Source organism: Paenibacillus salivarius (genome assembly GCF_051307165.1).
Classification (GTDB): Bacteria; Bacillota; Bacilli; order Paenibacillales; family Paenibacillaceae; genus Fontibacillus.
Map to the genome: position 1 here is coordinate 2087943 of NZ_CP195592.1, position 57671 is coordinate 2145613.

Annotated in this window: 50 protein-coding genes and 1 other RNA gene (1 of these 51 only partly in view); 46 read left to right on the forward strand and 5 right to left on the reverse strand. The window is 52.7% G+C overall.

The features are described from left to right. Nucleotides 1–239: 239 nt before the first annotated feature. The 27 genes from addB to rnpB all read left to right on the forward strand — a co-directional run bounded on the left by addB (nt 240) and on the right by rnpB (nt 33921). Nucleotides 240–3773, forward strand: a complete 3534-nt coding sequence (gene addB, locus ACSFXJ_RS09290) for a helicase-exonuclease AddAB subunit AddB (protein ID WP_435924876.1) — start codon at nt 240–242, stop codon at nt 3771–3773. Beyond that, nucleotides 3770–7723 carry a helicase-exonuclease AddAB subunit AddA gene (gene addA, locus ACSFXJ_RS09295; protein WP_435924877.1) on the forward strand — a complete coding sequence of 1318 codons (3954 nt, stop codon included), beginning with the start codon at nt 3770–3772 and terminating at the stop codon, nt 7721–7723. The genes addB and addA overlap by 4 nt, the downstream gene beginning before the upstream one ends. A gap of 186 nt (nt 7724–7909) precedes the next feature. Continuing rightward, on the forward strand, nt 7910–8158 hold the full coding sequence (locus tag ACSFXJ_RS09300) for a hypothetical protein (RefSeq protein ID WP_435924878.1): 249 nt from the start codon (nt 7910–7912) through the stop codon (nt 8156–8158). Nucleotides 8159–9530: 1372 nt separating this feature from the next. After that, entirely contained in the window at nt 9531–10712 is a 1182-nt protein-coding gene (locus ACSFXJ_RS09305) for an exonuclease SbcCD subunit D (RefSeq protein ID WP_435924879.1), read from the forward strand. Further along, nucleotides 10709–14146 (forward strand): AAA family ATPase, encoded by a 3438-nt coding sequence (locus ACSFXJ_RS09310; RefSeq protein WP_435924880.1) that lies wholly within the window; start codon nt 10709–10711, stop codon nt 14144–14146. The genes ACSFXJ_RS09305 and ACSFXJ_RS09310 overlap by 4 nt, the downstream gene beginning before the upstream one ends. A gap of 256 nt (nt 14147–14402) precedes the next feature. Next, complete coding sequence (locus ACSFXJ_RS09315) at nt 14403–14765, forward strand: histidine triad nucleotide-binding protein (protein WP_435924881.1); 363 nt, start codon at nt 14403–14405, stop codon at nt 14763–14765. Between the two features lie 134 nt (nt 14766–14899). Next, nucleotides 14900–15073, forward strand: coding sequence for a 30S ribosomal protein S21 (gene rpsU / locus ACSFXJ_RS09320; protein ID WP_005547957.1), 174 nt, complete (start codon nt 14900–14902; stop codon nt 15071–15073). Nucleotides 15074–15089: 16 nt separating this feature from the next. Then, entirely contained in the window at nt 15090–15533 is a 444-nt protein-coding gene (locus ACSFXJ_RS09325) for a GatB/YqeY domain-containing protein (RefSeq protein WP_435924882.1), read from the forward strand. A gap of 120 nt (nt 15534–15653) precedes the next feature. Beyond that, entirely contained in the window at nt 15654–15944 is a 291-nt protein-coding gene (gene yqfC, locus ACSFXJ_RS09330; protein ID WP_435924883.1) for a sporulation protein YqfC, read from the forward strand. Next, on the forward strand, nt 15944–17125 hold the full coding sequence (gene yqfD, locus ACSFXJ_RS09335) for a sporulation protein YqfD (protein ID WP_435924884.1): 1182 nt from the start codon (nt 15944–15946) through the stop codon (nt 17123–17125). The genes yqfC and yqfD overlap by 1 nt, the downstream gene beginning before the upstream one ends. 6 nt (nt 17126–17131) lie before the next feature. Continuing rightward, nucleotides 17132–18103, forward strand: a complete 972-nt coding sequence (locus ACSFXJ_RS09340) for a PhoH family protein (RefSeq protein WP_435924885.1) — start codon at nt 17132–17134, stop codon at nt 18101–18103. A gap of 70 nt (nt 18104–18173) precedes the next feature. Then, nucleotides 18174–20462 carry an HD family phosphohydrolase gene (locus tag ACSFXJ_RS09345; protein ID WP_435924886.1) on the forward strand — a complete coding sequence of 763 codons (2289 nt, stop codon included), beginning with the start codon at nt 18174–18176 and terminating at the stop codon, nt 20460–20462. Continuing rightward, nucleotides 20434–20931: an rRNA maturation RNase YbeY gene (gene ybeY, locus ACSFXJ_RS09350; protein WP_435924887.1), complete on the forward strand. Its 498-nt coding sequence runs from the start codon at nt 20434–20436 to the stop codon at nt 20929–20931. The genes ACSFXJ_RS09345 and ybeY overlap by 29 nt, the downstream gene beginning before the upstream one ends. Then, nucleotides 20931–21305: a diacylglycerol kinase family protein gene (locus ACSFXJ_RS09355; protein WP_435924888.1), complete on the forward strand. Its 375-nt coding sequence runs from the start codon at nt 20931–20933 to the stop codon at nt 21303–21305. The genes ybeY and ACSFXJ_RS09355 overlap by 1 nt, the downstream gene beginning before the upstream one ends. Nucleotides 21306–21339: 34 nt before the next feature. Continuing rightward, nucleotides 21340–21747 carry a cytidine deaminase gene (locus ACSFXJ_RS09360; RefSeq protein WP_435924889.1) on the forward strand — a complete coding sequence of 136 codons (408 nt, stop codon included), beginning with the start codon at nt 21340–21342 and terminating at the stop codon, nt 21745–21747. 15 nt (nt 21748–21762) lie between these two features. Beyond that, nucleotides 21763–22665 (forward strand): GTPase Era, encoded by a 903-nt coding sequence (gene era, locus ACSFXJ_RS09365; protein ID WP_435924890.1) that lies wholly within the window; start codon nt 21763–21765, stop codon nt 22663–22665. Between the two features lie 153 nt (nt 22666–22818). Continuing rightward, nucleotides 22819–22959 carry a YqzL family protein gene (locus tag ACSFXJ_RS09370; protein WP_435924891.1) on the forward strand — a complete coding sequence of 47 codons (141 nt, stop codon included), beginning with the start codon at nt 22819–22821 and terminating at the stop codon, nt 22957–22959. Nucleotides 22960–23000: 41 nt separating this feature from the next. Continuing rightward, complete coding sequence (gene recO, locus ACSFXJ_RS09375; RefSeq protein ID WP_435924892.1) at nt 23001–23750, forward strand: DNA repair protein RecO; 750 nt, start codon at nt 23001–23003, stop codon at nt 23748–23750. 353 nt (nt 23751–24103) lie between these two features. Beyond that, entirely contained in the window at nt 24104–24991 is an 888-nt protein-coding gene (gene glyQ / locus ACSFXJ_RS09380) for a glycine--tRNA ligase subunit alpha (RefSeq protein ID WP_435924893.1), read from the forward strand. After that, nucleotides 24984–27062: a glycine--tRNA ligase subunit beta gene (glyS, locus tag ACSFXJ_RS09385; RefSeq protein ID WP_435924894.1), complete on the forward strand. Its 2079-nt coding sequence runs from the start codon at nt 24984–24986 to the stop codon at nt 27060–27062. Before glyQ ends, glyS begins: the two co-directional genes overlap by 8 nt. Nucleotides 27063–27230: 168 nt before the next feature. Next, nucleotides 27231–27692, forward strand: coding sequence for a YaiI/YqxD family protein (locus ACSFXJ_RS09390; RefSeq protein ID WP_435924895.1), 462 nt, complete (start codon nt 27231–27233; stop codon nt 27690–27692). A 44-nt stretch (nt 27693–27736) separates the two neighbouring features. Next, entirely contained in the window at nt 27737–29557 is a 1821-nt protein-coding gene (gene dnaG, locus ACSFXJ_RS09395) for a DNA primase (protein ID WP_435924896.1), read from the forward strand. Between the two features lie 47 nt (nt 29558–29604). Further along, a complete protein-coding gene (gene rpoD, locus ACSFXJ_RS09400; protein WP_435924897.1) occupies nt 29605–30723 on the forward strand; it encodes an RNA polymerase sigma factor RpoD in 1119 nt (372 codons plus the stop codon). A gap of 66 nt (nt 30724–30789) precedes the next feature. After that, complete coding sequence (locus ACSFXJ_RS09405; RefSeq protein WP_435924898.1) at nt 30790–31614, forward strand: hypothetical protein; 825 nt, start codon at nt 30790–30792, stop codon at nt 31612–31614. Further along, nucleotides 31611–32372, forward strand: a complete 762-nt coding sequence (locus ACSFXJ_RS09410; protein WP_435924899.1) for a tRNA (adenine(22)-N(1))-methyltransferase — start codon at nt 31611–31613, stop codon at nt 32370–32372. The genes ACSFXJ_RS09405 and ACSFXJ_RS09410 overlap by 4 nt, the downstream gene beginning before the upstream one ends. Further along, nucleotides 32348–33463 (forward strand): Nif3-like dinuclear metal center hexameric protein, encoded by a 1116-nt coding sequence (locus tag ACSFXJ_RS09415; protein WP_435924900.1) that lies wholly within the window; start codon nt 32348–32350, stop codon nt 33461–33463. The genes ACSFXJ_RS09410 and ACSFXJ_RS09415 overlap by 25 nt, the downstream gene beginning before the upstream one ends. A 53-nt stretch (nt 33464–33516) precedes the next feature. Then, nucleotides 33517–33921, forward strand: an RNA gene (gene rnpB / locus ACSFXJ_RS09420) — RNase P RNA component class A. A 150-nt stretch (nt 33922–34071) separates the two neighbouring features. On the opposite strand, the gene ACSFXJ_RS09425 is transcribed toward rnpB, so the two are convergent. Beyond that, a complete protein-coding gene (locus tag ACSFXJ_RS09425; protein ID WP_435924901.1) occupies nt 34072–35985 on the reverse strand; it encodes a S8 family peptidase in 1914 nt (637 codons plus the stop codon). A gap of 163 nt (nt 35986–36148) precedes the next feature. On the opposite strand from ACSFXJ_RS09425, the gene ACSFXJ_RS09430 reads away from it, so the two are divergent. The 5 genes from ACSFXJ_RS09430 to thiI all read left to right on the forward strand — a co-directional run bounded on the left by ACSFXJ_RS09430 (nt 36149) and on the right by thiI (nt 40227). Then, nucleotides 36149–36376 carry a DUF1540 domain-containing protein gene (locus ACSFXJ_RS09430; protein WP_435924902.1) on the forward strand — a complete coding sequence of 76 codons (228 nt, stop codon included), beginning with the start codon at nt 36149–36151 and terminating at the stop codon, nt 36374–36376. Nucleotides 36377–36404: 28 nt separating this feature from the next. Next, complete coding sequence (locus tag ACSFXJ_RS09435; protein ID WP_435924903.1) at nt 36405–36815, forward strand: hypothetical protein; 411 nt, start codon at nt 36405–36407, stop codon at nt 36813–36815. A gap of 144 nt (nt 36816–36959) precedes the next feature. Next, nucleotides 36960–37712 (forward strand): lytic transglycosylase domain-containing protein, encoded by a 753-nt coding sequence (locus tag ACSFXJ_RS09440; protein WP_435924904.1) that lies wholly within the window; start codon nt 36960–36962, stop codon nt 37710–37712. Between the two features lie 110 nt (nt 37713–37822). Next, nucleotides 37823–38971 (forward strand): cysteine desulfurase family protein, encoded by a 1149-nt coding sequence (locus ACSFXJ_RS09445; RefSeq protein WP_435924905.1) that lies wholly within the window; start codon nt 37823–37825, stop codon nt 38969–38971. Nucleotides 38972–38991: 20 nt separating this feature from the next. Then, complete coding sequence (gene thiI, locus ACSFXJ_RS09450) at nt 38992–40227, forward strand: tRNA uracil 4-sulfurtransferase ThiI (RefSeq protein ID WP_435924906.1); 1236 nt, start codon at nt 38992–38994, stop codon at nt 40225–40227. Between the two features lie 74 nt (nt 40228–40301). Here thiI and ACSFXJ_RS09455 read toward each other — a convergent pair whose 3' ends face one another. Beyond that, complete coding sequence (locus ACSFXJ_RS09455; protein WP_435924907.1) at nt 40302–41009, reverse strand: TerC family protein; 708 nt, start codon at nt 41007–41009, stop codon at nt 40302–40304. A gap of 179 nt (nt 41010–41188) precedes the next feature. Here ACSFXJ_RS09455 and ACSFXJ_RS09460 point away from each other — a divergent pair, with 179 nt between their 5' ends. The 6 genes from ACSFXJ_RS09460 (at nt 41189) to ACSFXJ_RS09485 (ending at nt 46560) form a co-directional block, all read left to right on the forward strand. Next, the gene (locus tag ACSFXJ_RS09460) at nt 41189–41848 is read left to right on the forward strand and encodes a TerC family protein (RefSeq protein ID WP_435924908.1); all 660 of its coding nucleotides are present in this window, start codon (nt 41189–41191) and stop codon (nt 41846–41848) included. 156 nt (nt 41849–42004) lie between these two features. After that, nucleotides 42005–42499 (forward strand): hypothetical protein, encoded by a 495-nt coding sequence (locus ACSFXJ_RS09465; protein WP_435924909.1) that lies wholly within the window; start codon nt 42005–42007, stop codon nt 42497–42499. Between the two features lie 142 nt (nt 42500–42641). Further along, complete coding sequence (gene typA / locus ACSFXJ_RS09470) at nt 42642–44483, forward strand: translational GTPase TypA (protein ID WP_435924910.1); 1842 nt, start codon at nt 42642–42644, stop codon at nt 44481–44483. Between the two features lie 35 nt (nt 44484–44518). Further along, nucleotides 44519–44830, forward strand: a complete 312-nt coding sequence (locus ACSFXJ_RS09475) for a YlaH-like family protein (RefSeq protein WP_435924911.1) — start codon at nt 44519–44521, stop codon at nt 44828–44830. A gap of 106 nt (nt 44831–44936) precedes the next feature. Next, nucleotides 44937–46031: an LCP family protein gene (locus tag ACSFXJ_RS09480; protein WP_435924912.1), complete on the forward strand. Its 1095-nt coding sequence runs from the start codon at nt 44937–44939 to the stop codon at nt 46029–46031. A 76-nt stretch (nt 46032–46107) separates the two neighbouring features. Further along, nucleotides 46108–46560, forward strand: coding sequence for a pyridoxamine 5'-phosphate oxidase family protein (locus tag ACSFXJ_RS09485; protein WP_435924913.1), 453 nt, complete (start codon nt 46108–46110; stop codon nt 46558–46560). Between the two features lie 42 nt (nt 46561–46602). Here ACSFXJ_RS09485 and ACSFXJ_RS09490 read toward each other — a convergent pair whose 3' ends face one another. Continuing rightward, on the reverse strand, nt 46603–47214 hold the full coding sequence (locus tag ACSFXJ_RS09490; RefSeq protein WP_435924914.1) for a YhcN/YlaJ family sporulation lipoprotein: 612 nt from the start codon (nt 47212–47214) through the stop codon (nt 46603–46605). 118 nt (nt 47215–47332) lie between these two features. Between ACSFXJ_RS09490 and ACSFXJ_RS09495 the strand changes: the two genes are divergently transcribed. Further along, on the forward strand, nt 47333–48664 hold the full coding sequence (locus ACSFXJ_RS09495; protein WP_435924915.1) for a PhoH family protein: 1332 nt from the start codon (nt 47333–47335) through the stop codon (nt 48662–48664). Nucleotides 48665–48804: 140 nt separating this feature from the next. Further along, the gene (locus tag ACSFXJ_RS09500; RefSeq protein WP_435924916.1) at nt 48805–50064 is read left to right on the forward strand and encodes an extracellular solute-binding protein; all 1260 of its coding nucleotides are present in this window, start codon (nt 48805–48807) and stop codon (nt 50062–50064) included. A 2-nt stretch (nt 50065–50066) separates the two neighbouring features. Here the strand turns inward: ACSFXJ_RS09500 and ACSFXJ_RS09505 are convergent, their stop codons facing one another. Continuing rightward, nucleotides 50067–51143, reverse strand: coding sequence for a coiled-coil domain-containing protein (locus ACSFXJ_RS09505; protein WP_435924917.1), 1077 nt, complete (start codon nt 51141–51143; stop codon nt 50067–50069). Between the two features lie 142 nt (nt 51144–51285). Then, a complete protein-coding gene (locus ACSFXJ_RS09510; RefSeq protein ID WP_334071918.1) occupies nt 51286–51522 on the reverse strand; it encodes a DUF2626 family protein in 237 nt (78 codons plus the stop codon). 305 nt (nt 51523–51827) lie between these two features. On the opposite strand from ACSFXJ_RS09510, the gene ACSFXJ_RS09515 reads away from it, so the two are divergent. The 6 genes from ACSFXJ_RS09515 to ACSFXJ_RS09540 form a co-directional block, all read left to right on the forward strand. Next, nucleotides 51828–52481 carry an RsfA family transcriptional regulator gene (locus ACSFXJ_RS09515; RefSeq protein ID WP_435924918.1) on the forward strand — a complete coding sequence of 218 codons (654 nt, stop codon included), beginning with the start codon at nt 51828–51830 and terminating at the stop codon, nt 52479–52481. Nucleotides 52482–52622: 141 nt separating this feature from the next. After that, the gene (locus tag ACSFXJ_RS09520; protein WP_435924919.1) at nt 52623–53573 is read left to right on the forward strand and encodes a ketopantoate reductase family protein; all 951 of its coding nucleotides are present in this window, start codon (nt 52623–52625) and stop codon (nt 53571–53573) included. A gap of 53 nt (nt 53574–53626) precedes the next feature. Next, a complete protein-coding gene (locus tag ACSFXJ_RS09525) occupies nt 53627–54022 on the forward strand; it encodes a DUF3397 domain-containing protein (protein ID WP_435924920.1) in 396 nt (131 codons plus the stop codon). 225 nt (nt 54023–54247) lie between these two features. Next, complete coding sequence (locus ACSFXJ_RS09530; protein WP_435924921.1) at nt 54248–55951, forward strand: peptide ABC transporter substrate-binding protein; 1704 nt, start codon at nt 54248–54250, stop codon at nt 55949–55951. A gap of 204 nt (nt 55952–56155) precedes the next feature. Continuing rightward, entirely contained in the window at nt 56156–57088 is a 933-nt protein-coding gene (locus tag ACSFXJ_RS09535) for an ABC transporter permease (RefSeq protein WP_435924922.1), read from the forward strand. 3 nt (nt 57089–57091) lie between these two features. Then, a protein-coding gene (locus tag ACSFXJ_RS09540; RefSeq protein WP_435924923.1) for an ABC transporter permease crosses the window boundary here: on the forward strand, nt 57092–57671 show its 5' portion. Its footprint extends 383 nt past the window's final position; only the first 580 of its 963 coding nucleotides appear in the window; it begins with the start codon at nt 57092–57094; its stop codon lies beyond the right edge, outside the window.

Sequence of the window (57671 nt, forward strand, 5' to 3'; positions counted from 1 at the left end):
CAAAAAGAGACTCCCCGCCCATAAACCGTGCGGGGAGCCTTTAGATGTCCAATCGGCCCAAATTAGGTTATAACTCCATATTAATCCATATAATTCCGATGAGTCAAGTGTGATTGTAACTTTTGACATTAAAAGCGTTCTTGGGAACGTACATTCCTGTATCGAATGAATAATGGTATACTTGATAGAGTTGAAGTTCTATGCAATAAATTAATTCCTTCGCGGTGGGAGGCACCATCATGTCATTACAATTCGTTATCGGCCGCTCCGGCAGCGGCAAGAGCAGCCTGATATTGGAGCGGATCTCGGCAAAGCTGCGCGAGGACCCTTCCGGTCCTCCGATCATTTTGCTCGCTCCCGAGCAGGGAACATTCCAGATCGAACAGGCGATCGTTCAGGCTCCCGGCATTAAGGGCAGCGTACGCGTCCAGGTACTCGGGTTCCGCCGGCTGGCGCTTCGCGTCATGCAGGAGACGGGGGGATCGGCGCTCGTTCCCATCAGCGAGGAAGGCAAAAAGATGCTGCTTTACAAAATCCTCAGACGCCGCAAGGAAGATCTCAAACTTTACGGCCATGGGAGCGACCAGCTGGGCCTGATCGACCGGATCAATGCGCTCTATACGGAGCTAAAAAAATATAATGCCGATTTTACCCGGCTGGAAGAGCATGTGCGCATGCTGGAAAGTTCTTCGGGAGAATCTCCTTTGCTAAAAGACAAGCTTCACGACCTAAACATATTGTACCGGGAATTCGATGAGGAGCTATCTCGTCTGTACATCGACGCGGAAGACCACGTCATCAAGCTGGCGGAAGGCGCGCGCGATTCTTCCTATCTGCGGGGTGCGGAGCTGTGGGTTGACGGTTTTCATGCGTTTACGCCTCAGGAATATAAAGCCCTGGGGGCGATCATGCAAGCCGCGTCAAACGTGACCGTGGCATTGACGCTGGACCGCCCGTATGACGACGGCATTCCTCCGCATGAATTAAACTTGTTTCATCAGACTGCGACGACATATATGAAGCTGAGGGATCTTGCCGAATCGGTAGGCATCGAGGTTTATCCGGCAACGTTGATGAAAACCCGCCCGTTTCCGAGATTCAAGAGCAGCGAAACGCTTTCCTATTTGGAATCGGCTTATGAACGCCGCACGCCATGGAAGGAAAGTAAACCTCCCGCGGATCTGGCGGAGGCATTGTCCCTGCATGCGGCGGCGAACCGCAGAGCCGAGGTGGAAGGGACCGCCCGCGAAATGGTCAGGCTTGCCAGGGAGAAAGGCTCGCGTTGGCGGGATATGGCGCTGTTTGTACGAAATATCGGGGATTACGAACATATTATCAAGCCGGTGTTTGAAGACTTCGGCATTCCTTATTTCATGGACCAAAAAGCGAGCGTCCTGCATCATCCGCTGATCGAGCTGATCCGGGGAGCGCTGGACGTCGCGTTAAAATATTGGAAATACGAGGATGTTTTCCGCTGCGTGAAAAGTGAGTTTTTGCTGCCGCTTGACGGGAGCCTGACTCGCGAAGATATGGATGCCCTGGAAAACTATGCGCTTGCCAGCGGCATTCAAGGCTACCGTTGGACCGACGGAAGACCGTGGAAAGGAGCCCCCAGCTTATCGCTGGAAGCCGGTGAACAGTCGGGGGAGCAAGCGGGAAGCAGGCAGCTTCCGTTACTTGAGCGCTGCCGGGCGGCAGTCACCGTCCCGCTGTCGGCTTTCGAGAAAAGGCTGAAACGGGCCAAATCCGTCCGTGACCTGTGTGCTGCCGTATACCACCTTCTGGAGGAGACCGATGCCGCCCGGCGTCTTGATTTGTTGGCCCATAAGGCCCTTCACAGCGGACAACCCCAACAGGCGATGGAACACCGCCAGCTTTGGAGCGCCGTTTTGGATCTGCTGGATCAGATCGTGGAAATGATGGGGGAAGAACAACTCAGCCCGGAATTGTTCGCCGGAATTTTGGAGACGGGCCTAAAAGATTTGAAACTGGGACTCGTTCCCCCTGCCATCGACCAGGTGCTGGTCGGCAGTACGGACCGTACCCGGACCCGCCATGTCAAACATGCCTTTTTGCTCGGGATCAACGAAGGAGTCATGCCCTCGAATATCCAGGAGGAAGGGCTCTTAAGCGACCAGGATCGGCAGCGTCTGGGCGAAACCGGGCTTGCGCTTGCTCCGGGGTTGACGCGCCGTTTGCTGGATGAGCGTTTTTTGATTTACGGCGCGCTATCGGCGGCAAGCCGGACGCTATGGCTCAGTTATCCGTCCAGCGATGAGGACGGGAAGCCGTTGCTGCCTTCGGAAGTCATTAGGCATGTCAAACAAATTTTTCCCGGAGGGATGCTGCAGGAGAGCTACCTCGGCGACTCGCCGGCCCCTGACGATCCGCTGGATCGCCAGCTGGAATTCGTCGCTTCCCCGGTCCCGACGCTGCCGCGGTTAGTCGGCCAGCTGCGAGCTCAAAAATCCGGACAAAGCATTTCACCGGTCTGGCGTGATGTACTCGAATGGTATAGGGAACGGCCGGAATGGCAGGGGAAATTGGACAGGCTTCTCGGTTCCCTGGATTACAGAAACCGGATCAGCGGCCTAACGCCGGCGACGAGCCGGAAGCTGTACGGCAAGCGGCTGCGCACGAGCGTATCCCGGATGGAGAAATTCGCTTCCTGCCCGTTTTCCCATTTTGCTTCCCATGGCCTCAAGCTAAAGGAAAGACAGATTTATCGGCTTAAGGCGCCGGATATCGGCCAGCTTTTCCATGCTGCGCTCAGCCAGATGGCGCTCACGTTTAAAGAACAAGGCAGAAACTGGGGCAGCCTGACGGAAGAGGAATGCATCCGGGAAGCGGAGAATACGGTGGACAAGCTGGCGCCAAGACTGCAAGGCGAAATTTTGCTTAGTACGAAGCGTTACGGGTACATTTCCCGCAAACTGAAAAATATCGTCGGCCGCGCTTCCGTCATCCTGGGCGAGCAAGCCCGGCGCGGGAGCTTCGAGCCTGCCGGGCTGGAGCTTGACTTCGGGCCGGGACGGCCATTGCCGCCTCTGACCTTTGAGCTTCCGAACGGCTGCGTGATGGAAATCGTCGGCCGGATCGACCGGGTCGATATGGCGGAGGGCGAAGACGGAATTTTGCTGCGCGTTATCGACTATAAATCAAGCCAAACCGATTTGAATCTTCATGAGGTCTACTACGGATTGTCGCTGCAAATGCTGACTTACCTGGACGTGCTGCTAAGTTCGGCGGAAATGTGGCTCGGCCGGCGGGCTGTCCCGGCGGGGACGCTGTATTTCCACGTGCATAACCCGATGCTCCAGAGCAGCAACGGCCTGAGTGCCGAAGAAGCAAGGCTTGAGCTGTTGAAACGGTTTAAAATGAAAGGCTTGCTGTTGGCGGACAGAAACGTGATCTCCAAAATGGACGCAGAGCTCGAGAAGGGATATTCCGAAATTTTGCCCGTGGCGGTGAAGGCGGACGGCGGTTTTTACAGCAGCGCTTCCGTGGCGACACCGGAGCAATGGGAAACCCTGCTGGGCTCCGTGCGGCGGACGATCGTGGAGATCGGCACAAGAATCACCGAGGGCGACGTGCAAATTGCGCCTTATCGTCTCGGAACGGAAACCGCATGTACTCATTGCGCGTATAAGCCGGTTTGCCGCTTTGAAGAGGGGATGGACGGTAGCGAGTATCATCTGTTGAACAAGCCCGGCAAGGAACGGTTGTGGGAATTGCTGAAGGCATCGGAAGACGGAAAGAAGGTGGAGCTATGATGACGATACCCAAGCCGCCAGGAAGCTTTTGGAGCGACGACCAGTGGAAGGCGATTTCGCTGTCGGGCGGCGATATTTTGGTTGCCGCCGCGGCCGGCTCCGGTAAAACCGCGGTGCTGGTCGAGCGGATTATCCGCAAACTGTCGTCGGACGATGCTCCGCTGAGCGTTGACCGGCTGCTTGTCGCCACCTTTACGAAGGCGGCGGCCTCGGAAATGCGGCAGCGGATCCGCGAGGCGCTGGAGAAGGCGCTGGACGCAAGTCCGGGGAGCGAGCATCTTACCCGGCAGCTTGCCATGTTGGGGCGTGCCTCGATCACAACGCTTCATTCTTTTTGCATGGAAGTCATTCAAAGGCACTATACGCTGATTCCGCTCGATCCGGGCTTCAGAATCGCCTCCGAGAGCGAAACCGCCCTGCTCCGGCAGGAGGTGCTGGAGGAGCTGTTTGAGGACAAGTATGCGTCCGAACGGGAAGGAAGCCTGTTTCTGACGCTCGTGGATTGGTTCAGCGGGGAACGGAACGATGACGCCGTTTTTGGACTCGTGCAAAAATTGTACGACTTCTCGCGCAGCCATCCTTGGCCGGAGCATTGGCTCCGTCAGGCGGCGGGCGCATTCCGCGCCGAAGACTTAGCCGCACTGGAGAGCAGCCCTTGGGTGGCCAGCATTTTGGCGGATGCGTCGATTTCGTTGGATGGGGCCGTAGAGCTGCTTCGCCAAGCCAAAACGCTCTCGTTGTCCCCGGGAGGGCCGGAACCTTATGCCTTAACGCTGGAAGAGGACCTTGCGGTCGTGTTGGATTTGAAATCGGCTGTTTCGAACGGACATTGGGCCTCTCTATACGATAAATTTCGGGGAGCGGGATTCGGTAAATTAAAACCGTGCAAGAAAGACCGGACCGATCCGGACATTCAGCAGCGGGTCAAGGATTTGCGCGAAGAAGCCAAAAAGCTGGTTGCAGACTTGCAAAAACAGCTGTTTGGACGGCCTCCGGAGGCTTTTTTGAAGGAAATGCATCAAGCCGCGCCGCTCATGGAAGAGCTTGCCGGGCTGATTATCGAATTCGGCGAACGGTACAGAAAGGAAAAAGTCGCCAAAGGGTGGCTTGATTTTGCCGATCTGGAGCATTATTGCCTGCAAATTTTACGGGATGCGCGTTCCACGCCGGAACTGACGCTGCCGTCGGAGGCTGCCCGGGAATACCAGTCGCAGTATGACGAGGTTTTGCTGGATGAATACCAGGATACGAATACGGTCCAGGAGGATATCGTTCGGCTTATATCCCGGGAAGTTCCCGGAAACCGGTTTATGGTCGGCGACGTCAAGCAGAGCATTTACCGGTTCCGTTTGGCGGAGCCGGGCCTGTTCCTGGAGAAATACCGGAATTACGGAAGCGGCTTTGAAGGGGCGGGGCTGCGAATCGATTTGGCGCGCAATTTCCGAAGCCGTCGCGAAGTGGTGGACGCGGTCAATTTATTGTTCAGGCAAATCATGAACGAAGGCGTGGCCGAAATCGCCTATGATTCCAGGGCGGAGCTGGTATACGGAGAGGGCTTTCCGGAATTGTCCGAAGGCAGCGATTACCGCCCGGAACTGCTGCTCGTGGACCGCGCTTCCGAGGCTTCGGGTGCCGCCGGACGGAACGAAGGCTTTGGAGCGGAAGAAAGCGGCACGGATGGAGCCTTGGAGGAAGAAAGCTCCGTTGAAATCGAAGCGGTCCGGCTGGAGGCCCGTTCGATTGCGGCCCGGATCCGCGAACTTACCGGTGAGGGCGGACAACCTCCGCTGCGCGTTTACGACAAACAGCTTAAGGCGACCCGGCCGGCGGAATACCGGGATATGGTCATTCTGCTGCGTTCAACTTTATCTTGGGCGCCGGTGATGATCGAAGAACTCCGCATGGAAGGCATTCCGGCTTACGGGGAGCTTAGCCAGGGATATTTTCAGGCCTCGGAAGTGGAGACGATGCTCTCGCTCCTCCAAATCATCGATAACCCGCAGCAGGATATCCCGCTGGCAGCGGTGCTTCGTTCGCCCATTTACGGATTGACCGAGGAAGAGCTTGCGGAGATCCGGCTTGCCGCCGGTTCGGGCAGTTTTTATGATGCGCTCAAAACCGCGGCTGAGGTTGCCGGGTCGGAAGGGGAAGACCCTTCTGCCGGGATCGAGAATATGGAGCTTGTCTCGAAGCTACAGGCTTTTCTTATGCAGTTGGAAGCTTGGCGGAATTTGGCCAGAGAAGGCGAGCTAGGCGGCTTGATCTGGGGGATTTACCGCGATACGGGCTATTTGGATTGGGTCGGCGGACTTCCGGGCGGCGCGATCCGGCAAAGCAATTTGCGGGCCCTATACGACCGGGCGCGGCAATATGAAATGACGACATCCTCAAGAGGGGTGTTCCGCTTTTTACGATACGTCAATCGGCTCCGGGAGAACGGGGGCGACTTGGGTGCGGCCTCATCTGCCGGCGGTCAGGAGGACGCCGTTCAAATTATGACGATCCACAAGAGCAAGGGGCTGGAATTTCCGGTCGTGTTTGTGGCGGGCCTGTCGAAAATGTTTAACCGTCAAGATTTGAACGCGAACTTTTTAATCCACAAGGAAATGGGCTTCGGGCCGAAATTCGTGGACGGGAACCTGCGCGTAAGCTATCCGACATTGCCGAATCTGGCGATCCGCCGGCGTGCGCAAATGGAACTGCTCGCGGAGGAGATGCGGGTGCTGTATGTGGCGCTGACGCGTCCAAAAGATAAGCTGATCCTGATCTCGTCGGTCAAGGATTTGACGGGGGCGGTACAGACCTGGGGCGGTGCGCTGGAGATCGGAGAGGAGCAGCTGCCGGATTATTTGCTCGCCAGAGGCCGATCTTACCTGGATTGGATCGGACCGGCGCTGATCCGCCATCCGGCTGCAAGGGAGCTTAGGCAGTTCGGGGGACTCACGGAAACCTCTCCGGCCGTACTTTCGGATAGCGCTTCGGATTGGAAGATCGCTTTCCTTTCCGCCCGGCAAATAACAGTGGGCGCCTACGCGGAAGCGGCAGCGGCCCGGGAAGACGAATCGGTTCAAGACTCGACGTTGGATGCATCCGGGGCCATTCATCAGGACCGTGCGTGGAAGCCTGGAGAAAGCGGCGTGAAGGAAAGGATTGAGGCAAACCTCGGCTGGACATATCCTTATCGGTTGTCCGCCCAAATCTCAGCCAAAACGTCGGTGACCGAAATGAAGCGCCTGCTGGCCGATCAGGAGGAGCCGCCGAGCGATATTTTCGCGGATAATGAACTACGCAAGGAATTGGAACAGAGCCCGGAGCAAGTCGACTTCAAGCTGCACTTACGCCGTCCGCGGTTCATGGAGCAGAAAAAGATGACGCCTACCGAGCGGGGAACCGCTTATCACACGGTTATGCAGCACTTGCCGTTTGACAGGGAGCCTTCGGAGGAGACGGTCCACGAAACCTTGGACAGACTGGTGCGGCTAAAGATCATGACTCCGGAGCAAGTCTCGGAAATGGACGTTTCGCGAATCGTCGGATTTTTGGCAAGCCCATTGGGGCAAATGTTAAAGCGGGCCGACCGGATCCGGAGGGAAATGCCGTTCACTTACGGCTTGTCCGCCGCGGACGCTTTTCCGGGCTTGGCTCCTTTGGTGGGCGCCCAGACAACCGATGGCGTGGAAAAGGACATCCGGATCGCCCAAATTCTCGACCAGGAAACCGTACTGATCCAGGGGATCGTCGACTGCCTGTTCGAAATTGACGGGAAGCGTATTCTGCTCGACTACAAGAGCGACAAAGTCCTTCCTCACCGCGGCGGTGTTCCCGCATTAACGGAAGCGTACCGCTTCCAACTGGAGCTCTACGCTTCCGCCATCGAGCAAATCACCGGCGTCCCCGTCGACGAGAAGTGGTTGTATTTCTTCGATAGCGGCGATGCCGTTAAGCTTTGACGATAGCTATGCGCAGACGGACGTTTACAAAGCCATGTTGGGCGAGGCAAACCGGTTGCATGTGCGTACCGAATAATAAAGAGGAAAGATCCGCAGGGAAAGGCCGGGGGCATTAGGGAGTGCGCGGAGACTTGCGGTCGCAAATCGCGAGCGACGCACGAAGGTCCACGGACGCTTTTCCGGAGCATGGCGACGACAATGGGCTCGCTATCAAACATCGAAGCGAGCCAGCAAAAAAGGAAGACAGCGAAGGGAAAGAGGCCGGGGAACATTAGGGAGTACGCGGCGGCTTGCGGAAGCAAGATCGCGGGCGACGCACGAAGGTCACCGGACGCTTTCCCGGAGCATGGCGACGACAATGGGCCCGCTACCAAACATCGAAGCGAGCCAACAAAAAAGAAGGACAGCGAAGGGAAAGAGGCCGGGGAGCATTAGGGAGTGCGCGGCGACTTGCGAGAGCAAGATCGCGGGCGACGCACGAAGGTCACCGGACGCTTTCCCGTAGCATGACGACGACAATGGGCTCGCTACCAAACATCGAAGCGGGCCAACAAAAGAGAAGGATAGCGAAGGGAAAGAGGCCGGGGAACATTAGGGAGTACGCAGCGACTTGCTCGAATGCAAGATCGCGAGCGACGAACGAAGATCACCGGACGCTTTCCCGGAGCATAACGACGAAAATTGGCTCACTACCAAACATCAAAGCGGGCCAACAAAAAAGAAGGACAGCGAAGGGAAAGAGGCCGGGGAACATTAGGGAGTGCGCGGTGACTTGCGGAAGCAAGATCGCGAGTGACGTACGAAGATCACCGGATGCTTTCCCGAAGCATGGCGACGGCACTAAGGCTCGCTACTAAGCATGGAAGCAAGCCAGAAAAAGAGAAGGATAGCGAAGGGAAAGAGGCTGGGGAGCATTAGGGAGTACGCGGCGGCTTGCGAGAGCAAGATCGCAAGCGACGTACGAAGATCACCGGACGCTTTCCCGGAGCATGGCGACGACAATGGGCTCGCTACCAAACATCGAAGCGGGCCAACAAAAGAGAAGGATAGCGAAGGGAAAGAGGCCGGGGAGCATTAGGGAGTGCGCGGCGACTTGCGGTAGCAAGATCGCGAGCGACGAACGAAGATCACCGGATACTTTCCCGGAGCATGACGACGACACTATGGCTCGCTACTAAGCAAGGTAGCAAGCCAGAAAAAGAGAAGGATAGCGCAGGGAAAGAGGCTGGGGAACATTAGGGAGTACGCGGCGACTTGCGGAAGCAAGATCGCGAGCGACGAACGAAGATCACCGGACGCTTTCCCGGAGCATAACGACGAAAAATTGGCTCACTACCAAACATCAAAGCGGGCCAACAAACAAGAAGGATAGCGCAGGGAAAGAGGCCGGGGAACATTAGGGAGTGCGCGGTGACTTGCGAGAGCAAGATCGCGGGCGACGCACGAAGTTCACCGGACGCTTTCCCGTAGCATGACGACGACAATGGGCTCGCTACCAAACATCAAAGCGGGCCAACAAACAAGAAGGATAGCGCAGGGAAAGAGGCCGGGGAGCATTAGGGAGTACGCGGCGACTTGCGTAAGCAAGATCGCAAGCGACGTACGAAGGTCACCGGACGCTTTCCCGTAGCATGACGACGACAATGGGCTCGCTACCAAACATCGAAGCGAGCCAACAAAAGAGAAGACAGCGAAGGGAAAGAGGCCGGGGAGCATTAGGGAGTGCGCGGCGAATTGCGGAAGCAAGATCGCGAGCGACGTACGAAGATCACCGGATACTTTCCCGGAGCGTAAGGAGGTTAAGGCAGTGCGAATATTGCATACGGGAGACTGGCATTTGGGACGGACGCTGGAAGGAAGGAGCCGGCTGCCCGAGCAGGAGCAGTTTCTGGATGAGTTGGTGCGGATGTCCGACGACCAGCAGGTGGATGTTATTTTAATGGCCGGCGACGTGTATGACAGCGTCAACCCGCCGGCCGCCGCGGAAAGCTTGTTCTACGAAGCGGCCGCGAGATTGACCGAGAACGGACGCCAACTGGTCGTGATCGCGGGCAATCACGACCAGCCGGAGCGGGTTTCCGCCGTGGCGCCGCTTGTTTCGCGCCGGGGAATTACGCTTGCGGGACTCCCGAGCGTGGAGGCAGTCCGCATTCAAGCGCAACGCACCGGCGAGCATGCGATCATTGCGGCACTGCCTTACCCTTCGGAAGCGAGACTGTCCGAATTGCTGGCCGGCGACAGCGACGAAAATGAACTTCGACTTGCCTATAGCGCCAAGGTGGCGGGGTTGATGCGCAAGCTATCCGGAGCATTCCGCCCGGATACCGTCAATTTGGCGATGAGCCATATTTATGTGCTGGGCGGGCTGGAATGCGATTCGGAACGTCCGATCCAGGTCGGAGGGGCTTACACGGTGGATCCTTCCTCCCTGGATATCGGCGCCCAATACACCGCCTTGGGGCATCTTCACCGCCCTCAGGCCGTTAAAGGAAACGGATTGATCCGCTACAGCGGATCCCCGCTCGCGTATAGCTTTTCCGAAGCCGGACAGGCGAAGTCCGTTATGCTCTTGGATCTGGCCCCGGGCGGCGTTCCGCAGACGGAGGAGCTGTTTCTGACGAGCGGTCGTCCGCTCGTCCGCTGGAGCTGCCGCGGAGGCCTGGAGGAGGCTTGGCGGTTTCTTGATGAAGGCAGGGACAGAAATGCATTTATCGATTTGGAGCTTCATTTGGGCGAAGCGATGTCGCTGGGCGATATTCAAAACCTGCGGAAAGCGCATGAAGGCATTGTACATATCCGGCCGGTGTATCCGGGAAGGGATGAGGAGGAGTTCGCGGCGATGCGTGCCCAAATGCCCGTCCATGAGCTGTTCCGAAAGTTTTATCAACGGCAAAGCGGCGGAGCGGAGCCGGAGGAGGAATTGGTCGAGCTGTTTATGTCGCTCGTTTCGGATGAGGAAGAACTGCAGGACGGGGAGGTCGAATCATGAAACCGATATCGCTTAAATTATCCGGTCTGCAAAGCTACCGGGAGATGCAGGAGATCGACTTTGCCGAGCTTAGCGATACTGGCTTGTTCGGCATCTTCGGGCCGACCGGGAGCGGCAAATCGACGCTGCTTGATGCCATCACCCTGGCGATGTACGGAAAAGTTGGCCGCGCCGCAAACGGAACACAGGGAATTATGAATCATTCGGAGGATTCGCTGTTCGTTGCTTTTACGTTCGAGCTAGTGTCGGCGCAAGGTACGGAGAGGTACCGGGTAGAGCGGCGGTTTAAACGGCAGAACGAACTTTCCGTCAGCAACACGATCAGCCGTTTTATCGAGATCGGGCCTGAAGGGGAAAAGGTTCTAGCCGATAAGCTGGCGGAGGTCACCCGGCTGGTGGAGGAGAAAATCGGTCTGAAGATGGACGATTTTACCCGGGCCGTCGTGCTTCCACAGGGGAAATTCGCGGAATTTTTATCTTTGAAAGGGGCCGATCGCAGACAGATGCTGCAGCGGCTGTTTCACCTGGAGAAATACGGCGACCAGCTTGGGCAGAAGCTATCTCGGAAAGTAAAAGAAACGGATCAAGCTTTAAAAGAACTGGCCGCGGAGCAGCAAGGCCTTGGTTCGGCTTCAGAAGAGGCGCTGAAAGCGGCGGAGGAAGCACTGAAGGCGGCGGGCGAACTGGCAGTGGCCCGGCGTAAGGAGCTTGCCGCAGCCCGGGAACGCTTCGAGACGTTAGCGAAGGTGCGCGAACTGAGCCAGGAGCGCGGCCGCAGGGCGGCGCTCCTGGCGAGCCTGCGCGAACGGGACGGCGCCGTTCGCGAGCTTGAAGCGCGGCTTGCCCGGGCAGCCGCGGCGGAAAGCCTCAGGCCGGTGCTCACGGCCTGGAATGCGGCGCGGCAGCAGGCGGCGGAACGCGCAGCCGCAGCCGCCCGCGCCGCCGAGGCGGCTGCCGCAGCCGCAGCCGCCTTCAACGCGGCCGCCGCTAACGCGGAGGCGGCCACGGGCGCGCTCAGCCGCGAGGAGCCCGCGCTGCTGCTGCGCCTGGACCAGTTGGAGCAAGCGAAGCTGCTCCAACAGGAATGCGCGCAGCTTGCCGCAGAGCTGCGCGAACTGCAAAGCTCCCGCGAGCGGCTGGCCGCGCAGCGCAAAACCGCGGGCGAGGAGCTGCAGAAGGAAGAGCAGCTCCTCGCCCGGGCCAAACAGCGCCAGCTGGAGCTGGAGCAGCTGTTGAAAGAATGCGCGGTCAGCGCCGCCGAGCGGCAGCAGGTACAACTGGCAGACCGCAGAAGGCAGGACATTCTCCGGCTGCGGGAAGAAGCACAAAAAGCGCAGCAAGCAGGAGATCGCCTTAGTGTGAAAGTAGATCAAAGCGAGGCAAAGCTTTCGGAAATCGCGAAGCGCGAACAAGCCGCCGTTACCCTAAGCAAAGAGTTGGCGGACAACTTGAATGAGCATATTCGCCAGTCGTATAAGCTGCAAAACGAAATGAAGGCGGCTGAAGAAGCGGTCATTAAGGCGGAAGCCGATATTCGCGCCCGTCTGAAAAACAGGGAGCATCAATGGTGGGCGGCACGGCTAGCGGAGCAGCTCAAGGATGGCGATCCGTGCCCGGTTTGCGGCTCGTCCCACCATCCAGCCACGGCGGCTGCGCTCGAGGAAGCGGACGGCGACGAAGCCAAGCTGGAACAGCTCGCAGGACTTCTGTCGGACTTGCGGGAGTTGAAACAAACGGCAACCGGCGGAGTCGGCGCCGGGCGCAGCCTGCTGGAAGCCCTTGACCTCCCCGATTCCGAAGCGGCACTTGGGGAGGACTCCGGCGTCGAAAGGCTCGAAACGGCAGCGGCCCGCGAACACGATGATGCGCAAGCTCCGCTCCTTTTCACTCCGGAGGAAGCCCGGGACCGGTTATCCTATCTCGGCAATCAGCTCGAACGGTTACGGGTAAGGATGGAAGAGCTGCAACCCGAGGTACGGCAAGTGAAAAACAGGATTTCCGCACTACAGGCGGAACGGTCGGCGGCCCAGGCGGAATCCGCGGCAAACGAAATTTTGTACAAGCAGGCATTGGAGACGATCCGTAACAGTCAAGAGCTTCTAGCGATCAAAACCTCGGAATGGGAGAGGGAGCATCCTGACATGGCTTTGGAAGAGGCCGAACGGCTAGGCGCCGTTTTGGAGGAGAAGGACCGCCAGGCGGATGACCTCAAACAGCGGCTCGCGGCAAGCGTTCCGTTTATCGAGGAGAAAGCCGCCAGACAAACGGAGCTTAACCGGGAGATCGTGGAGCTGGACAAGCTCCTGTTGCAGCAGGAGGCTCAAGAGCAGGGCAAACAAACATTGCTCCAGGAAAAAACGGTTCGCCTGCATGCCTGGATTGGAGAAAGTGGCCGTTCCGCCGAAGAGATGCTTCCGGAAACCCGGCTTCGTTTGGACGAGTTGCGCCGGGAGGCCGAGGAGAGCCGAATTCGGTTAAGTCAAGCCGATGCCGGAAGCCGGGAAGCCGCGGAGGCCAACGCTTTGGCTGGTCAAGCGGCGCAGACCGCCCGTGAGCAGGAAACGCAATGTCATGAGCGTTGGCAAACGGAACTCGGCGCTTCTCCTTTCGAAAGCGATGCGGAAGTTCTTGAGGCCTATATGGAGCCCGGCCGGGCAGAGGAGGCCGCCCGGAAAATCAAGCTTCACCGGGACGAGGAGCGCGAGCATGAGATTACCCTTAAGGAGCTGGACGCGAAGCTGGATGGACGAAGCATATCCGAGAATGAATGGGAGGCTTGCAGGCAAGCTCTCGAGCTCGCTGTCCAAAGCGACGAAGCGGCTTTGCAGGCGAAGGCCCGCGCAGAGCGCGACCTCGAGGATATTCAGGCCAGACACGTCCGTTGGAAGGAGATCGAGGCGGAAAGACTCCGGCTTGAGCATCGATCGGGCCTGCTCGGAAAGCTGCAATCCGCCCTTCGCGGCAATGCCTTTGTAGAGTATGTCGCCGAGGAACAGCTTATGAACGTCAGCCATGCCGCCTCCCAGCGTCTGCGTTCCCTGACCAAGCAGAGATACGCTCTGGAAACCGACTCCGGCGGAGGGTTCGTCATCTGCGACGATGCGAACGGCGGCGTCAAACGGCCGGTAGCTACCCTTTCGGGAGGCGAGACGTTCCTGACTTCGCTAGCCCTCGCACTAGCCCTGTCCGCCCAGATACAGCTCAGAGGCCAGTATCCGCTGCAATTCTTTTTCCTCGACGAAGGCTTCGGCACGCTGGATCCGGAACTGCTCGATACCGTCATTACGTCGCTGGAACATTTGCATCACGATCATTTGGCCGTGGGCCTCATTACTCATGTCGCCGAGCTCCGGTCCAGGCTGGCGCGGCGTCTGATCGTCATACCCGCGGAAAGCGGAGGGGAAGGCTCCAGAGTAATGATAGAACGGATGTAGCTATGAAAAGAAATTGTGACAGAAATCACAGATACAGTATCACCCGACTGTTATACTACAGGTAGCCGACATCATTTTAAAGAAACACCCCGACGGACGTATTGGTGACAGAGATTCATTTCGCATTTCGGTCCAATACGTCCGTACGACGAGCGAACTCATTGAGGGAGCCGGGTGCTTCTTTTTTTTGCCTATTTTCGGTATTATAGGAGAGATGTATAAATATAAAATTCACATATAAACTGGAGGGTTTCGTTTGGAAAACTGTTTGTTTTGCAAAATTGCCGAAGGTTCCATTCCGTCAAACAAAGTGTACGAAGACGAACAATTTCTCGTATTTCACGATATTCAACCCGCGGCGCCTACTCATGTTCTGATCATCCCGAAAAAGCATATCGCCACAATGAACGATGCAGGTCCGGAGGACTATGCATTGATCGGGGAAATGCACCGCATAGCCCAGGAGGCTGCCCGCAAGCTCGGTATCGCGGAGAGCGGGTACAGATTGATCAATAACTGCGGCCCTGACGCCGGACAAGCGGTATACCACATTCATTATCATTTGCTCGGAGGGAAAAAACTCGGCGCGCTTGTGCAGAACTCGGATTCCCACGCCTAAAGGATCGTTTCTTAATTGTACCAATTCTAAAAATAGGGCGTTCAGGTTGACACCCTATTTATATTTCCCCTATAATGAAGTTTGATGAACCGTGTTATGCTCTTGGACGGTCTGGTCGGAGGGAGGGAAAACTGGTGTCTGAAACTAAAGTTCGCAAAAACGAGACAATTGATGCTGCACTTCGTCGCTTTAAGCGCTCCATCGCAAAGGATGGCGTATTGGCTGAGGTGAAGAAACGCAAGCATTATGAAAAGCCAAGCGTAAAGCGCAAGAAAAAGTCTGAGGCTGCTCGTAAAAGAAAGTTTTAGGAGGATTTTGTAAGCTATGAGTCTTAGCGAGCGATTGAACGAAGATATGAAGCAAGCGATGAAGAGTCAAGACAAGTTCAAACTCTCCACCATTCGAATGGTTCGTGCTACAATCAAGAATCTTGAGATAGATTTGAAAAGACCTTTGAACGATAATGAAGTGCTTGATATCCTAAGTCGTGAGATCAAACAGCGCAAAGATGCCCTCCAAGAATTTGAAAAAGCAGGTCGTGACGATCTTGCCGCAAACGTCAAGGCAGAGGCCGAGATTATTGCCGAATACCTTCCCGAACAGCTGAGCGAAGAAGAAATTAAAGTCATTGTACAGCAGACCATCCAGGAAACCGGTGCTACTTCGAAAGCCGATATCGGGAAAGTGATGAGCGCGCTCATGCCCAAGGTCAAAGGCCGGGCTGACGGCAAGCTTGTTAATCAGGCAGTTCAACAGCTTTTGCAATAGCGAAATGAAAAACAACACCTTCTACATCCGTAGAGGGTGTTTTTTCTGTTTGTTTTGTTTTCTCATAAATCACAATCCACCCGCATAATTTGTAAAGTAGGGGAAGGAGGATTGCCTCATATGAGCCGGTTTGTCCGCAAATTCCGTAAATGGACGGTCGATGCTCTCGACCTGCCGAGCGATCTTGTATTCGATTTGCCAAGGCTCACCTTGATCGGAGGTAAGCAGCTATACATAGAGAACCATCGGGGCGTCGTGCATTTTTCCCCTGAATCCCTTCATTTGGAGTTAAGCCATGGGATGATTGAGGTGGAGGGAAGCGATTTGGTCATTAAAGAAATCATGCCGGAAGAAGTCGTGGTCGAAGGACGGATTTTCGGCATTAAATATCGCGGAACGGAGGAATCCTAGTGAAATCACCGATATTTTCCCGTCTGCGCGGGGCCTTAACCGTCGTGATCCGCGGCGGGTCCATCGAGCGGTTTATCAATGAGCTTTCGCGGAAAGGCATTGAAGTATGGGATTTGAAGCCTCAACCTGACGGCAGCATGGAGGCGACACTACAGACCGGGAATTACTTTGCCCTCAGGCCCCTTTTACGTCGGACAGGCTGCAGGCTGGAGGCCAAGCGACGGAGCGGGCTGCCGTTCGTCATGCTTCGTTTGTGGCGCAGAAAAACATTCGTATTCGGCTTCGCCTTGTTTATCGCCATCATCTTCAGCTTATCCCAGCTTGTGTGGGATATCGAGGTGAAGGGAAACGTGAAGATTCCCGACGAAGACGTGTTGAAGGCAGCGCGCGAGGAGGGGCTTTACCCGTTCCAGTGGATATTTTCATTGCCGAAACAGGACAAGCTTTCCGCAGAATTGACCCGCAAGCTGCCGGGGACTTCCTGGGTCGGCGTATCCCGTTCGGGAACGAAAATGTACATCCAGATCGTAGAGGCGACCGAGCCGAAAAATAAGGAGCTTGTCAGTCCGCGCCACCTGGTCAGCAAGGCCGACGGGGTCGTGACTTATATATATGCGGAGAAAGGGCAGCCGGAAGTCAAAAAGCATGACCGCGTCAAAAAGGGGCAGGTTCTCGTGTCCGGAATCCAAGGCGGGAAATTGGTCGTTTCCAAAGGCGAAATCCGGGGGAACGTGTGGCATGAGTATAAAATCGAGGTCCCGCTCGTTCGAAAACAAAAGGTGTATACCGGAGAAAAGAAGGAGCGGGGTTATCTGTTTTTCGGCAAAACGGCGATTCAACTGACCGGTTACGGAAAGCTGGATTTCGAGCACTCCCAAACGCTAACGGATTTTGACCGTCTTACATGGAGAAGCTTAAAGCTTCCTATCGGCTGGATGACCGAGAAGGAGCTCGAAACGACGGTGCTTGAAATCAAGCTGACCGAGGAACAGGCGAAAAAGGACGGGATCGATCGCGCAAAAAGAGACATTTTGGCCAGAAACGGCGCGGACAGTGTCATTTTGAACCAAAAAATTTTGCATGAGAACACAGAGAATGGTAAAGTTTATATGAAAGTGCTTTTTGAAGTGGATCAAAATATCGCGGAAGAACTTCCGATAGTACATGACCAAGGAGAATGAGGATATTTGGCAGAACAACCATACATGATCAAAATTACGCTTCAAAATGCGGCGGAGGGGCTTTCTCTGTTCGGTCCCCATGATGTATTTTTGAGACTGGTCGAGGAGCATTTGCGGGCGGCCATCGTACTGCGAGAGTCGGAAATTTCCGTGCGTGGCGAAGAGCGCGAGGTAGAGCGCGTTAAGCAATTGTTCGAGGTGCTTCTTGAACTTATTCGCAACGGGTATATACTTACCGAGCGGGATGTTCTCTATGCAATCGATCTGGCGAAAGATTTCCGCGCGGATCAGCTGCTCGATCTGTACAAAGGGGAAATCGCGGTGACGTTCCGCGGCAAGCCTCTCAGGCCCAAAACGATCGGCCAGAAGCATTACGTCACGACGATCAAAAAACGGGATATCGTGTTCGGCATCGGGCCTGCCGGTACGGGTAAAACCTATCTGGCGGTCGTTATGGCCATTACTGCTTTGAAGGAAGGAACGGTTAAGAGAATTATTCTGACCCGACCGGCAGTGGAAGCCGGCGAAAGCCTCGGATTTTTGCCCGGCGATTTGCAAGAGAAGGTCGATCCCTACCTGCGTCCCCTGTATGATGCGCTTTACGACGTAATGGGACCGGATCAGACCGCAAAAGCGCTGGAACGCGGCTTGATCGAGATTGCGCCGCTCGCGTACATGCGCGGTCGGACGCTCGACGATTCATTTATTATTTTGGACGAGGCTCAGAATACGACGCCGGAACAGATGAAGATGTTCCTGACCCGTCTCGGCTTCGGCTCCAAGATGGTCATTACCGGCGACGTTACGCAAATCGATTTGCCCAAAGGGAAAAAGTCGGGGCTCGTCGAAGCGAAAAACATTTTGAGCAACATTGAAGAAATCGGGTTTGTCTATTTTGCGGAATCGGACGTGGTCCGGCATTCGCTAGTTCAGAAAATTATAGTTGCATATGACCGTGCTGCTGAAAATCAGGGTTAATCATCCAGCCCCAAATCGTGTTCAATCAGGGTTTGCAGGGCTTTAATTTTTTCAGGAGGGCTGTCTCAAGATGATCTCAAATGACCAGCAAGGTAAATCCAAGCTTCATTCCAAAACCGCGGGATGGAAATACAGCGCTTCGGTCCGTTACGTACTGTACGTGCTCTTGATCGCCATCCTTTATTTCAGCATGGCTCCCAAGCTGCTGCCGGAAACCTACGACATTGCGGTAGGGATGCCCAGCGACAAAGAGATTCTGGCTCCGATGGAAATTCCGAATACGAAAGCGACCTTGAAGGCACAGGAAGAAGCCGCCGAAAAGGTCGGACAAGTATACACGATCCTGCCGCTGCGCAATGAAGCGCTGGTCGGGCAATTGCTCGACCGGATATTCCGGCTTAATCAGGATGATCAGGTGGCCACGGAAGATAAAATCAATATTTACCGGGAAGAACTCCCGCAGCGCGTGAAGGACCATGTCCAGAATTTCATTATGAACAACCGGAACTCGGGAACGTATTCCTCCACTTTGTTTCAGGAAGTAACCCAAAAGGTGGATGAGCAGCAATATCACATTTCCGAGGAAACGTTTATCAAAATTCCGAAGCTGACGCCTGAGGATATCAACGAAATGAAGCCGGTGGCGGCCGATATCGTCGCGCGTCTGATGACCGACCAGATCGTGGACGCGCAAGTGGCGCGGTCCAAGGTGGCGGAAATGGTCAGCACGAGCTCGCTCAGCAAACGGATTTCCCGCGAAGTCGTGCAGGAACTGGCCAGATTGTCCATCACGGCGAACAAGTTCTACGATGAAGAAGCCACGAAAACGGCGAAGGTGGAGGCGCGGGAAAATACGCCTACCGTCTATATCAAGCAGGGCGACGTACTGGTCGGAAAAGGCGAAAAAATTACCGAGGAAATGTATACGCTGTTGGAAAAGAACGGCCTGCTTAAGGATGAGGTCAACTATTGGCCGCAGTTCGGTCTGGTGCTGTTGTCCTCTTTAATGGCGCTCGGGCTGATTATGTTTATGCGCCAATCCGAAGGCGTAAGCCGGTTTAAATACAACAACTCGCAGTTTGTCATGTTGTTGATGATTATTTTAATCACCATCATATCCATGCATATTATCGGGATCATGCAGAACGAGCAGCGCCCTTATATCGGATATCTTGCGCCGGTAGCGACGGGCGCGATGCTGATCACGCTGTTGATCGATCTTTCTTTGGCCTACATTTGTTCCATCATGATAAGCATATTGGCCAGCGTAATCCTGAATGTCCATCAGGGACAAATTTTTGATTTTGAACTCGGGTTTTTCGCGCTCGTTATTTCATTTGCTTCGATCTTTGCGATCCATCGCGCCAGTCAGCGTTCGACGCTGCTTAAAGCCGGCATTATGATCTGCCTGTTCGGTTCCGTGTCCGTATTTACGCTCATATTGATCAATAATGACGGGTGGACGGAATCAAGCACATTATATGCGATCGGCTTCGCGATCGCCGGCGGGCTCTTGACGACGATTCTCGTCATCGGATTGATGCCGTTCTTCGAAGTGACCTTCGGCATTTTGTCCGCGCTTAAGCTGGTCGAACTGTCGAACCCGAACCATCCGCTGCTGCGCAAGCTGCTGACGGAAACGCCGGGCACGTACCATCACAGCGTCATGGTCGGCAATTTGTCCGAGGCTGCCGCCGAAGCGATAGGTGCGGATGGTTTGTTATGCCGGGTGGGCTCGTATTATCACGATATCGGCAAGACCAAGCGTCCGAGTTATTTTATCGAGAACCAAAACAATATGGAGAATCCGCATGATTTCATCGATCCGAAGCTGAGCAAATCGATCATTATCGCACATGCCCGCGACGGAGTCGAAATGCAAAAGGAATACAAGCTTCCTAAGCCGATCCGCGACATTGCGGAACAGCATCACGGCACGACGTTCCTGCATTACTTCTATCACAAAGCTTTGTCTTTGGCCGAGGAGCAGGGAGTCCAGCCTGATTTTACCGAAGATGATTTCCGGTATCCGGGACCGAAAGCCCAATCCAAGGAAGCGGCGATCGTCGGAATTGCCGACAGTGTGGAGGCCGCGGTACGTTCTTTGCGGAAACCGACGGTGGAGCAAGTGGAGACGATGATCGAGAAAATCATCAAAAGCCGGCTGGACGATCATCAGTTCAATGAATGCGACCTGACGATGCGCGAGCTTGACTTGATCGCTCAAACGCTGAAGGAAACCGTGATGGGCATTTTCCATTCCCGGATCGAGTATCCGGAGCAGATCAAGAAAACGAAGGCAAACGAGAAAGATAAAGGAGTTGAAGTGAATGGGACTAACTCTGGCTTGGAACAATGAGCAAGAAGTGATGGAGGTCAAGGACGAATTGATCTCCCTCTTGGATAAAATTCTTCAAGCGGCGGGAGAAGCCGAAGGGATCGAGGACGGCGAAGTGGCCCTTACCTTCGTAACGGATGAAGGGATTCATGAATTGAACCGGGAATACCGGGGGATCGACCGGCCGACGGATGTGTTGTCGTTCGCGATGAACGAGTCTCTGGATGAAGAGATGGACATTGTGTACGAGCTCGAAGAAGGCGAAGAACTGGATGACATGGGCGACGAGCTTGGAGATATTATTATCTCCGTGGAACGTGCCCGTTCGCAGAGCGAAGAGTACGGGCACTCGCTGGAAAGAGAGATCGGATTTTTGTTCGTTCACGGATTTCTACACCTGCTCGGATATGATCATCAGGATACGGCGAGCGAAAAGGTCATGATGGACAAGCAAGAGGCCGTGCTTGCGAAGGTGGGGCTTGTCCGCTGATGAAGCCGCGTCGCACGTGGAGCGAAACTTTTCGGGATGCATGGAACGGAATCGCGGCATCGCTGAAATCCGAACGCAATTTGAAGGTTCATTTCACTGCCGCGGCGCTCGTCGTCATCGCCGGGATCTATTTTCGCCTCCCTCTTCGGGATATGGCTTTGCTCCTTGCGGTTATCGCCTTGGTGATTGCGGCGGAGCTGATAAACACCGCGATTGAAGCTGCGGTCGATCTGGTCACTCCGGAATGGCACAGCCTGGCCAAAGCCGCCAAGGATGCCGCTGCCGGTGCGGTGCTGGTCGCCGCGGCTTTTGCCGTTCTGATCGGAATCCTGCTGTTTTACGGACCGGTGACATCGGCGCTCGGCTGGAACTGACTAATATTTTTATAATCAAAGGGAGTTGAAGGACATGGATTATAGCGTCTTGATTCAGGAAGCGATCAAGGCCAGAGCGGCGGCATACGTACCTTATTCCCGTTTTGGAGTCGGTGCTGCGCTGCTCGACGAAGACGGTCATATTCATCATGGCTGCAATATCGAAAACGCCGCTTACGGACCGACAAATTGCGGAGAACGGACGGCGATTTTCCGGGCGATAGCCGACGGCCATAAACCGGGATCATTCCGGGCAATCGCGGTGGTCGCGGACACGGATGGACCCGTTTCCCCCTGCGGCGTCTGCCGCCAGGTGATGGTGGAACTTTGCGGTCCCGATATGCCTGTGATACTAAGCAATCTAAAGGGAGATGTCCGCGAGACCACGGTCGGAGAACTGCTCCCGGACTATTTTAGTTCTTCCGATTTAAAAGACCAGTGAGGAAGGAAAGCAACCATGGCTAAACAAAAATTCAAATCCGGGTTCGTTGCCATCGTCGGCCGCCCGAATGTCGGCAAATCAACGTTAATGAACCATATTATCGGGCAAAAAATCGCGATCATGTCGGACAAACCGCAAACAACGCGGAACAAAATTCATGGGGTTTACACCTCTGAAGAAATGCAAATCGTGTTTCTGGATACGCCGGGTATTCACAAGCGCCAGTCCAAGCTGGGCGATTTTATGAATAATACGGCATTGAACGCTCTCGGAGAGGTCGAGGCGGTTCTGTTCCTGGTGGATGCGGCGGAAGGATTCGGCGGCGGAGACCGGTTCATTATCGAGCGTTTGAAGGACGTGCGTACCCCGGTTATCCTCGTATTGAACAAAATCGACCGGGTCCAGCCCGAAGAGCTGCTCCCGATGATCGAGCAATACCGGAGTCTTTATGCGTTTGCGGAGATCGTTCCGATCTCGGCAAAACTGGGTAATAACGTGAATACGCTGATTGAGCAAATCGGCAAATATTTGCCGGAAGGTCCTCAGTATTATCCGGAAGATCAGGTTACGGATCATCCGGAACAGTTTGTGTGCGCCGAGCTGATCCGGGAGAAAATATTGCATCTGACCCGTGAGGAAGTTCCGCATTCCATTGCCGTCACCATTGAAGATATGAGGGTGGAGGATAACGGGGTCGTTTATATCTCGGCAGTCATTTTTGTCGAGCGTGACTCCCAAAAAGGAATAATTATCGGAAAACAGGGATCGTTGTTAAAGGAAATCGGCAAGCTGGCCAGACATGATATCGAGAACCTGCTCGGTTCGAAAATTTTCCTTGAGCTTTGGGTGAAAGTGAAGAAGGACTGGCGCAACCAAGACCGGATCTTGAAAGACCTGGGCTTCCACAAGGATGCGTAAAGGTGTTTGGTTTGAAGAGTAGAAGATAAGCTTATTCCATTCAACTTATGCAAGTTTAAACTTGGGAGTTATTGCAACGCATAGATCGCATTCGTCGGCACATCCTATTTCTTGTAAATGCAAGCGTCATTTCCGAAGAAAGGGTGAATACGAATGCGAGATTTTTCGTGGAAGTATTTTTCAATGACTGGAGATGTCGATGCTTACTTGCTGTACAAAGAAGCCGGCTCGAGTTCCGAGGAGGAGGCTGCCGCGGCCGAGGAATTGCTGATCCAGGAAGAGCAAGCGGAATAAGATTGGATATCAACAGGTTTTAAGCGTTTGGGGGAAGAGACATGCTTTACAGGGTGGAGGGAATCGTCATCCGCAGCATGGACTACGGCGAGGGGAACAAGATCATTACGCTGTGCACGGAAACACACGGCAAGATCGGGGTATTGGCGCGCGGGGCTAAAAAGGTAAAGAGCAGGCATGCGGCCCTGACGCAACCTTTCACGTATGGGGAATATGTTTTTTTTCGGCAAAATCAAGGCCTTGGCACGCTCAATTCGGGTGAGATCATGGAATCTCACTTTTCTTTGCGGGAAGACTTGTTTCTTGCGGCCTATGCTTCCTATGCATGCGAATTGCTTGACCGTACGCTGCAGGACGAGGAGGTCGGCAGTTTTTGGTTCACCCAGCTCAAGGCATGCTTGGACGGGCTGTCGGCAGGCAAGGATCCCCAGGTCGTGATTCATCTTTTTGAAATGAAAATATTGCAGGCAGCCGGGTACGGTCCTTCGATCGATCAATGCGTCTCTTGCGGAAGATCCGACGATACGCTTGCGCTAAGTCCTAGGCTCGGCGGTAAACTGTGCCGTTCCTGCCGTCATCAGGATCCTGCGGCCATGCAAGTGTCGCCGGGAGTCTTCAAGCTGTTGTCCCTGTTTGAAAGAATGGATTTGAGAAGGCTCGGGAATATTGAGGTAAAGGATACGACAAAAACGGAATTAAAAACCGTCATGCGGGCCTTTATGGATATGCAATTGGGGCTTAAACTCAAATCGCGTCAATTTTTGGATCAGCTCGACAAATACGAAATTTGACGTTCTTTATAAAATCGGATATGATAAATTAGAATTTCTCCTTGCAGTGAACGGGAAAAGTAGTGGGGATTATGCCGCAATCAGCGAGCCGGGGACGGTGAAAGCCCGGACGGATAACTCATGAATTTTGGCGCCCCGGGAGCGTGGGGAATCGTTCGTGAAAAGAGGATTTGTGGTGCCGCACTCTCCGTATATCCGGTGCGGGTTTTCGCAAATCAAGTAGGGTGGAACCGCGGGAATAAGCTCTCGTCCCTACGTCTGGCAGCAGGCGTAGGCGACGGGAGCTTTTTTGGCGTTACCCGGCGCGCGGCGCCGTTACTTTTACACAAATTGGCGTAAAGGAGTTGTGGTTCATGAATTTTCAACAGATGATTTTGACGCTGCAAAATTTCTGGGCGGAACAGAACTGTATTGTGGTGCAGCCTTATGATGTGGAAAAAGGCGCAGGAACGCTGAATCCGATGACCTTCTTGCGTTCGATCGGGCCGGAGCCTTGGAACGTGGCTTATGTAGAGCCTTCTCGCCGTCCGGCCGACGGCCGCTATGGGGAAAACCCGAACCGGTTGTATCAGCATCACCAGTTTCAGGTGATTTTGAAGCCGTCCCCGGACAATATCCAGGAAATTTATCTGGAGAGCTTGAAGCGCCTCGGCATCGACCCGCTTGAGCATGATATCCGGTTTGTCGAAGACAACTGGGAGCATCCGGGTCTCGGCGCATGGGGCCTTGGCTGGGAAGTTTGGCTCGACGGAATGGAAATTACGCAATTCACCTATTTCCAACAGGTCGGCGGGATCGAAACGAACCCGGTCGCGGTGGAAATTACGTACGGGATGGAGCGTCTTGCCTCCTATATTCAGGACAAGGAAAACGTCTTCGATCTTGAGTGGGTGGACGGAACCAGCTATGGCGACGTATTCCATCAGGCGGAGTTTGAACATTCCAAATATACATTTGAGATTTCCGACGTAAAAATGCTGTTTACGCTGTTCAACATGTATGAGCAAGAAGCCGAAAAGGCGATGGCGCAGCATCTCGTTTTCCCGGCATATGACTATGTTTTGAAATGCTCTCACACGTTTAACCTGCTGGATGCCCGTGGCGCGATCAGCGTCACCGAACGGACGGGGTACATTACGCGGGTACGTAACTTGGCCCGCCAGGTAGCGGCAACGTACTTGGAGGAACGCGAAAAGCTCGGATTCCCGATGCTGCAGAAAGGAGATGTTGTCCGTGGCTAAGGATTTGCTGTTTGAAATCGGGATGGAAGAAATGCCTGCCCGCTTTGCTCGCGGTGCAATGGAACAACTTACGGAACGGGTGGAAAAATGGCTGTCGGATTCGGTTATCCCTCACGGCGCCGTGGAAAGCTATGCAACGCCGCGCCGTCTTGCCGTACTTGTGAGAGACGTGGCCGAGAAACAGGAGGACGTCCACGAGGAAGTCAAAGGACCGTCCCGCAAAATCGCGCTTGACGAAAACGGGGCGTGGAGCAAAGCTGCGCTCGGATTTGCCCGCAGCCAAGGCGTGGATCCGGAGCAGTTTACGTTCAAGGAGCTTGCCGGAACGGAATACATTTACGTCAGCAAAAGCCGGGCAGGCGTGGAAACCTGGTCGATTCTGGCCGATGGCTTGAACGGCATTTTGCATGCGATGAATTTTCCGAAAAACATGCGTTGGGGGAACTATGACTTCAAATTCGTAAGACCGATCCGCTGGATGGTTGCTCTGTTCGGCAGCGAGGTTATCGAATTGGAGGTTGCGGGAGTCCAAGCGGGGAACATCACGAGAGGGCATCGTTTCCTTGGTCAGGATACGGTGATTACCGAGCCTTCGGCTTATGTGGAAGCCCTGCGCTCGCATCACGTGATCGCGGACGTGAAAGAACGGGAAGAACTGATCAAGGGCCAGATTAAAGCATTGGCCGAGGAAAAAGGCTGGCACATCGCCGTGAAGGACGATCTTCTTGAAGAGGTGCTGTTCTTGGTGGAAACACCGACCGTGCTCTTCGGCAAATTCGAGGAATCGTTCCTGAACATTCCGCAGGAAGTGCTGATCACGTCGATGCGCGAGCATCAGCGATACTTCCCGGTTTTGAACGAGCAAGGCGAACTGCTTCCTTTCTTCGTTACGGTTCGCAACGGCGATGCGCGCTCGCTTGACGTCATTGCCAGAGGTAACGAGAAGGTGCTTCGTGCCCGTCTGTCCGACGCTAAATTTTTCTATGAGGAAGATCAGAAGCTGGCGATCAAAGACGCTTTGTCCAAGCTGGAAAGCATCGTGTTCCATGAAGAGCTGGGAACCGTGGGAGACAAAGTCCGTCGGATCCGCCGGAACGCGGAGAAGCTGTCCGGATTGCTCGCCATCGATACCGGCACTGCCGAGGCGGTTAGCCGTACGGCTGAAATCTGCAAATTCGACCTGGTTACCCAAATGGTTTATGAATTCCCTGAACTTCAAGGGGTCATGGGCGAAGATTACGCGCGTAAGGCCGGTGAACCGGAAGCGGTAGCAAAGGGGATCTTCGAGCATTATCAACCGCGGTTCTCGGGCGATGCCGTGCCGGGCTCGAACGTCGGCGCGATCGTCAGCATCGCGGACAAAATCGATACGATTGCCGGATGTTTTTCGATCGGCATTATTCCGACCGGTTCGCAGGACCCTTACGGGCTGCGTCGTCAGGCTGCCGGGATCGTACAAATCATTCTTGAACATAAACTGTCCGTCACGTTGTCCGATATTTTCGCATTGGCGCTGGACACGCATCAACATTTCCATGAATTGAAACGGACCCGTGAGGAAATTTTGAAAGACCTGATGGAATTCTTCGGTCTGCGCGTCAGAAAAACGCTCTCCGACAGCTACCGTTATGACGTGGTGGATGCCGTCATGGCTGCCGGTTATGACGATGCGGTTTCGGTCGTTGCCCGCGGAGCCGCTTTGATGGACGCGGTAAGCAACCGGGAAGACTTTAAGGCTACGGTCGAGTCTTTTGGCCGGGTAAGCAATCTCGCGGCGAAAGCATCTCCGGCCAAGGTTCGCTCCGACCTGCTTGCCGAGCCGGCGGAACAAAAGCTGTACGATACATGGCTTGAAGTCAGCGGAAGATACAGAAAATCGCTGGAAAGCGAAAACGCCGCCGAGGCACTTAGCCAGCTTGGCGAATTGAAGGAGTCCATTACGGTATTCTTCGATGCGGTTATGGTCATGGCCGAAGATGAAGCGGTCCGTACGAACCGGCTTGCTTTGCTCGCCGCGATCGATGAGGATCTTAAAGCATTCGCCGATTTCAACAAACTCGTCTGGGCATAATGTAAAGGACATCAAAAATCCGGCTTTTGATCACGAAGCAACCTCAGAGTTGCCCACTCGGCGTCGAATCTTGAATTCAGCGGAAATTTCCGGTGCTCACGTAGGTACTGCCTACGTTGCGCTCCTCAATTTCCGCTTCATTTCGAAAACCTGACAGGAGGGAGTCTTTTGAATACGAGGATTGTCGTGGACGGGGACTCCTGTCCGGTTAAGCAGGAAATTACGGATGCGGCCCGGCGCTTCGGCGTCCGGGTCATTATGGTCTCGTCCTATGATCACGTTCTCCGCGAGAGCGAAGGCGTCGAACTGGTCCGGGTGGACCGAGGCCAGGAAAGCGCCGATCTGTATATCGCAAATCATATTGCGAAAGGCGACATCGTGGTCACTCAGGACTACGGTCTGGCGGCGCTATGCATTGCCAAATCTTGCAGAACATTGTCTCCCCGGGGCGAAATTTTTCACCCGGGGAATATTGATTATTTACTCGAACGCAGGCATCTCAGCGCCAAAGCAAGAAGGGGTGGTCATCACACCAAAGGGCCGAAGCCTTTTACGGACGAGGATCGTGCAAATTTTGCGCATGTATTGTTAAAAGTTTTGCGGGATATGCAGGAGAATGTACAATTTTAGCGAATAATTATTTACGTGTCTTATGAAAGATGAAGGTGGTTTGGATGAATACCGGACGCGGAACGATTCCCGAGGAAGTCATCGAGGCAGTCTTGCGGCAGCATGATATCGTCGATACGGTTGGCAGGCACGTTCATCTGACTAAACAGGGCAAGTATATGAAAGGGCTCTGTCCGTTTCATTCGGAGAAGACCCCTTCCTTTACGGTGACGCCCGATCGGCAAATTTTTCATTGTTATGGCTGCGGCAAAGGCGGCAATGCGATCAAATTCCGAATGGAGATCGAAGGCTTGACGTTCCCGGAAGCGGTCAGAATGATGGCCGAGGAAGCGCAAATTCCTTACGATTTCGGGGCGGGAAGCCAGGATCGGCCTCGCGACTTGGAATTGGAACAGCAGTTGCAAGCTCATGAATGGTCGTCCAAGCTGTATCATTTCTTGTTGAAAAATACCGAACACGGCAAACCGGCGATGGATTACTTGAAGGGAAGAGGGTTTACCGATAAGGCGATCGATACGTTTCAGATCGGTTATGCGCCGGCCCGGTGGGATACGCTCGTTCAGTTTTTGGAAAAGCGTTCCTTTGATTTGGGCTCCATGGAGAAGGGCGGTCTGGTTTCCGCGAAGCAGGACGGGACAGGCTATGTCGACCGTTTTCGCGACCGTATCATTTTCCCGCTGCACAACCGGAACGGTAAAGTGATCGCTTTTGCCGGAAGGGTGCTCGGGGACGGACAACCGAAGTATTTGAACTCTCCCGAAAGCAAGCTGTTCAGCAAAAGCCGGACACTGTACAACCTGCACCAGGCTAAATCCGAAATTCGCAAATCAAGACAATTCGTCTTATTCGAAGGTTACGGCGATGTGATCAGCGCCTGGGAAGCCGGAGTCCATAACGGCGTTGCAACGATGGGTACGGCCTTGACCGAAAGCCATGCGTCAATGATGAGAGGTCTGGCGGATGAAGTGATCGTCTGCTATGACGGTGACAATGCGGGCCAAGCGGCCGCGCTGAAGAGCATTTCGATTTTGGAAAGCATCGGCTTTAACACGAAGATTGCCCTGCTTCCTGAAGGACTCGATCCGGATGAATTTATTCAAAAATACGGAGCCGAACGTTTCAGACACCAGGTGCTTGACGGCGCTGTTTCATCCGTTAAATTTAAGCTTATATATCTGAAAAAAAACCATATACTGCTAGAGGAAGATGGAAAGGTCGCATACATCAAGGATGCCATGGAAGTGATCGCGCCTTTGCCGTCACCGACGGAGCGGGAGATCTACCTAAAGGAATTATCCGCCGATCTGCAGGTGTCCTTTGACAGCTTGAAGCAGGAATGCAACGAAAAGCGGCAGGCCCTGCAAAAAAACGGTTTCTCAAGGGATAATAACGCCAAAAGGTGGAATAATGGTAGGCATAAAAAGGGGCAGGCATCGATGCCGGTATTATTGCCCGCTTATCATGTTGCGGAACGCAGGCTGCTTTCTTTCATGCTTCAGGACGAGGAAGTCGCCAAGTACGTGGGCGAACGCCTCGGGGATCACTTTAACATCGAAGATCATGCAGCGATCGCTGCTTATCTATACGCCTATTATGCGCAGGGGAAAGAGCCGGACGCAAGCATGTTCATCTCGTCTCTGCAGGATGAACGGCTGGAACAAACCGTCATTTCCATCGCCATGATAGATACTCCGGGAGAATGGACTACCCAAGAGCTGGATGATTGTATCCGGGAAATACAGAAGGTCCCGCTCATGGTACAGATTAAGCGTAAGAAGGAAGAGATGGTCTCGGCCGAGAGGGCCGGCGACTTTTTACGCGCGGCACAAATTGCAAGTGAGATTATTGCCCTAGAGAGACAGTAGAAGTATGCGTTCAACTTTCAGATGTTTCTAGGGAGGAGGGAGCCAGAATGACTAACGATCAGCATACTGAACTAGAAACGGAACTAACCCTTGAACAGGTCAAGGACCGTCTGATTGAGCAAGGCAAAAAGAGGTCTTCGCTTACGTATAAAGAAATTATGGAGAAACTTTCCCCGTTTGATCAGGACCCCGATCAGATGGATGAGTTTTATGAGCAATTAGCCGATTTGGGCATCGACATTACTGGCGACAACGATGAAGAGATGCCAGGCCGGAACAATGATGAAGCTGGCGATGAATTTACCTATGAAGATGATCTGACTCTGCCTCCCGGGATTAAAATCAATGACCCGGTTCGTATGTATTTGAAAGAGATCGGCCGTGTTCCGCTGTTGTCGGCGGATGATGAGATGGAACTTGCCAAACGGATCGAGAACGGGGACGAGGAAGCGAAACGGCGTCTTGCCGAAGCCAACTTGAGGCTTGTCGTCAGCATTGCCAAGCGCTATGTCGGGCGGGGCATGCTGTTCCTCGATTTGATTCAGGAAGGCAATATGGGCTTGATCAAAGCCGTTGAGAAATTTGACCATAAAAAAGGGTTCAAATTCAGTACCTATGCGACATGGTGGATTCGTCAGGCAATTACCCGGGCCATCGCGGACCAGGCGAGAACGATCCGGATTCCGGTGCATATGGTGGAAACGATCAACAAATTGATCCGGGTTTCCCGTCAATTGCTGCAGGAACTCGGACGCGAACCGACGCCGGAGGAAATCGCGGCGGAAATGGACCTTAGCGTCGAAAAAGTGCGAGAAATCATGAAAATTGCCCAAGAACCGGTATCCTTGGAAACCCCGATCGGGGAGGAAGACGATTCGCATTTGGGCGATTTTATCGAGGATCAGGAAGCATTGGCGCCTGCCGATGCGGCCGCTTACGAGCTTTTGAAAGAACAGCTTGAAGATGTCCTCGATACGCTGACCGAACGCGAAGAAAATGTGCTTCGCCTGCGTTTCGGATTGGATGACGGCCGAACGAGAACTCTGGAAGAAGTGGGCAAGGTGTTCGGTGTAACGCGGGAAAGAATTCGCCAAATCGAAGCGAAGGCGCTCCGCAAACTGCGTCATCCGAGCCGCAGCAAACGGCTGAAGGATTTTCTCGAATAGGCGTAAATCCAGACCTTCTGCAGCAAGCAGCAAGGTCTTTTTTTTCGAAAGAAAGAAGGGTAAACGTTGGACCGGGAAAAAAGGGAAATCATTTTGCGGGAAATCGATCATTGGCGCCAAGGCCGGCTTTTGCCTGAACATTACTGCGATTTCCTCGAAAATTTGTATCGGGACGAAGAGAAGCCAGCCTCACGCGGTCTTCTGTCTTTAAACTCCATACAACAAGGCAGTTGGAAAACTTGGTTGCTTTCTTTTGCCATTATTTCCTGCATTTGCTTTATCGCTATTTATTTTAGCTTTTTTGCCTGGCCATTGCAAATAGCCATCATTTTTCTCATCGACTCCGCTTGTTATGCGGTATCCGCATTTTATCGGAGGAAGAAGGAGCTGTTTTCGCTGGTGATGGCAGGGACCGGAAGCTTAACGATGCTTCTTCTCGGAAGCTGGATGATCCTGCTCCAGGGCTGGAGGGGAGGAGTAGCCGCGGTGATCCTGATCGCTTCGTGCGCGGCGGTATGGATGGTTGCGGGTTTTATGCTCCGGTTCGGCATTTTGGAATATTGCGGTTTCGCCTGCCTGATGCTGTTGTACGGGCTGTTGTTCAGGCACTTGCATCCCGAGGCGTCTTGGGGACTTTTACAGCTGCTTTGGCTACCGCTTGCCGTCGTGTTCTTCTGGCTGACCTGGTTCAGTCATCATCGGATAAAGCGTCTTAGCCGGGTTCTTTTTGCAATCTCCATCACGCTATGGTTTATGCCGGAAGCGGATAGCTTCCTTCTCAGGCAGCAATCCGCTCATGGCATGGAATTGTTGATTCTGCTCAAAGTGATGGCAATCTTCGTAATTTTGTTTGCTCTTAGAAAAAAATGGGTGGTGTGGTTGTCTACATGAAACTTTCAGCTAGATTGCAGCATATTGCCGACCGGCTTCCGGCGGACTGCCGGTTTGCGGATATCGGCTCGGACCATGCTTTATTGCCGGTATATGCGGTCCAAAACGGACGGGCCTCCTTTGCCGTGGCCGGTGAAGTCAATGACGGGCCGCTGGAAGCGGCCAAGCGGCAAGTCGCCGAAGCGGGTGCCGCTAACCGGGTGTCGGTTCGCAAGGGCGACGGCCTGGCGGCCATCGCTCAGGGAGAGGTGGATGTCATCACGATTGCCGGAATGGGCGGAGCGCTAATTGCTTCGATCCTCGAGGCGGGCAAAGAAAAGCTTCAGGGCGTTACCCGGCTGATTCTGCAGCCGAACGTGGGCGAAGACATCGTCCGGAGTTGGCTGTATAGCAACGGATGGTATTTGTCGGAAGAAATCATTTTGGAGGAAGACGGAAAAATATATGAGATCTTAACGGCGGACGCCGTACCCGATGCCGAAGCGAACAATGAGAGACTGTACAGCGATCGGGAACTGCCCGAAGGGGACGCCAAATTGACCAGGCCGCTTTTACTGTTGATGGGGCCATGGCTTACGAAACGGCCGAACGAAGTGTGGTTTGCCAAATGGCGCTCCGAAATCGAGAAGCTTGAAAAAATCCGGCGTTCCGTCTCCGCTTCGGATAAACCGTCGTCCCGTGACAAAGAAGAACAACTGAACGCATTGTCGAATCAGCTTAAGGAGGTCGTGGCATGCTTGCAAAAGGCCAAACCGTAATCGGATTTATGGAGCAGCTCGCTCCTAAGCATGTAGCCATGGAAGACGATAAGATCGGTCTGCAGCTGGGGAGCTTGCAGAAGGAAATTACCGGCGTGCTTACCGCCCTGGATGTAAATGAAGCGGTTGTGGACGAGGCGATCAGCCTCGGCGCAAACCTGATTATCGCCCATCATGCGATCATTTACCGCCCGCTTCGAAATTTGCAAAGCGATACCCCAATGGGGAAAGTATACGAGAAGCTGATCAAGCATGATATCGCGGTCTATGTCGCCCATACGAATCTCGACGTCACCGAGGGCGGGATGAACGACTGGATGGCGGAGGCGCTAGGGATCGACAGCAGCGCGTCTGTGGAAGATATTCATACCGAAAATTTGTATAAGCTCGTCGTATTTGTGCCCAAGGATCACCATCAGCGTGTCCTTGATGCCGTATTAAACGCAGGAGCCGGGTCGATCGGCAACTACAGCCATTGCAGCTTCAATATCGAAGGCTACGGCACCTTTGTTCCCGGAGAAGGCACGGACCCCTATATCGGAAAGCAAGGCCGCATGGAGAAAGCGGAGGAAATTCGGATCGAAACGATTGTTCCGCATGGCATTCGGAGCAAAGTGATTCAGGCGATGCTGAAAAGCCACCCATATGAAGAGGTGGCGTACGACTTGTATCCGATGGACCTGAAGGGCCGCGTGTTCGGGCTGGGGAGAGTCGGCAAGCTGGACGAACCTGTTACTTTGAAAGAATTCGCCGAGCGGGTGAAGCTCAACCTGAATGTTCCTCATGTGAGAGTGGTAGGGGATTTGAACCGAGAAATCAAAAAAGCGGCCGTGATCGGCGGCTCGGGCGGCCGCTATTGGAAAGCGGCGATGTTCCGGGGCGCGGACGTGCTCGTCACCGGGGATATCGATTACCATACGGCACAGGATGCCGAAATGGCGGGATTGACGCTGATCGATCCGGGGCATAATGCGGAGAAAATTATGAAATCCAAGGTCGCCGCTTGGCTGGAGGAAAAGTTGCGCGATGCGAAATATGCGACCAAGGTACACGCTTCCGAGGTGAACACGGAGCCGTTTCATTTCCTGTAGTTTCTTCTTGAGATTCCGCGGCAATGCCTGTATACTATCAAGTGTTGCCTTTGAAAGTTTGACAGACAATCGCCGGCGGCTTAACGGCCGCGGGAGGAAAGTCCGGGCTCCATAGGGCAGGGTGCTGGATAACGTCCAGTCGGCGCGAGCCGAAGGATAGTGCCACAGAAACGGACCGCCGATGGCCGCCGCAAGGCGTGCACAGGCAAGGGTGGAACCGAGGTGTAAGAGACCCCGAGGAACGCTGGTGACTTCGTTCCTGGTAAACCCCACCTGGAGCAAGACCTAATGGAACGCAGCTTCTTCGCGAAGCAGCCTTAGCCCGAGGCGCGTTCGGGTTGGTCGCTGGAGCCGCCCAGTAATGTGCGGCCTAGATAGATGATTGTCGCTCACAGCGGGAGGGTTGTTCCCGTTTTACCGCGAAGAGTACAGAACCCGGCTTACGGCAAACTTTCTTCACTGCAACTTGCTATTTTCGAACAGTCACGCACTGTTCCAATTCTCGAAATCGAATCAAAGAAGATCGCTAAGCGGGCCTTTGGGCAGCAGCAGCGATCTTCTTTTTGTTTAAACCTTATTTTGCATCACCGGTTGACGGAGCATATCGGTTAATGCCGCAAAGCATCCTCCAGCACCTGCTTCAGCTTCCGATCGATATGCTGGGGCCAGAGTTGCAAGGCCGAATTGTTGCTGCCGGCCGCGCGCAAAGCCGCATATACGTCAATCTGTCCGTATCCGAAATATTTGTCATGACCTTTATCTCCGAGATCGATGACGTTTTTGCGGATGATATCCATGACCTCGGTATTTTTCAGGTCGGGATTTACCGAGCGTATCAATGCCGCCAGAGCGGCGACATGCGGGCTGGCCATCGAAGTGCCCGACAGGGCCGCATACTGGTTGTCGGGATAAGTGCTGGCGATGCTTTCTCCCGGCGCCATGACATCGATATAATCCCCGTAGTTGGAAAATGAAGCCCGCTGCAGATTATAGTCCGTGGCCGAAACGGACAGCACCTCCGGATAAGCGGCGGGATATCCCGGCCGTTCCGTGTTGTCGTTACCGGTCGCGGCGATAAGCACGACATCCCGTTCAAAAGCGTATTTGATCGCCTCATGCAAAAATTGGGCGTCCGCGTAATTTCCGAGGCTCATATTAATGACTTTGGCTCCGTGGTCCGTCGCCCAAATGATGCCTTGGGCGACGGAATACGTAGTCCCCGACCCGCTCTTGTCCAATGCTTTGACAGGCAAAATTTTGCCTCCCCACATCATCCCGGCGATTCCTTCCCCGTTGTTTACATTTGCGGAAATAATCCCCGCCACATGGGTACCATGTCCCACATCATCGGTCGGGTCGTCGCCCGGGGAAACGACATTGTATCCTTTCAGGAGCCGCCCTTGAAGGTCGGGATGCTTCAGATCGACACCGGTATCGACGATGCCGACGATGACATCATCGCTCCCTTTGGACAAATTCCATCCCCGGTTGGCTTCGATAATCGGCAGGTTCCACTGGTACTCCGAGAACAAAAGATCGTTCGGAATTTCGGCCTGATCGCTTGTTTCGCCGGTATCAAAAAAACCGGCATCCGATTCGTTGGTCATATACAAATAGTGGGGCTCAACGTAATTCGGCTTCCAATGTTTCTTGAAGTACGTCTTTAACTGCTCCATATTCATCGACTCGGAACGGAAAATATAGGTGTTTCCGACGTTCCTCGCCGGTTTGCAATCGAGGTCGGCTTCGATTTTTTTCATATCGGCGGCGGACGGCGCTCGTCCAAAAGTCACGACGATTTCGTTTTCGTAATAATGGCTGGCCTTTTCATTGTCGTGTCCCGTTTTTACGGTGATATCGCGCAGCGTATCCGCATGAATCGATTCCACTTTGTACTTGCCTTCCTTCGGATAAGGAATCAACCGCAAATTTTTGTGCTGGTGGTCCTGTACGCGGTTTAAAATGCCGAGATCCAATACGGCGATCATCCCTTGATTTTTGCCTTTTGTAGGCTGAGCGGCGACGATATACTTCGGTTTTCCTTGCGGAAAAGCCGGAGATTCATACGCCTGTCCTTTTCCGAGGGCCTTGCGCGCAAAGCCGAGGTAGCTGTCGATTTGCTTTTGCTCGCGCGCGTCCGGCTTGAAATTCGGCGATCGAAATTCCTGCTCCTTGGTGCCTGAAATCCAGCGGATCGACGGGAACTGGGCATGGTCCTTTTGCAGTTCCGCCGCATCTTTCGGCAATTTGCCCGGAGCGGAAGAGGCGAATTTTTTTGCAAGAACGCTGAGGTGGTTTTTGGCATCCAGTCTGGCCAAGCGCTCCGTTGCGGTCATATCGCGTTTCAGCATCATTTGCTTCAGTTTTTGTTCCTCGGCTGGTTTTATGCCTGCCTTACTACCGTTACCGGGTGCGGCTTGGTTTCGATGACCGGAAGGCGGGGCGGCGACAGGCACCATATTATATAGAGCAACCGCAGCGGCCCCCGCCAGCGCCAATGCGGTCCATCTTTGCCATTTCATAAGGGTCCTCCTTCTGGGGGTTAGTTCTTTTAGGGAATAGCATGAGGTGAAGCCCTTCATTTTATTCCAACTCCGTTACCCTGGAATTTTGCATCGATTTGACAGCAAGCGAACCGCATATGGGCATGCCGCTCCGGGGAAAATGAATCACGAGGTGATCATAATGCCAAACGGGGACAAACCCATTGTCAAATGCAGCGTATCGAATTGTACCTATTGGGGCGATAAGAACGTCTGCCAGGCCGATTTAATCATGATTGACATTGACAAGCATGCCGGTAAAGCCTACAATGCCGAGTTTGCGGGCGAGTCGTTTGATACGGAGCATCGCGATACCGCCCCATCGTCATCAGCAACTTGCTGCCATACCTTCAAGGCGAAATCATCTTAATTTCATACCATTTTACGGAGGTGCAGTGATGACAGATCAAATCAAGGATAAGGATATGGATAAGGATAAAGATAAAACAGTCACTTCCCGGACGACCAAAAACCGCGTCGATTATCCGAGAAAAACGGACCAGGAGGAATTTGGTGCCGAGGTAGCGCCGGTAAGTTATGTGCCGGCAAGGGATCGCGACGTTTCGCGTGACCGGGATGTGGAACGGTCCGATACCGCGGAGGGAACAGCCGGACGTACGGTCGGCTATGTGGGTGTCGGATTAGGGATCGCGTCGCTCTTTTTCTGGTCCGTGATTTTAGGTCCTCTCGCGGCGATCATGGGATTCTACGCTTACAGCCAAGGAAATAAAACTTCAGGGGCTTGGGCGATCGGTCTGGGTGTCGTTTCCACACTGAGTTATTTCGTCCTTTTGCCGTTCACAAGATAACAAGGGATACGGACTGACGCCATTTCGGCGCCGGTCCGTTTTCTTTCCCGGAAAAGCTGTGAGAAATAGGTGGTCAAATTGCCTGTTCCTGTGTAAAATAGAAGCTATACTTTTATTTATTTGTCAGAAGAGAGGCATAGTTGCATGCAAATTGATCCACGGACGATGGAACAGCTGGTCCAGCTGCAAACGAGAAACCAGATCGATTTACAAGGGAATACGAACGCCCGGATTCATTCGGAAACCGAAGGGTCCTTGTTTGATATATTGCTTAAGGAAATGATGCTCGCGGAAGGGGAAAGCCAATCTGAAACAGGCGACGTTGCAGGAATGCTTTCCTTAGCCGGGCTTAGCGCCGGCTATGATAATGCATACTCCGCAAATATTTGGCAGACCTTGCCTTCCGTCGCGGACGAAACCGGTCAGGCGGACGGTTTGTCATCCGTTTCAGCCCGATTTTCGGCTTCCGAAGGAGTATCTCATGGCGAACTTGATCGTATGATCGCCGAGGCAAGCGGAAAATACGGAGTACCGGTGAGCTTGATCAAAGCGGTGATCGAGACCGAGTCCTCGTTCAATCCCAAGGCGGTTTCGTCCGCCGGGGCCAAGGGCTTGATGCAGTTAATGGACGGAACGGCGAGCGGGCTTGGAGTCATGAATCCTTTTGATCCGGCACAGAACATCGATGGCGGAACCCGTTATTTGTCGAACCAATTGAAACGTTACGGCGGAGACGAGAACACGGCCCTCGCGGCATACAATGCCGGGCCGGGAACGCTGCGCAGGTTAGGCATCTCCAACGATGCGGAGCTGATGGACAAGCTTCACCTTCTGCCGCGGGAAACGCAAAATTACATTGCGAAGATTGCCGCCGCCCGCTCGAAATACGAAGTTTGAGCGCCGAGAAATTAGCCTTGCATAACCAGAGATCAAATGGGAAAACGCCCCGGTACCGGTTTTTCGCGTTTCTCATTTGGTCTCTTTTTTGAGACAGGAGGATTATTGTCATGAAGTATTTTGATCACGCGGCTACCACGCCTCCACGCGAGGAGGTGACCCGGACGGTTGCGGAGGTCATGGCCCGTCACTACGGAAATCCGTCGTCTTTGCACCGGCTCGGGGAAGAGAGCGAAAAGCTGCTTCGCAAATCGCGAGAAGTCGTCTCCGAAGCCCTGAACGTAAAGCCGGATGAAATCGTGTTTACCTCCGGCGCCACAGAGAGTAACAATATGGCGATCAAGGGCGCCGCATTGCAATATGCCGCACGGGGCAAGCACATCGTGACGTCGATGACGGAACATCCTTCCGTACTGGAATGCTGCGAGCAGCTTGAAGCGTTCGGATGGGAGGTAACCCGGCTCCCTGCGGATGGCGAGGGTCATGTTACCGTGTCTCAAGTCGCGGAAGCGATTCGGCCCGATACGACGCTCGTTTCCATCATGCATGTCAATAATGAAACAGGCGCTGTTCAACCCGTTGCAGAGATCGGCCAAATGCTGAAGAATCAAAAGCCGACCGTTTTGTTCCATGTGGACGGTGTCCAGGGATTCGGCAAAAGTCCGCTGAACCTGAAACAAAGCGGCATTGACTTATACAGCCTGTCCGCGCACAAACTAAGGGGACCGAAAGGAATCGGGCTGCTTTACGTCCGCGAGGGTGTGAACCTTTTCCCGCTGCTGGCCGGCGGGGGACAGGAGGCGGGAAGACGCTCGGGGACGGAAAACATTCCATATATCGTCGGCATGTCCAAAGCGATCCGGCTTGCGAAGCAGGAGGAATCGGAGCTGACGCTCCGTCTGAACGCACTAAAACAACGCCTGATCCAAGGGATATCGGCCATTCCGGAATTGGTGCTCAATTCCCCGTCCGGAGACGGAGGAGCTCCGCATATCGTTCATTTTTCCTATCCCGGCATGAAGGCCGAAGCTTTGCTGCACATGCTGGAAGAAGAAGGATTTCTCGTCTCGACGAAATCGGCTTGCTCCTCCAAGCGCTCCGAACCGAGCCGCGTGTTGTCGGCTATGGGGAAGGATAAGGAAACGGCCGCTTCGGGAATCCGCATTAGCATGGGGGATGAACATACGAAGCAGGACATTGAGGAATTGCTGGCAGCCTTGGAGAAGTCGGTCCGGCGCTTGCGGAACTTAAAGAGGTAGTTAAAGGGAGAGAAAGATCAATGATATATGATATGCTTCTGCTCCGATTCGGAGAAATTACGATTAAAGGGAAGAACCGGGCAAGATTCGAGAGGGTGGCGCTGGCTCATGTTGCATCGCTGCTGCAGCCGTATCCGAACGCCAAGGTGGAACGGGAATTCGGAAGAATCTACGTGATGCTGAACGGAGAGCCGGCAGCGGAGATTATCGATTCGCTCGTCAATGTGTTCGGCGTGACTTCGATCAGTCCGGTAAAAATCGCCCCTTCCCGCCTGGATGATATTTTAACGGTCGCAAGGGCGTTCCTGGCGGAAATTCCGCTCGAAACACAGACGACCTTCAAGGTTCATGCCCGGCGGGTATGGAAAGGATTTCCCCATGGCACTCAGGAAATGAATCACCTGATCGGCGCGCCATTGCTGCAAGCCAATCCGCTGTTGAAGGTAGATGTCCATCATCCTCAGCTGGAGCTGCGGATTGAAATCCGCGAACGGGGGACCTATATTTACCATGAGGTTATCCCGGCAGCCGGCGGGTTTCCGCTCGGGACGAACGGAAAGGCGATGCTGCTGCTATCCGGAGGTATCGACAGCCCCGTGGCGGGGTGGTCGGCGATGCGTCGCGGCCTGGAAATCGAATGCGTTCATTTTCACAGCTATCCGTTCACGAGCAAAAAGGCGGAGGAGAAGGTCATCGATCTGGCCAAGGTGCTTTCTCGCTATTCGGGTAAAATCAAGCTTCATCTCGTACCGTTTACGGAAATTCAAACCTCGCTTGCGGGAGCGGGCCAGGAAAGTTTGATCATTACGCTCATGCGCAGAGCGATGCTCCGCATCGCCACCAAGCTCGCGGACCGTAACGGGGCCCTCGCGCTCGTAACCGGCGACAGCCTCGGCCAAGTGGCAAGCCAGACGCTGCCGAGCATGAACGTCATCGGCCGGGCTACCGAGCTTCCGCTGCTCAGACCGTTGGTGACGACGGATAAGGAAGAAATTATTCAGTTGGCCAAAAAGATCGGGACATACGATTTATCCATTTTACCTTACGAGGATTGCTGTACATTGTTCGTGCCGAAATCGCCAACGACAAATCCGAATCTTAGAATTATCGAGAACGTCGAGGCGGGGCTGACCGAGCTCAACGATCAAATCGAGGCAGCCGTCCTGGGGACGCAAACGCTCGTCATTAAACCGCATGAAGAGGTCAGAAGACCGGGGGAAATTGGTGAAGACCCGCTTCAGAATGATTGGTTCTAATCAAAAAAAGATCGTTTCTTAAGGGCCGATAAGCCCGTTAAGGAACGATCTTTTTGCATTCAAGACGGTCAATTTTACCGCGTTGCGGGATGGGATTGATGCTTTTTATCCTCGTTATTCCGCTGGCGCTGCTTCTTCAGGAACCCGGCCAAAAGCACGCCTGCGATTACGAGGGCGATAAACAGGTATTTCAGCAGGGGGTTGTCCTCAAAGAAGCCGATAAAATGAGGTTCCTCCGTGATCATATGGGACGCGGTATATGCCAACACGGCGGCTCCAAGGTAGGCGATCCAGGAAAACCTTCCTAACAGCTTGATGAACAAGGTGCTGCCCCATACGACGATCGGAACGCTGATCAGCAAGCCGATAATGACAAGGATCGTATGCTGTCCGGATGCTCCCGCGACCGCAATGACGTTATCCAGGCCCATCGCCGCGTCGGCAATTACGATCGTTCTGACCGCTGCCCAAAGGGAGTCTTTGGCTTCGATGGAATCATGATCCCCTTCATCGGAAAGTACTTTGTATGCGATGAATATCAGCATCAGGCCGCCGACCGCCCGAAGCCATGGAATTCCAAGCAGCCAAACGACGAGCAGCGTCGCGGCGATGCGAAGAATGACCGCGCCGGCCGTACCGTAAAGGATCGCTTTCTTCTGCACGTGCGGCTGCAGTTTTCTGGCGGCCATCCCGATCACGATAGCGTTATCTCCCGCCAGTATCAGATCGATGAAAATGATATTGATCAGGGAAAGAAAAAATGATGCACTGAAAAAATCCACTTATGTCACTTCCTCTAAAGAGCGTAATAGAACGTATATACGTATTAATGAACCAAAAGTTTTCATTTGTCCAGATTTTTTTATTGTTGAAAAAGAAAAGCATAGCTTGACCCTCGCTCTCATAACAATAAACTAGAGAGGTTGTTCGATCGTTACGAAGTCGGGTAAGGGGGAGCAGGGTGGAGCAGCTTATATTGTTATCGGAAATATTAATCATCAATTTGGTGCTCAGCGGCGACAACGCGCTGGTCATCGCCATGGCCAGCAAGGATTTGCCGATGAAACAACGGAAACAAGCCGTATGGTGGGGCGCGCTTGGAGCGGTGCTGCTTCGCTGCGTACTGACTTGGGTTGCGGTTGTTCTACTGCAAATTCCGTTTATTCAAGCAGCGGGAGGTATTCTGCTCGCCGCCATCGCGTTTAAGCTCCTGTCCCCGCATGGGGAAGACGCGCGCGTACGCGAGGCCGGCACCTTATGGCGCGCCGTCTGGACCATTTTGGCGGCCGACTTTATCATGAGCCTCGACAACGTGCTTGCCATCGCGGCGATCGCGGACGGCGATCTGGCGATTCTCGTCATCGGCATCGCGATCAGCATCCCGATCGTTGTTTGGGGGAGCAACCTGATCGCGGACTGGCTGCAGCGCCTTCCGGTGCTGACTTACGCGGGAGCGGGAATTCTCGGATATACAGCCGGCGATATGCTGCTGCACGACCCTAAGCTTGGTGCCTTGATCCATTCGGCCCTGCCCGCTTATTCAAATTTGATGCCGGTGCTCCTGGCCGCGCTCGTTATTATGTTCGGCTGGGCGAGAAAATATAACGCCGGGAGAAGCTGATTCCCCTTTCTCCAATAATACCTGCCTGCAAATTTGTGTCCATACCGAAAAAACGCAAAAACCGTTCGCTCGAAATGGGAGAGAGTGGTTTTTTGCGCTGTTTTCATTTAAACTGAAAGTAATGAAGGAATGTCATCTGGAAGGTGTGTGAAAGGTATGTCCGATAACAACAAGCTAACGACCGGAATCTTGATTTTGGCTGCCGGGATCATTATCCTGTTTGGGAAATTGGGGGTATTTAGCTTTCTCGGAAAGGCGCTTTGGCCGCTTCTGCTGCTGATACCGGGCATCCTGCTTCACCTCTGGCATTTTTGGAGACGAGGCCCGTATGAACTGCTGCTTCCCGGCGGGATCCTGATTGTGTACGGTATTTTGTTCTTTATCGCCAATTTCTGGGGCTGGCACACATTGAAATACACCTGGCCCGGGCTGATTCTTGGCATTGCGGTCGGTTTGTATGAATATGAGCGTTTTGCTCCGATTCGCCAAAACGGCGTTATGATCACCGCGATCATATTGGGTGCCCTGTCCGTCGTTCTGTTCGGAATTACGCTGTTTTCCTTTGCGCTGATTTATGTGCTGGCCGCCGGACTCATCATCGCCGGAATCTGGCTGATTGCGGCAAGAGGGAAGACGCGGGGAAACTGGTGAGGAATGGGAAGTTCTTGAAGTTCTTGAATTTCTCGAAATTTCGCGTATAATATAAGGGATATGTCCAAGCGTCGGGATATGAAATCATCCGACGCTTGTTTTGGTGATTCAGGCTACTCACGAAAGGATATGGAGAGAAAATATGCATAAGAGAACAGACATTCGCAACATTGCGATTATTGCCCACGTAGACCATGGTAAAACGACCCTTGTCGACAAATTGCTTCAACAATCCGGTATTTACCGGGAGAACGAATCCGTACAGGAACGCGCGATGGATTCCAACGATTTGGAACGCGAACGCGGAATTACGATTTTGGCCAAAAATACGGCCATTACGTACAAGGACTATTTGATCAATATCGTGGATACCCCGGGACACGCCGACTTCGGCGGCGAGGTGGAACGGATCATGAAGATGGTTGACGGCGTCTTGCTCGTCGTTGACGCTTATGAAGGCTGCATGCCACAGACCAAGTTCGTCCTCCGCAAAGCGCTGGAGCACAACCTCACCCCAATCGTCGTCGTCAACAAAATCGACCGCCCGGCAGCTCGTCCGGCTGAAGTGATTGACGAAGTCCTCGACCTGTTTATCGAGCTGGATGCGAATGACGATCAGCTCGAATTCCCTGTGGTCTACGCTTCGGCCCTGAACGGGACGTCAAGCCTGGATCCGGAGAAACAAGATGAAAACATGCAAGCTTTGTATGATACGATCATCGAACATATTCCTGCCCCTACGGAAAATGTGGAAGAACCTCTTCAATTCCTCGTTACATTGATGGACTATAACGAATACCTCGGACGAATCGCGATCGGCCGCGTTAACCGCGGAGTGATTCGCCAAGGGCAACCGGTGGCGGTCATGACTCGCGACGGCAGCAAGAAGTCTGCCCGGATCGAGAAATTGTTCGGCTTCCAGGGCCTTCGCCGCGTAGAGATCGAAGAAGCCGGAGCCGGAGATATCGTGGCCATTGCGGGCATCAAAGATATCAATATCGGAGAAACCATCGCGGATCCGAATCAGCCGGAAGCATTGCCTGTGCTGAAAATCGACGAACCTACCTTGCAGATGACATTCCTCGTCAACAACTCTCCTTTTGCGGGACGCGAAGGAAAATGGGTTACCTCCCGCAAATTGCGCGAGCGGCTCATGAAAGAGCTTGAAACCGACGTTTCGCTTCGGGTCGACGAAACCGACAGCCCAGACGCGTTTATCGTATCGGGCCGCGGCGAGCTGCATCTGGGCATTTTGATCGAAAACATGCGTCGTGAAGGTTACGAGCTTCAGGTTTCCAAACCGGAAGTTATCATAAAGGAAATCGACGGCAAAAAAATGGAGCCGATCGAACGCCTTCTGATCGACGTACCTGAAGACAGCATGGGCGCCGTTATGGAAAGCTTGGGCTCGCGCAAGGCGGAGATGGTCAATATGATCAACAACGGAACGGGACAAGTTCGGCTTGAGTTCCTTATTCCCGCGCGCGGCCTGATCGGTTACACGACCCACTTCCTGACATTGACCCGCGGTTACGGCGTCATGAACCATGCGTACGACAGCTATGGTCCGCTCGTAGGCGGTCAAGTGGGAGGACGCCATGAGGGCGTACTCGTATCCAGCGAAAACGGCGTGTCGACGCTTTATGGCATTTTGTCCATCGAAGACCGCGGCATCCTGTTCGTTGAGCCGGGAGCGGAAATTTACGAAGGAATGATCGTCGGCGAGCATAACCGCGACAATGATATCGTCGTCAATATTTGCAAAGAGAAGCAATTGACCAACGTCCGTTCCGCGACCAAGGACGAAACCGTCAAAATGAAGACGCCTCGTCTGTTCTCTCTTGAACAGGCGCTGGAATATTTGAACGATGACGAATATTGCGAAGTGACTCCGAAATCCGTTCGTCTCCGCAAGAAAATTTTGAACAAGAGCGAACGCGAACGCGCCGAAAAACATCGCAAAATGTCGGAATCCAATCTATAATGAATTGAGAAACGTTTGTGAAGGAGGGACCCGCCATGCAGGCATGGTTTGCGCAAAATCCGATAATATCCTATTTTCTGATTTTTGTGCTCGTGATTTTCGTGTATAACAAAGTGTTCCGAACCCAGCAGAAGCTTCCGCTTCTGAAGGAGATCATTTTATATCTGCTCATGGCGATCGGTTCTTTCCTTCTTCTTATTTTCCAGATCGACAAACTGCCTATTATTCAATGTCTGCTCGTGGCAGTCGCGTTGATGCTGATGGTGCGTATTCGTTATTTTGTGGAAGGCCGCCGAAACCGGAAGGAAAAGTCGGCTTCCGTGCCGCCTGCCGTGAACAAAGACTAGGCTCCTCTTTCGTAAAAAAGGAAAGCTGCCTGTAACTTTTCATGGCGATTAATCGTCACCTTCAACGAATGCGAATTAATCCAGATGAAATTAGGTGTTGGAATTCATGAGCACGAACCGCAGCGGTTTGCCCCCTCGGGGCAAAAACCAAAGGGATGCTTCAAGAGGTTCAAAGTCATCAAAGCCGAAAAAGAAGAAGTCCGGCGTAAAAACGTTTTTTAAAATAGTACTCAGTCTGATGATTATTGGGGTAATCGGCGTAGGCGCTTATGCCGGATATTTGTGGCTGACGGTCGACAAGGTCATCGAGACCACGGGGACCTCCGCCAACGTGGCTCCGGAGAAATCGGCGAAGGTAAAGCCGCTCACGATGCTGCTGCTCGGGACGGACTACCGCCCCGAAACAGGGACGCACTTGAGCGACGTGGTCATGGTCATCGCGATGAATCCGGAAACCAAGTCGGCGACCGTCGTTTCGCTGCCGCGGGACACGCGCTTCGAGCTGGACGGGTACAAAACGAACAAACTTAACGCATATTATCCGAATTTCCTGGCCGCGGAGAAAAAGTCCGGCATTCCGGCCGAAGAGGAAATGAAGACGATGATGGGCAAGTATTTCGGCCTTACGATTGATTACGTAACCGTATTGAATTTCCAGGGGTTCCGGGATGTCGTCGATGCCCTTGGAGGGGTGGACGTTAACGTGGATGCCGATATGTGCTACCGGGACACCGCGGACGGCACCGACATCAATCTGTCGAAAGGTCCGCAGCATTTGAACGGCGAGGATGCCCTCGGCTATGTCCGTTACCGGAAGTCAAGTCCCAACTGTAAGCCGAAGACGAAGGCCTCGGATGACTTTGACCGCAACCGTCGTCAGAATGAGGTTCTCCATTCGTTGATCGATCAGGCGAAATCGCTGAACGGAGTACTTGGTGCCAGCAAGGTGATTGAGTCGGTCGGCAAAAATATGGAGACCGATTTGGAATCGAAACAAATGAAAAACATCATCTCGGCATACTGGAGCATCTCCAAAGAGAACGTGGATTTTGTGCCGGTGACGGGCCAATGGAAAAGCCCTTACGTTTATTTGAACGATAATGAATTCGAACAGGCGAAACAGGCGCTCCAAAATGAGCTCTCCGGAACGAAAACGCCGGCGGCGCAGGAGGAAAACAGCTCGGTACAAGCAGGCGATTGATGATTGAATGCAAGTTTTCGGCCATGGTATAATACAATTAATTATCACGATGATTTGTATAACAGGAGGGCTGGCGATGTCCGAACTCGTTACCCAATTGTCCGAACCATTATTTGCTGCTTTCCAGTCCGAAACATTTGTATTGCTCAGCACGGTTGATGCCGAAACCGGCGGGCCGACTTCCAGTGCGATTTCGTGGATTTATGCGCAGGATTACTCCACGTTGCGCTTTGCATTGGATCATCGCTCGCGGTTGGTTCGCAACATCATAGCCCATCCAAGAATTACGATCACCGTGTTCGGCGAGGAAACGATTTACGCCATCAACGGGAAAGCCGCCGTCGTTCAGGACCCGCTTGAAGGGGTTCCGTTCAAGATGTGCTGCTTTGACCTGAGTATCGAGGCGGTCCGCAACGCGCTGTTTTACGGCGCACAGCTTGCATCCGCGCCGACTTACAACAAAGTATACGATCAGCGTGCGGCGGAACTCCTGGACAACCAGGTGTTTGCCGCCATGAAAAAAGCCTAGCGATTTTTTGTCGCCAGGCTTTTTCTTTTTTGGGACATCCCGTTACCTGCCGGGAGCCATATGCATTTTTTTGCCTCCGCCGTAATTGGCTGGCTGAGGGGAACCGTTGCCGCTGTCATTGCTGACTTGCGTGTTGTTCTTCGGCATCGTGTTGTCGGGAACCTGTGGGACGATCCGTCCGATAATATCGGCAAGTTCCGTGGCCAAACCGGCAATCGGTCTGCCCTCGGCGATTTTTCTGCCGATTTCCGCGATTCGCTGATTAAGGTCGACATCGGCGGTGACTACCGCGCCCGCGCCTTGAGGATCCTTGCGAAGCGCTTCGGCGACGGTGTACTTGATGCTCCCGACCCGGGCTCGTTCCAGCTTGGCATCAACATCGATACCGACAACCGCTGTATTGCCCATGACGACAACGTGCGCGCCATTGACGCCGGGAACGCGTTTTGCGAGCTGCTCGAGATGGATCTGCCGCTCTTTTTGCGGGAGAAGTCCGGTTCGATTCGCTCCCGGGTTAACGGTTCCGTCATTCGTGCTTTGCACCCGAGGAACCTGGTTGGCTTGATTCTGGGGAGAGGGTGATGCCTTTTTCGTTGCTGCTCCGCAGCCGGTAAGAACGAAAACCGTCAACAACAAACTAATCCATATTCGCATGAACACGTACCGTCCTTTCAGAGGGTTCTTGGGATCGACTTTGCTTTTAACATTTCCAATGACGTTAAAAGTATGTACGCGATCTACTACTGCAAGCTTTTTCGTGGAGGGGATTTCCGTGAAGAAAATTTTTGTGCTCGATACGAACGTTTTGCTGCACGATCCTGGTGCGATTTTTTCCTTTGAGGAGCATGAGGTTATCATACCGGCAATCGTATTGGAGGAGATCGACTCCAAAAAACGGAACGCCGAAGAGATTGGCCGCAATTCGCGCAGGGTGTCGCGGCTCTTGGACGGACTCCGCGAGAGAGGGCATTTGCATGACGGTGTAATGTTGGAAAACGGCGGGAAATTGAAAGTGGAGCTCAATCACAGAAGCTTTCTTAAAGTGCAGGAAATGTTCGGCGAAATTACGAATGATAACCGGATTTTGGCGGTTGCGCTGAATTATCACCTCGAGCAACAGAAAGAGGCGGTTCCCCGTCCGGTCGTAATTGTAAGTAAGGATGTGCTGGTCCGAATCAAAGCGGATGTCCTCGGCTTGACCGCGCAGGATTATTTGTCCGACAGAACGGCAGGGCCGACGGACCTTTTTGCGGGTTATTCGACGATTAAGGTTCATCCGTCGGTGATCGACGAGTTTTATACGTATCGTTTTTTATCGGTAAGATCGCTCGGCCTCTCCTATTCGCTATACCCGCATGAATTCGTCATTTTGAAGGATGAAATGGGGACCGGCAAATCAGCGCTGCTGCGGGTGAACTGGGACGGATCCAAGCTCGAGCCGCTGTATTTGAGCAACGACGCAGTCTGGGGAATCGCGGCACGCAACGCGCAGCAAAGGATGGCGCTCGAGCTTCTGCTGAATGACGAAATTCCGCTCGTCACCATCACCGGTAAGGCGGGGACGGGCAAAACGCTGCTCGCGCTCGCGGCCGGCCTGCTGAAGGTGGAGGACGAACATAAGTACAAAAAATTGCTGATCGCCCGCCCGGTTGTTCCCATGGGGAAAGACATCGGTTATTTGCCGGGAGAGAAGGAGGAGAAGCTTCGTCCCTGGATGCAGCCGATCTACGATAATTTGGAATACCTGTTCGACACGAAAAAATCCGGGGATATCGAGAAAATATTGATGGGACTCGGCAGCATCCAGGTCGAGGCGTTGACTTATATCCGGGGGCGCTCCATTCCGGGGCAATTTATCATCGTGGACGAGGCGCAAAATTTGACCCGGCATGAAGTCAAGACGATCGTTTCCCGCGTTGGCGAAGGGAGCAAAATTATCCTGATGGGCGATCCCGAGCAAATTGACCATCCGTATCTGGATGCCGCCAGCAACGGTCTGACTTATTTGGTGGAGAGGTTTAAAGAACAGGGGATCAGCGGTCATATTACCCTCGAAAAAGGGGAGCGCTCCAAGCTGGCCCAGGTCGCCGCCGACTTGCTGTAAAGCGGAAAGTTCCTTCGGAAAGGGAGATAAAGATTCCAAAAGGCATCGAAGCAAAAGCTTCGGGCCTTTTTTTTACAGGACAATCCCCTTTGAGATTTGCTACAATAAGGGAAACCCGAGTTATGAGAGGAAGAACAAAGGTGAAGCGAAAACATTACGGGGTGCTGTTTGCCATCCTTTTACTCGCTTTAATCAATTTGTCGCCAAGCAAGACATCGACGTTGTCGAGGCCTGACGATCGCGGCGAAACGGAGCCGGCCGCGCCGCAATACCGTGAAACCGAGCAGGAGCCGGGAAAGCTGTCGGTTGCGGTCCAGCTTCCGGAGGATCAGTTTGCCAAGCTGGAGCAGATGAATCAGAGCGTCATGGATGAATATCCGCTCCAAGTCGAATTGACGAACCTTCCGGCCGAGACGGATTACACCCAGATCCGCCAGCTGCTCGAGCTCGGCGATTCGCCGGACGTTTTGCTGCTCGGAAATGCCTGGGTCCGCAGATTTGCTTCCGGAGGCTATTTGCTTCCGGCGGAAAGCTACTATCCGGGTTCCTTAAACGGTGAAGTGTTGGGCGTCTCCCTGGTTCAAAACGAGTGGAACGGTTACATCTGGGCGGTACCGATGGATACGGATCCGTATGTGTGGGTTTACCATGAAGGAAGGCTCAAGGAATTTGCAACCGGTTTCCCTGCCGCAGCCGCGGACTGGGATTCGTTGATTCATAACTTCAAGAGTCAGAAGTCTTCTCCTTTCTTATTCGCGCTGAATTATAACGATCCTTACTCGGTGATGTCGTTGACTTGGCAATTATCGGGACAGACCGAACCGGACAGCGAAGAGGCTTTATTCAAGCTGAACGGGAACGAGCGGCAGACGGTGAAAAGAATCGACTCGCTCCGCCCGTATCTTACGGATATCCGGGGGACCGGGGGACAGGAAGAGGTCTGGAACAAGCTATACAGGGGGGAGGCCGCGTTTGCTTTGGTGAAGTGGAGCGAGGCCGACCGGCATCGGCACCCGAATCTTAAAATCCGGTTTCCGGATACGAATTCCGCTTCCGGAGCAATGTGGATCGCCAGCCGAAGCTTTGCCGTATCGGCGAGGTCCGAGAACGCGGAGGCGGCCGGCACATGGATTTCGGCGATCACCTCTCAGCTTTTGCAGCGTGAATGGTATGATGCGACAAGACAACTGCCCGTCAAAAAAACGCTGTACTTTCAGGCGGCGAGAAACGATCTTCCCTCTTCGATTCCGGCCTCGTTTATCAATGAAAAAGGAACTCCGCTGCCTACAGGCGCCGGAATTCCCGTATTGATGGAACGTTACGCCAAGCTATCTTCCTCGTTTTTAAACGGTGAGATCGGCGTAGATGCCTATATGGACAATGTACAAAATCTCAATTAAATTCATAATGAAATTTTTAATTTGATCATCATGGTTCCCTTCTCGATCAAGACGTCGGTCGCTTCGAGAAAGGGGACTATTTTTTTCGGATAAAATCCTAGATCGAAGTCTCTTTCCAATTCCGCACGGGTAGAATCCGGAAGTTCGAAACCGTCAAACATGAGGCGGTCCACATGAAAAACAAGCGCGTTTTGCGGATCATTCTCGACCGTATAACGTCCTTCCACTTCCAGCTCCAGCTCTTCCTTCCGGGCCGCGACCGCGATTTTGCCGTCTTCGAATGAAAAGGTCATATTTTTCAACAGTTCACTGCGCGCGTGCAGAAACCGGTTCAAGTCTTCTTGGCGGATCGTCAGGCGATAACCTTCTTTGCTCGACGTCAGGCTTTCTTGATATTCTTTCAAAAAATCGGGAAAATCCGCCATGACCGAAGCGAGTTCCCTAAAATGCCTTCGAACCTCGGACAAGCCGGCATTCTGCCAATATCCCGTTAATTCCTCGATCATCGCGCTTAATTTTTCCGGATCCGAGCTTGCTTCCAGTGCTCCGTCGACGCGCAGCTCCAATTCGGCAACCCGGTCACGCTGCCGCTTGAGACGCTCCTCCGTTTGAGCCAGCTCGGAAGCCAGTGCCTTCATGCCGTCTTTCGTATTTTTTAATGATGCGTACTCTGACTTATATGTATTTAATATATGGCGGTCTCTTTCGGCAATGAGCTGATAGTAGTCAAGCACGGTAAAAAAATCCTTGAGACTGTTTGCGGACAGCAATGCGGATAAAAGAGTTTCGCGTTCACCCATATAATAAGCGGCGATCCGTTTCCCCGCTTGCTCCCGGCTCGCCTGAATTTGTTCCTGCTTGATTTCGAGCTCGCCCTCAAGCTGAAGCAGCGAATTCTCTGCGGTTTTGCGCTCGGCTTCAATCCGTTCAATCTCCCGGTCGAGCTCGACGATCGACAAACTCTCCTCCAATACTTTCCGATCCTCGTCCGAAACCGGCGAAGCGGAGGAGTGAACCGGCAGCAAAAGGGCGGCCGCGAGCAGCAGGGCCAGGGCGGGTACCGCAAATCGTTTGTGCAAATGTACTCCACTCCTCATAATGAATTCCATCCATATATATGATTGGAGTTTCGTAAATATCAACAAGCCTGCTGTAAAAGGGCATGAAAAAAGGCGATTCCGGTGTTGGCCGGATCGCCTTTGTTGCCAGCTTTTTGCGGGATTAAAGCGGCAGTCCCATTTGAAAGATCGTCCAATAGCTGAAGCCGGTGAAGGCCACGATCATGTAACCCCAGAACAGCAGGATGTACGTTCTTTCCGTAAATTTCAGGTAGCCGAACAATACAAAGAACGCGGTTTGCAGGAAGAACAGCAAAGCCATTTCAATCAGATCGCCGGCAAAAGCCATAAGTCCGATGGCCAGTGTAAAGAAGCCGAGGACGCGGAACATGCGTGCCAAGAGAAAATCCCCCTTTCTTATGTATACACGTCTACCTTGTTATATCCCTCATTATACCCGCAACATGAACAAGTGTAAACGAAAAGTCATGAATTAACGGCGGATATTCAATGAAAGTGTGATCTTTATTATAGCCCAGCATGCATGATGAAATTACTCTCACCCGGATTTTTAATTATAAGGTATGGATACGCTTTAAATTGGAAATACATTTTAGTATCAAATAGATTCTATGAACTCTATGAGAGGCATAGAAATGGAGTAAGAAGTTTTTTACCAGCATGCCGTTAGGAGGTTATTATAGCATGACAGCAGTGAGACAAGATGCGTGGAGTGCGGAAGATGATTTGATCCTGGCCGAAGTGACTCTGCGCCATATTCGGGAAGGAAGTACGCAACTGACTGCCTTTGAGGAAGTCGGGGAGCGGATCGGCAGGACGGCTGCGGCTTGCGGTTTCCGATGGAACAGTTGCGTTCGGAAAAAATATGAAGCCGCGATCGGAATCGCGAAAGCCCAACGTCAAAAAAGGAATTATATGAAAAAGCAAGGACCGCTTGCAGGGAGCCCTGCCATATCGGCGTTATCCCAGGTTGATTTGGACGAAGGAAGCTACAGAAGCGACGGGGTGACGGAAGAAACGATTTCGATCGATGCCGTAATCCGCTTTTTAAGAGGATGGAAAAACACGATCCAAGATACGGGAAGACAAATCAAGCAGCTTGAGAAAGAATTGCGGGAAAAGGAGGAGCAGCTCGCCAGGCTCCGTGAAGAAAATGAGCAGCTTTCCGCGCAAGTGAATGAAGTGCAGACCGACTACCGGGTAGTCAACGACGATTACAAGGCATTGATCCAAATTATGGACCGTGCGAGAAGACTTGCTTTTCTCAATGAAGAGGATGAAGAAGCGAGAACGAGATTCAAGATGGATGCCAACGGGAATTTGGAGCGAATCGAATAAGCAGAGGAATCCTGCCTTTAACGGCGGGATTTTTTTGTGTGCCGGTGAACTTCGGTTCTGTATTTTGCAGACATGTTTTGGTATAAAGGAAGTAAGAAGACCGGGCGAGACCATGGGCCAAGAGAGAAAGGAAATGGAGTTATGAAAATAGATATTGTCGGCGCCGGAGCGATTGGCCTTCTGTTTGGAGGGGGGCTGGCTTTGGCCGGGAATCGGGTCCGGTTTTGGACAAGAACTCCGGAACAAGCGCGTGCATTGAGGGAAAAAAGCTATGTGTTGGAAAATCCGGAAGGGGCGAACCTTCTTATAGATTCGAAAATATATGAGGCGCATCCGTTAGAAGAGGCGGAACGAATTCATGTAGAGGAAGAAGAAAAATGGATATTTATAACAACTAAACAACGACATGTTGAAGATACCTTGATCAAGAATATATCCCATTTGGTGGAAAACGATACCAAAATCGCCTGTTTTCAAAACGGCGTCGGTCATCTTCAAACAATTCAGTCGGCTTTTCCCGAACATCCGGTATTTGCCGTCATTACAACCGAAGGAGCCAAACGGACGTCCGGCCATCATGTCATCAGGGCAGGGAAGGGCATGACAAAAATAGGGATCCCGCGTCATGAAACGGGCGGGTTTGCCGGAAAATTGGCTGAAAGTTTGGTAAAAAAGCTCATACAGGCAGGATTTCCCGCCCTTTTGTCGAATCAGATCGATAAGGAGATTTACGCAAAATTGCTCGTTAATGCGGTTATAAACCCGCTGACCGCCCTGCTCCGCATTCCGAACGGGGGATTGCTGGAGACCGAAGAACGCAAGGAGCTCATGCTCCAGCTTTACAATGAGGCCGCCCATGTCTACCAAGCCAACGGAATCGACTTTGACCCGGACATGTATGAAAGAATTATCGGGGTGTGCAGATCCACTTCAGGGAATATGTCCTCCATGCTGAAAGACGTCATGGACGGTTCCCCGACCGAAATCGACTACATTAACGGCCGAATCGTGGAAATGGCTCGCACCGCAAACGTGCCCGTTCCCGGGCATGAAACGCTATGGCGTTTGATTAGGGCGCTGAACCGTCAGTAGAGAAAGATCGTTTTTCAATATTGGATTTATAAATATGCCGAGGAGGTGGAGCTATGGGGTTTTTGTATTCATCTGTCGTTACTTCAGTCATCATCCTTTCCATTGTGCCGGTCATTCCGTTCCTGATTGTTTATTTTATCGCCCGATATATGAAAAAGGATAAAAAGAATGCGATCAAGTTAGCCATGGATGTTACAACGCTGTTTTTGATCCTGGCCGTTTCCGCCTTGTTTAATCTGGTGTTCAGCTCCAACTTCGGTTTTTATCTTATTTTGCTGATTCTGCTGATTGCTCTCGGATTAATCGGAGGTGCCCAAAACCGTCTGAAAGGAAAGGTGGATGTCAAACGATTGGTCAGGGCGGTTTGGCGGCTCGCTTTCGCGGGAACCGGAATCGCATACGTGTTGCTCTTCCTCATCAGCATCATTACATATATCGCTGCCCTCTAAGAAGGACGAGCTAATGAGAGTCAATGCCTACATAAAATAATGATATGGATTGTTAATTGTTAAAAGCCAAAAAAGTCAATAGGAATTCATGGACTATTTTGTTAAAAAAATAGTCCATTTTTATTAACCGATGATTAATTTCTGAAAATTTATGTTGGATTTTTTTGACCGCTGGTTGTATAATCTAAAAACATATACCACAATTTTTAAGGGGGATACTGCAACATGAAGAAGAGTAAGAGTCTATTGCTTCTGTTGACGCTCGTTCTTGCTGTTGGCACGCTGCTTTCGGCATGCGGATCGAACAATGAGAAGAACAGCGCAAACGGCGGCAACAATGCTGCTACCGGCAGCAACGACGCAGCAAACAGCGGCGAAGAAAAGCTCGCCGCGGATCAAACGCTTAGAATCAACCTGAGTGCAGAGCCACCTACTTTCGACCCGGCTCAAGCGCAAGACAGCCAAGCCAACACGGTTTTGAAAACCATGTATGAAGGCTTGACCCGTATGGATGAGTCCGGCGAACCACAACCGGCTGCGGCTGAAAGCTGGAAAGTTGACGGAACGAAGTATACCTTCACGCTGCGTCAAGACGCAAAATGGAGCAATGGCGACCCTGTAACTGCGAGCGATTTCGTTTTCGCTTGGGAACGCGTGCTTAGCCCGAACACTCAACCTGCCGCTCCTTATGCTTATCAACTGTACTACATTAAAGGAGCACAAGATTATAATGAAGGCAAAATCACGGACTTCAGCCAAGTTGGCGTAAAAGCCGTTGACGACCATACTTTGGAAGTGGAATTGGCTGCACCGACTCCTTACTTCCTCGGCCTGACTTCTTTCTATACGTACTACCCGGTTCACCAGTCCGTTAAGGACGATGCCAAATGGGCTGTTGACCAAAGCAAAATGATCGTGAACGGCGCGTTTACTTTGACCAGCTGGATCAAAGGCCAAACGATCGAAGTCAGCAAGAACGAAAACTATTGGGATAAAGACAACATCAAGCTGAGCAAAATCACCATGTCTTTGGTAAACAGCAGCGCAACCGAATTGGCTAGTTACCAAAACGGCGAGTTGGATCGTGCCGGTCATCCGAACGGCGAAATTCCGACAGACCAAATCCCGATGTTGAAGGATCAATTGAAAGACGAGCTGCAAATCAAAGGTATTGCAAGTACGTATTACTACGAATTTAACGTAACGGCTGAACCGTTCGATAACGTGAATATTCGTAAAGCCCTTTCGATGGCGATCGACCGTCAAGCAATCGTTGATAACGTAACTCTCGGCGGACAGCTTCCGGCGTTCGGCTTCGTGCCTCCGGGCATCAAAGGCGTGAACGACGAGTATCGCACTGAGCACAAAGACGATTATTTCACTGAAAACCTTGAAGAAGCCAAGAAATTGCTCGAACAAGGCATGCAAGAAAAAGGCTACACGAAGCTTCCTGAAATCACTCTGATTTACAACTCCAGTGACGCACACAAGAAAATCGCGCTTGCGATTGCCGATATGTGGAAGAAAAACCTTGGTGTTGACGTGAAAACGGAAAACCAAGAATGGGGCGTATTTATCGAAAACCGTCAAAACCTGAACTATCAAGTAGCACGTGCGGGTTGGACTGCCGACTACAACGATCCTATGACATTCATGGATATGTGGGTAACCGGCGGCGGTAACAACGACACTGGCTTCTCTAATGAAGAATACGACAAATTGATCGCTGAAGCTAAAGCAACGGACGACGCTGCAAAACGCGACGCAAACTTCGCAAAAGCTGAACAAATTCTCATTAAAGACAACCAAGTGTTGATGCCGATCTTCTATTACACTAACGTTGCTGCCGAGAAGCCTTACCTGAAAGGCGTAGTTCTTGATTTCAGCGGCGGTATTGACTACTCTCGCGCATACCTGCTTGAGCATTAATCTATAAGCAGGACTGCGTAAGGACAAAGCGAATAGCAATTTCGGGATATATATGTGGGTATTCCATATATATCCCGTTTTTTTTGTGTGCAGTATTCTTCCAAGTATTTGAACCCTAAACAATTATATGGAATAGACAAAGAAGTTTATTTCACCTAAAATCGAAATATGTCGAAATTTTATTAGAAGGAGGTGTTAACGGGCATGGTACGTTATGTAGCCAATAAGTTCTTTTACATGTTGGTTTCGCTATTTATATTGATTTCAGCCACCTTCTTTCTGATGAAAGCCATTCCAGGCGATCCTTTTACATCGGAGAAAAAGGTGCCGCCTGCGATTCAAGAGCGTCTGTATGAACAATATGGACTCGACAAGCCCGTTTATCAGCAGTATTTCAAATATTTAGGTGATATCGTCCAAGGTGATTTTGGCATCTCGATGAAGATGATCAATCAGGATGTATCCAAAATTATCGGACAAACCTTTTCGGCTTCTCTGAAGCTTGGCGTTGTGGCTATCGTCGTAGCCGTGATCGTCGGCGTGGCCTTGGGGATGCTCGCAGCGCTGTACCATCGTAGGCTCATTGATAATGTAGCCATGGTGCTGGCGGTTCTGGGTATCGCGGTCCCGAGCTTCGTGGTCGCGTCATTACTACAGTATGTATTTGCTTCCAAGCTTCACTGGCTGCCGACGATGGGCTTTAAAGGCCCGCTGTATTACGTGTTGCCGGTAGCGGCATTAACCGCACAGCCGATTGCCTTTATCGCTCGTTTGACGCGTTCGAGTATGCTGGAAGTATTGCATGCCGACTATATCAAAACTGCGAAAGCAAAAGGCTTGAGCTGGGTAACGATTTTGTTTCGCCACGTGATCCGCAACGGTATTATGCCGGTCGTCACTTATCTTGGACCAATGACAGCAAATATCGTTACAGGTTCGGTCGTTATCGAGCAAATTTTCGGGATCGGCGGGATCGGCAAACAGTTCGTACAAGCGATCAGTGTCCGCGATTATCCGGTGATTATGGGGATTACGATCTTTTACGGCATTTTGCTGATGTTGGCGCGTTTCATTACGGATATCGCTTACGTATTCGTTGATCCGCGGATCAAGCTTTCGAAAGGGAAGGAGGGATAAAGCATGGAGATGAATCCTATTAAAGTGATGCCGACTCCGGCTGACCTGTCTCCCGAAGATTTTCGAAAAATCGGTACGGATGAAAAAGAAGCCGAAGTCATTCAGCGCGAAAGTATTTCCGCTTGGCGGGATGCTTGGCAGCGTCTGCGCACCAACAAAATGGCGATGACCGCTCTTATCGTACTGCTTTTGATTACGATTACCGCGTTTGTGGGTCCATGGATTTCCAAGCTGGTGCATGGTTACAACTACTACTCGAATGACTTGCTGAATACGAACAAAGGCCCGTCTTCGACGCACTGGTTCGGAACGGACGACCTCGGCCGGGATATGTGGGTACGTACCTGGAAGGGAACGCAAATTTCCCTGCTCGTAGGTTTCGCAGCAGCTTGTATCGACTTGTTTATCGGTGTTATTTACGGCGGTATTATGGGTTACTTTGGCGGCCGTGTCGATGAAATTATGAATAAGTTTTCAGAGATTCTGTATTCCATTCCTTACCTGTTGGTAACGATTCTGCTTCTTGTCGTCATGGAACCGAGCTTGGGCACCATTATCCTTGCTTTGACGATTACGGGCTGGA

Coding starts and splice junctions, on each gene's coding strand:
- addA (WP_435924877.1), top strand. CDS start 3,770: ATGATGACGATACCCAAGCCGCCAGGAAGCTTTTGGAGCGACGACCAG.
- ACSFXJ_RS09490 (WP_435924914.1), bottom strand. CDS start 47,214: ATGCGAATATGGATTAGTTTGTTGTTGACGGTTTTCGTTCTTACCGGC.
- yqfC (WP_435924883.1), top strand. CDS start 15,654: ATGAGCCGGTTTGTCCGCAAATTCCGTAAATGGACGGTCGATGCTCTC.
- ACSFXJ_RS09485 (WP_435924913.1), top strand. CDS start 46,108: ATGTCCGAACTCGTTACCCAATTGTCCGAACCATTATTTGCTGCTTTC.
- ACSFXJ_RS09445 (WP_435924905.1), top strand. CDS start 37,823: ATGAAGTATTTTGATCACGCGGCTACCACGCCTCCACGCGAGGAGGTG.
- ACSFXJ_RS09325 (WP_435924882.1), top strand. CDS start 15,090: ATGAGTCTTAGCGAGCGATTGAACGAAGATATGAAGCAAGCGATGAAG.
- ACSFXJ_RS09415 (WP_435924900.1), top strand. CDS start 32,348: ATGCTTGCAAAAGGCCAAACCGTAATCGGATTTATGGAGCAGCTCGCT.
- ACSFXJ_RS09515 (WP_435924918.1), top strand. CDS start 51,828: ATGACAGCAGTGAGACAAGATGCGTGGAGTGCGGAAGATGATTTGATC.
- ybeY (WP_435924887.1), top strand. CDS start 20,434: ATGGGACTAACTCTGGCTTGGAACAATGAGCAAGAAGTGATGGAGGTC.
- ACSFXJ_RS09355 (WP_435924888.1), top strand. CDS start 20,931: ATGAAGCCGCGTCGCACGTGGAGCGAAACTTTTCGGGATGCATGGAAC.
- ACSFXJ_RS09440 (WP_435924904.1), top strand. CDS start 36,960: ATGCAAATTGATCCACGGACGATGGAACAGCTGGTCCAGCTGCAAACG.
- ACSFXJ_RS09410 (WP_435924899.1), top strand. CDS start 31,611: ATGAAACTTTCAGCTAGATTGCAGCATATTGCCGACCGGCTTCCGGCG.
- ACSFXJ_RS09475 (WP_435924911.1), top strand. CDS start 44,519: ATGCAGGCATGGTTTGCGCAAAATCCGATAATATCCTATTTTCTGATT.
- addB (WP_435924876.1), top strand. CDS start 240: ATGTCATTACAATTCGTTATCGGCCGCTCCGGCAGCGGCAAGAGCAGC.
- thiI (WP_435924906.1), top strand. CDS start 38,992: ATGATATATGATATGCTTCTGCTCCGATTCGGAGAAATTACGATTAAA.
- glyQ (WP_435924893.1), top strand. CDS start 24,104: ATGAATTTTCAACAGATGATTTTGACGCTGCAAAATTTCTGGGCGGAA.
- ACSFXJ_RS09525 (WP_435924920.1), top strand. CDS start 53,627: ATGGGGTTTTTGTATTCATCTGTCGTTACTTCAGTCATCATCCTTTCC.
- ACSFXJ_RS09430 (WP_435924902.1), top strand. CDS start 36,149: ATGCCAAACGGGGACAAACCCATTGTCAAATGCAGCGTATCGAATTGT.
- dnaG (WP_435924896.1), top strand. CDS start 27,737: ATGAATACCGGACGCGGAACGATTCCCGAGGAAGTCATCGAGGCAGTC.
- ACSFXJ_RS09465 (WP_435924909.1), top strand. CDS start 42,005: ATGTCCGATAACAACAAGCTAACGACCGGAATCTTGATTTTGGCTGCC.
- ACSFXJ_RS09535 (WP_435924922.1), top strand. CDS start 56,156: ATGGTACGTTATGTAGCCAATAAGTTCTTTTACATGTTGGTTTCGCTA.
- ACSFXJ_RS09300 (WP_435924878.1), top strand. CDS start 7,910: ATGGCGACGACAATGGGCTCGCTATCAAACATCGAAGCGAGCCAGCAA.
- ACSFXJ_RS09360 (WP_435924889.1), top strand. CDS start 21,340: ATGGATTATAGCGTCTTGATTCAGGAAGCGATCAAGGCCAGAGCGGCG.
- typA (WP_435924910.1), top strand. CDS start 42,642: ATGCATAAGAGAACAGACATTCGCAACATTGCGATTATTGCCCACGTA.
- ACSFXJ_RS09520 (WP_435924919.1), top strand. CDS start 52,623: ATGAAAATAGATATTGTCGGCGCCGGAGCGATTGGCCTTCTGTTTGGA.
- ACSFXJ_RS09370 (WP_435924891.1), top strand. CDS start 22,819: ATGCGAGATTTTTCGTGGAAGTATTTTTCAATGACTGGAGATGTCGAT.
- ACSFXJ_RS09435 (WP_435924903.1), top strand. CDS start 36,405: ATGACAGATCAAATCAAGGATAAGGATATGGATAAGGATAAAGATAAA.
- ACSFXJ_RS09530 (WP_435924921.1), top strand. CDS start 54,248: ATGAAGAAGAGTAAGAGTCTATTGCTTCTGTTGACGCTCGTTCTTGCT.
- ACSFXJ_RS09480 (WP_435924912.1), top strand. CDS start 44,937: ATGAGCACGAACCGCAGCGGTTTGCCCCCTCGGGGCAAAAACCAAAGG.
- era (WP_435924890.1), top strand. CDS start 21,763: ATGGCTAAACAAAAATTCAAATCCGGGTTCGTTGCCATCGTCGGCCGC.
- ACSFXJ_RS09310 (WP_435924880.1), top strand. CDS start 10,709: ATGAAACCGATATCGCTTAAATTATCCGGTCTGCAAAGCTACCGGGAG.
- rpoD (WP_435924897.1), top strand. CDS start 29,605: ATGACTAACGATCAGCATACTGAACTAGAAACGGAACTAACCCTTGAA.
- ACSFXJ_RS09345 (WP_435924886.1), top strand. CDS start 18,174: ATGATCTCAAATGACCAGCAAGGTAAATCCAAGCTTCATTCCAAAACC.
- recO (WP_435924892.1), top strand. CDS start 23,001: ATGCTTTACAGGGTGGAGGGAATCGTCATCCGCAGCATGGACTACGGC.
- ACSFXJ_RS09425 (WP_435924901.1), bottom strand. CDS start 35,985: ATGAAATGGCAAAGATGGACCGCATTGGCGCTGGCGGGGGCCGCTGCG.